The following is a 47,495-nucleotide window of genomic DNA, read 5'->3' on the forward strand; positions in this document are numbered from 1 at the left end:
TATTCACAAGGACTACCATAGGGATATCGAGCTCGGTAGCGTCTGAGTAAACAAGAGTCTCGCTGTGACCGTCCTTGTACTCGGCTGTAGCTATAACGCCCTCGGGAAGAAGGGGATCAACGCAGTCCGAAAGAGAATCGACGATACCGCCGCCGTTATCACGAACGTCAAAGACTATAGCCTTTGCACCGTTTGAAGTAAGGCGTTCGAGAGTATCAATGAACTGCTGAGGAGTGTTCTTCTTGAAGCTTTTTATTTTGATATAGCCTACGGTCTCGTTTAACATTTCGCCTGATACGGTTATCATTTCGATAGAGCGTCTTGTGAAGGTATAATCCTTATCGATACCGTCTCTGCGGATAGTGAGCTTTATCTCTGAACCCTCAGTACCGCGCATGGACTCAACAGACTCCTCAAAGCCTGCCGAACGAACGTCAACGCCGTCAATAAGAGTTATGATATCGCCCACTTGCAGACCTGCATCTACGACAGGGGAGTCCTGCATTATTTCTTCTATGCGGATATAGCCGTTATCGTCCTCGCTCAGAGAAAGACCAAGACCAACGAGCTGACCTTCGTCCTCGTTCTGTTCGCTAAGGTATTCTTCTTCGGTAAGGTATTTTGAATACTTATCGTCAAGACCTGATATATAGCCTTTGAGGATACCGTCGCTCAGTTCGTTTTCGTTGATATCTCCGAGATAGTTCTCACGGACGTAAGAATCCAGCACTTGCAGCGAATTGTATTTTTTACTTTTTTCGTTTACATCGACGACCTTTTTATTGAAGCTTTGGAGTGAGAAGAAGGAAGTCAGTATGAACGTTACCGCAGAAGCTATAGCGATAAGGCTCAGTGCGAGACCGAGACTGATTTTCTTATTCATATTATCATCGCTTTCTGACAAAAATTCGGGCAGTTGAGTAAACTGCCCTTGTTTTTGATATTAACTGTTTTACGGACTAACGTAGCCCATAGGATCCTGAGCAACACCGTTCACACGTACTTCAAAGTGGAGGTGAGCACCTGTTGACCAGCCTGTAGAGCCGATATATCCGATCACCTGTCCCTGTGATACGCTCTGACCTACAGATACGCAGGCAGAAGCAAGGTGACCATAGAGAGTGGAGTATGTACCGTCGTGTGAGATAACGACATAGTTGCCGTAACCGTCACCGCAGCAGTTTCCGTTCTTTGCATAATCGTGTGTACAGCTGTTGTTTACGTAAATTACTGTACCTGCCTTTGCAGCGCAAGCAGCACCGCCGTGGATACCAGCGTCACCAATATCTATACCTCTGTGGGTAGTGCCCCATCTGTAGCCGTAGCCGCTTGAGATGTAGCAGAAGCCCGGTGCAGGCCATGAGAAGCCTGATGCGGAAGGAGCGGGGATATAAGCAGGTTCGCTGTATGTAGGAGTATAAGACTGACCGCTCTGTGCAGCCTGCTGAGCTGCGGCAGCCTGAGCCTGACGAGCAGCTTCCTGTTCAGCAGCTACTCTTGCCTCATAAGCTCTCTGAGCTTCCTCAGCCTGTCTCTGTATCTCAGCCTCTATCATAGCATCGAATTCAGCGTTCATAGCAGCAAGGTCAGCCTTGTCGCTTTCGAGAGTCTGCTGTTCGAGAGTGATACGGTCAATTTCAGCCTGAGACTGTCTTGTCTTTTCATAGTAGACTTCCATCTCGGCATCTTTTTCTTCCTTACGCTTTTTCTGATCGTCCTGTTTCATAACAAGAGTAAGTCTTTCGGACTCAAGAGCCTGCTTATCCTGTTCCATTTGGTTGATCTCGTTAAGGATATCATTGATAAGCTCTTCATCGTATGAAGCGATACGGTTTACCATTTCAACACGCGAGAGCATATCGTAAAAGCTTGATGTACCTACTACAACAGTAGCGAGGTTTTCATTGCCTGTAACGTACATAGCGCACAGACGCTCTTTGAACAGCTCTACCTTCTTGTCGATAGCTTCCTGCTGATCCACGATAGACTTATCAAGTGCATCGATATTATTCTGAGTAGTTTCGATATCTGCCTCGATGCTTGCGAGCTCTTTTGTGAGGAGCTCGATATTATTCTTGATGATCTCTATCTGGTCTTTAAGAGTATTCTGATACTGCTGTTCAGCGTTTTTGTTTCCTTCGAGTGAGTCGATCTGGGTCTGAAGATCTGCGATCTTTGCTTCGTTTGCTTTTCTTTCTTCCTGAAGTTCAGCGACTGTCTTGGCAGAAGCCTTTGTGTTGCTGCTGCCTGATATCATAGGATATGCAGCGATAATGCCGACTGATAATGCTGAACAAGTAACAAAAGAAAGTGTTTTTTTGACAATATTTAGCTTTTTCATAATCAAGCTGCGTATCGGACTGAGAATATGCTGTCCGAATGCACACTCCTTTCATAAAAAATTTTCATATTACTTCTTACAGATCAAACGTCAATATGCTTTCTTGTACTTATAACACTTCCGAGAGCACCAATAAGTGCGCCTGCAATAAGGTAAGCAAGTACGACTATTAGTCTGATTTTGTCGAACGGGATAATGCTGTTTACACCAACGGTGTTCATTATCATACCCTGTTCTGTTATCATATCATATACCGAGCTGTAAACAGCCCATGTGATGAAATACGCGCCTGCGCCTGCGAAGAAGCCTGTTACCATACCTTCAACGAAGAAAGGCATACGTATGAAAGCGTTCGTTGCGCCAACGTATTTCATTATCTGTATCTCCTCACGGCGGGCAAAAACGCTTGCCTTTGTGGTATTGGAGATAATGATCATAGAGATTATCGAAAGAGCGATGATGATAGCACCTGCGATAAGTGATACCATTTTTCTGAGCTCTCTCAGGAATTCAGCCACCTGCGGTGAAGCAGATGCGCTCTGAACATTTGCAACAGCTGATATCTGAGCGGTCGTATCAGCGATAAGGTCTGTATTTTTTACAGTAACGCTGAAACCGTCAGGCATAAAGCTTGCATCAGTGCCGATATACTCATCGAATATTTTCTGAGCATTGGGGAGATTTGCTTTCTGTCTTGAAAGACCGTCCTCCTTTGAGATAAATGTTACTTTATCAATATTTGGGATAGCCTTGATAGCTTCTTCTGCCGCTGCATTTTCCTGTTCGGTAGTACCTACCTTCATGAATACAGCAACTTCGTTCTGGCTTCCCAGACCTTTTATCATTGAGTTGAGGTTCACATAGAAGAGACCTGCTATACCAACGAGAAGAAGGGAAATGAGGAGCACACAGAATGTAGCGAAAGCCATCATCTTGTTTTTCCAGATATTTTCTACGCCCTGATTGGCAAGATATCTGATACCGCTTACTTTCATTCTGCACCTCCCTTAGTTTTTTCGGTCAGTGCAGCCAGCAGAGCCTCGGGTGAGTCTGGATCATCTTTTTTGATGCTCTTGCTGAGGTCAACATCGATATTGTCCGCAAGCTTCTGCATATCTTCTTTTTTCTCGGCGGAAGGGCCGTCAGGTACACCGCCTATAGCGGAAATGATATCATCTGCGGTCATATTCTCGATAGGAAGGTCGATAGTCTCCTCCGTATTGACCAGTTCTGCTTCATCAGCTTCCTGAGGTATATCGTTTATTCTTTCGGCTTCGCTTACGGCAGCTGCCATAGCGTCGGCAGGCATCTCTGAGCCGATATCGGCAAGGAGCTCATCGTTAGCACCTGAGATGACTTCATCGAATACGATCTCACCCTCAGTAATATTGATGATACGTCCGCCGAAGTGACGGACAAGATCGTGCTCATGTGTTACCATGAGTATAGTAGTACCCTGATCGTTGATACCCTTGAGGAGCTCAACGATCTCGTATGAAAGCTCGGGATCGATGTTACCTGTAGGCTCGTCTGCGATTATGAGCTGAGGATCGTTTACCAGAGCTCTTGCAATAGCCACACGCTGTTTTTCACCGCCCGAGAGTTCATCGGGGTAAGAGTTTGTTTTTGCATGGAGTCCTACAAGACTTATAACGTATGGGACTCTTTTGCGTATGTATTTGATCGGCGCGTCGATAACTCTGAGAACGAAAGCGATGTTCTCATATACTGTCATTGACGGGATCAGTCGGAAATCCTGGAATACAAAGCCGAGAGTACGGCGGAATTCAGGTATTTTTCTTTTCTTCAGCTTGTTGAGGTTATAGCCGTTTACGGTAACAACACCGCTTGTAGCGTCTATCTCCTTGAGAAGCAGTTTTATCATAGTACTTTTGCCCGCACCTGATGAACCTACAACGAAAGCAAAGTCGCCGTCGTTGATCTTGAGGCTGACGTTATTGAGAGCGTCAACGCCGCTTGAGTAGGTCACGGATACGTTTTTAAGTTCTACCAATGGGTTACACCTACCTTAATCTTTGGGACGGGGGAACGTCCATAGCTCAGACAACGGATATACCGTTATCAGAACTTGACAGGATTAGCAGACAGGTACTTCTTTACCATGAGGGCGATCTTGAATATGATAGCGTGATCGAACTCACGAAGATCGAGACCTGTGAGCTTCTTGATCTTTTCGAGTCTGTAAACGAGTGTATTTCTGTGAACGAATAATTTTCTTGAAGTCTCTGAAACGTTGAGGTTGTTCTCGAAGAACTTCTGGATAGTAAAGAGTGTTTCGTGATCGAGTGACTCGATGCTGCCTACCTTGAATACTTCGTGGAGGAAAGTCTCACACAGAGTTGTAGGAAGATGATAGATAAGACGAGCGATACCGAGGTTGTCGTAGCTTACGATGACCTTGTCTGTATCGAATACCTTGCCGACTTCAAGAGCCATCTGAGCTTCCTTGAATGAACGAGCAAGATCCTTAACGCCTACAACGGCAGTACCGATACCAACGTTAACTCTTGTATAGAACTCGCTGCTGAGAGTATCAGCGATAGAACGAGCAAGCTTTTCGAGGTCCTTTGAGTCAACAGCACTCTTGAGCTCCTTGACGAGGACGATATCAGTTTCAGTGATATTGAAAACGAAGTCCTTGTTCTTGTCAGGGAAGAGGTTCTGGATAACATCATAAGCCGAGATGTCGTTAGCTGAGATTATTCTGATAAGGAATACAGCACGGCTGATCTCTGCATTGAAGTGGAGCTCTCTTGCCTTGATAACGATATCGCCGGGGAGTACATTATCGAGGATAACGTTCTTGATGAAGTTATTTCTGTCATACTTCTCATCGTAGTACTGCTTGATATTTGAAAGTGCGATAGCGAGAATGCTTGCATACTTAGCAGCAGCATCGTCAACACCTTCAACGAAAACCGCATAGTCAGGCTTTACTCTTGAGCCGAAAGGCTTGTATGTGAAGCCGTCGCGGATAAAGATATCGTGTGAATCGCTGAGGTCGAGTGAAACGAACTCGTTTGTAGTACCTACACGGGACAGGTCACTGCAAGCGATGATTGTTGCGGTCTCATCAACTACACCGATAGTAGCGTCGATAGAGTCGCGCATCTGATGAACTAAACCCTGAAATAATCTGTTGGACATGATTTACATCCTTTCTCTTAATAAGATCTTTATTTTGAGCGGACCTTCAAGGAAAGTCGGGGAGGTATCAGTTCCTCAACATATTACAAATTGTAACACATTTTTGACCCGAATTTGTTAACAAAGTGTTAACATTCGTCTGAAGGCTCACAAACATGACTTACATATATGTTGGATTTTGTTGAACTTGCACAAGAGAATTAAATTCTTTGTAACCAAGCTGTAATTTTTACGGTTTAAAATGTAATTTTTACATTTTCTCAGGTCTGTCGATGTTGAGTATCTCCAGAGTATTCCTGAGTGTCTGACGAACAGCAACGCTGAGAAGTATACGTGCGTCTCTGAGCTGTTCATTCTCCGCATTCTTTACGCTGCAAGCGTCGTAGAAGCGGTGGAAGAGAGTAGCAAGATCAATTGCATACTTTGTTATCTTTGCGGGATCGTAGCTCTTTGCTGCAAGGTCGATCTCCTTAGGAAGTGAAGCAAGATGACGGATAAGCTCTATCTCTCTTGGGTCTGTAAGGAGGTCAAGGTCTGCGGACTCGGGTACGTTTATGCCTTCCTCGGCGAGAGCCCTGAGCATACTGCAAATTCTTGCATGAGCGTACTGTACGTAGTATACAGGATTTTGCGAAGTCTTTTCGATAGCCAGACCGAGATCAAACTCAAACTGTGAATTTGCTTCACGGAGATTGAAGAAGAAACGGGCTGCATCTATCGGTATCTCATCGAGGAGAGTTACCAGCGTGATAGCCTTGCCGCTTCTCTTTGAAAGCTTTACGGTCTCACCGTTGCGTACCAGTCTTACCATCTGCATGAGAACTACGTCAAGCTTTGTCTCGTCAACACCGAGAGCGTTGAGAGCTGCTTTAAGTCTCGGAACGTAGCCGTGGTGGTCAGCACCGAGAACGTTTATTGCCTTGTCGAAGTTACGTGTTACCAGCTTGTCATAGTGGTAAGCGATATCGGGAACGATATATGTGTAAAGACCGTTGCTTCTCTTTAATACGAAGTCCTTGTCAAGACCGTATTCCGTAGCCTTGAACCAGACAGCACCGTCCTGCTCGTAAGCCTTTCCTGCTTCCATGAGCTTGTCAACTACAAGTTTAGTTTCATTCTTTGCGTGGATAGTGCTTTCTCTGAACCAGTTGTCGTAAACGATGCGGTACTTTTTAAGGTCGCGCTCCAGACCTGCTATATTAATAGGAAGAGCGTAGTCAACGAGAGCCTTGCGGCGTTCCTGTTCCGAAACGCTCTCCATAGCCTTTCCGTTGATGTCGTAGAAGTTCTTTGCGTGTTCGATGATATCAGTTCCGAGGTAAACGTCCTCAGGCATCTCGAACTCTCCGCCTTCACCGCTGCCTTCATATATTACAGAGCAGAGCTTATCGGTATCGTCCTTGTACTGAGCGATGAGCTGCTGACCCTTATCGGAGCAGAGCTGTAAATATCTGAGCTCAAGTGACTTTCCGAACTTTTCGATCTGATTGCCTGCGTCATTTACGTAGAACTCGCGCTCTGCGTGATAGCCTGCCCACTGGAGAACGCTTGCGAGACAGTCACCGATTGCACCGCCTCTTGCATTACCGATATGCATAGGACCTGTGGGGTTTGCGGAAACGAATTCAACGAGAACTTTCTTGCCCTTGCCGAGCTCGGTCTTACCGTAGTTTTCACCCTCCTCGAGAACGTTGCGTACAACGTCCGAGAACCAGCTTCTTCCGAGGAAGAAATTGAGAAATCCGGGACCTGCAACTTCGGCTTTCTCGAAGATAGTGCCTTCGAGAACGAGTTTTTCGCATATCATCTCAGCGATCTTTCTCGGCGGCATTCTCAGAGCCTTTGCACAGACCATAGCGGTATTTGCAGCAAAATCGCCATGTGACTTGTCGGCAGGTATCTCGATATTGAATGACGGAAGCGGAACTGTGGGAACTGCTTCCTCGGCAACGAGTCGTCCGAGAGCGTCCATGATTATCTCACGGAGTCGGAGCGATGCAGAGTTAATAAGGTCTGACATTATATCTATCCTTTCTTGTCAGGTTCAGTTCTGAGCCTGCATTGTCATGATTATCTCGTTATCTGAAAGATACGAGGAATTTAAGTCGAGGGTATACTTTAAATAAAGCCTTCCGTTTTCGGCGAGAGTGTTTTCGATAGCGTGTGTGTAAACGCCGATCTGAAGGTTTCCGTAGGGAGTACCGTACTGGCAGAAGTGCTTGCGTCCGATCTCGAGGGAAAGGACTGAATTTGCAGAGCCTTCACGGGTTATGGAAGCATTTTTGCAGTCATCTACTTTAATAGTAGTGACCGAACCTTCAAAGCCTGTTGCTGAGGTATCTTCATAGGAAATGATGTCCCAGCCGTTTTCTCTTTTGAAATTGGCTTTTGTGAGAAGCTCTGTCTCGTTTTTTTCATCTTCCTGCCACTGGATACTCGTAAGGGAAATCAATACATTATTTTTCAAAACAATCTCCTTATAGCATCATAATTATTTTATGATATCATAATGATATCGGGATGATATCAAGGTGATATTAAAATGATATCAATATGTCCTGTCTGCGTTATCGACAGCCTGTTCGATAAGAACGTCGATAAGCTCATCATGTGAAAATCCCAGATCTTCCATAAGCTTCGGGAAAACACTGTTTTTTCTTAGTCCGGGCATAGTGCCTATCTTGTTGAGGAGCAGCTCGCCGTCCTCTGTGAGGAAGAGGTCGACTCTTGCCATTCCCTTACAGCCCAGTGCCTTAAAAGCCTTTATTGCTGTTTCCTGCGCCATTTTTTCGATATCTCTTGAGAGGTCGGCAGGAATTGTAAGATCATCACCTGTACTTACATTAAAATCCGTAGGATCGTAGGGCCTGTTTGAATTCTTTATCTCGCCGATAGCCGAACAGACGGGCGAATCGTAGCCATATACAGCTGCTTCAAGCTTGCGAGCCTTTACGTATTTTTCCACAACGACTTTATTGTCGCTTGAAAAAGCGAGCTTTACTGCACTTATGAGCTGTTCTGCGTTTTCAGCGAAGCTTGTGCCTGCGTTGCTGCCGCTGTTGGCAGGCTTGACTACCATAGGAAATCCAAGCTTGTCAGCGATATCCGTGCATCTTTCGTCAAGCTGATTTATCTCGCGTTGAGTGATGAGCTGCCATTTTGCAGTCTTTATATCGTAATCGTCCATTACCATGTGAGTGTGGGATTTATCCATACATGAAGCGGAAGCAAGTACGCCGCTTCCAACGTAGGGTATTCCCGAAAGGTCGAGAAGTCCTTGTATAGTGCCGTCACCGCTGCGCTTGCCTGTGAGTATGGGAAATACTACATCTATTTTCTTTACTGAGATCTCACCGTTTTCGATAGTGATTATGCCTCTGTGGAGCGGATCGGGTGATATAAGTGCGGAAGTGCAGTCTGTATTCTGCTCCCATGTCCCGTCAGCGATCTCATCGGGAGAACCCGGGAAATAAAGCCACCTGCCCTTACGTGTTATGCCTATGCAAATTACTTCATATTTATCTCTGGGAATGTTCTGTATAACTTCCGCAGCGGACGCAAGAGAAAGGTCGTGTTCGCGCGAAGTGCCGCCAAAAATCACAGCAGCCTTGATCTTTGCCATATGTTTCTCCTTTTAAATAGTAGTCTCTATTTTTTATTGTCATTTTCAAGTATCACTATATTTTATCACATTTCACAAAAAACTGCAAGTATTTTTTGCGAAAATGCGGAATAGGACAGTGAATTTCGCAAGGATAACGCATAGCGGACAATTTTCAACTATCGAAATTGTGCATAATGACAACAAAAATATCTGCTTTTCATCAATTTGACGGAATACCCCTTGTTAAAAATGACGAAGCATAAAGCAAAAAGAGACTGTCGTAAGGCAGTCTCTTTTTATGAAAGTGAGTGATTTAAGATGTTGTCATAAAACAAATACCATTATCTGATACCAAGTGTATCATCTTCGGGCTGAAGCTTGTCATACTTCAGGATATAATCATATATCTCCTGTACAGTAGTGAAAGCGACTCCCACATAGCTGTCTGCACAGCCGTAATATATAGCGATGCGTCCTGTATCTGCATCTGTAAGCGCTGCACACGGAAAGCACACATTCGGCACAAATCCGCGTTCTTCGTACCACTCCTCGGGGGTGAGGATATAATTCGAGCAGCGGTGAAGTACTTTCGAGGGTTCATTGATGTCGAGTATCGCCGCGCCTATGCTGTAAACATAGCCGTTGCAGGTGTTAACGACACCGTGGTAGAAAATGAGCCAGCCCTTGTCCGTCTCGATGGGGGCAGCTCCGCCGCCTATTTTAAGGTTTTCCCACCAGTTTTCACAGCGTCCCATGACATGACGGTGACGCCCCCAGTAGACCATATCCTTACTCTCTGTGAGGAAGATGTCGCCGAAGGCTGTATGACCGTTGTCACAGGGGCGAGAAAGCATTACGAAATTACCGTTTATCCTGCGAGGGAAAAGGACCGCGTTACGGTTGTAGGGGAGAAAAGGGTTTTCTAAGCGGGTGAAGGTCTTGAAATCGGTAGTTTTCGCAATGCCTATCGTAGGACCGAATGCATCCTGACACCACATTATATAATATGTGTCCTCAACTTTTACAAGACGTGGGTCGTATGCATATATCGGCATGAAAGGTTCGCCTTTTTCATTGGTGAAGGGGATCTTTTCTTCATCGAATTCCCAATGAATGGCGTCTTTGCTCCTTCCAAGGTAAATATGAGGGATACCGTTTCGCTGCTCACCGCGGAAAACGCCAATATATCCGTCGCCGTAAGGGGTTACGGCACTGTTGAAGATCCTTGCCACATTCGGGAGAGGGTTCCTGTCGATAATGGGGTTTTCGCTGTATCTCCATACGGGAGAGGTGCATTTTTCGGGCTTATCCTGCCATGGGATCGAAGGCAGGCTTTCTCCGATGATTTTAATATCCGCCATAATATACTCCTTTAATTAAGGGTGACTTAATCGCCTGATTAAATTATACCATGCTTTTACATAAATGTCAAGAGGCAAATTAAAAATTAAGTGAGTATAAAGAGAGATCTCTGATTTATGCGCGATTTGTTGCAGCCGAATTTACATAATGTTATAGACTACGGGCGGCATATGAGGTATAATTATATAAAACGGAGGGAAACGCTATGAAATACACAACTGAACATACTATCAAATATGACGGAATACATTACTTTTGCGCGGAAATAATGGGCTCTCCTGTGACCTGCTATGTGCTGAAAGGCAGTAACGGTGATATGCTCATAGATACGGGGATACCGTTTATATACAAGGCACTTGAGGAGTACATTTCGGGCTTCGATATCCGCTATATACTGCTGACTCACGCTCATGTTGACCATGACAGCAATGCGGAAAAGCTGCGGAAAAGTCTTGGTGCTGAGATACTCCTCGGAGAGCGTGACAGGGAGCTAATAGGGCATTACGGCAGGCAGCCTGTCAAGGCGACGCTCAGACGGTACAGGCTTCGTAATGTGCAGCAGGATATCTGCGGACGAATGAGGCTTTTCAGCACGAAGCCCTATGTGCCTGATATACTTCTCAACAGCCGTAATACAGGCATACTGAGGGAGCTTGGCTTTGATGCCGATGTTATCATGCTTCCGGGACATACTCTCGGTTCTGTGGGAGTGCTGTCGGACGGCATATTGTACTGCGGAGATGCTTTCACGGCATTATGGGGTAAGCCTGACATAACTCCTCATGCAGCTTCGCTTAATGCTATGGCACGGTCACTGGAAAGGATAATTGAGATATCTCCGAAGTGGCTTGCCTGCGGTCACGGGCTGCCTGTGAAAATGAGAGATGCAAGATCGGTGATGAAGAAATATCTGTTTTCAAGACAGGACTTACTTAAATGATAACTTAAAGGAGAGGACGATATGAAAATATATGAGTTTATAAACGAACTTTCGGACGGTCGATTTGACGAGCAGCTTAAAAAGCTTTACGGTAATTCGGAGAGGGCTGTACTCAGGAACAGGGCTCGTTATCTGAGTGCGGCTGAGAATTTTTCAAAACTCTATCCCGAATGTGAGGATATTCGCGTATTTTCGGCTTCGGGCAGGACGGAAGTGGGCGGAAATCACACCGATCATCAGCACGGCTGTGTACTGGCGGCAGCTGTGAGCCTTGATATCATCGGTATCGTAAGGTTTCATGATGAGGGCGTTATACGTATAAAGTCCGAGGGATATGCGGCTGATGAGATAGGACTTGATTCATTTGAGGTGAATGATGCGGAAAAAGGGACTTCTGCTGCGCTTGTCCGCGGTATAGCAGCGAAATTTGCGGAAATGGGCGTGAAAACAGGCGGCTTTGATGCTTATTTTTCGTCAGATGTGCTCAGCGGAAGCGGTCTGTCGTCTTCGGCGGCTTTTGAGGTCATGATAGCTACTATTATCAATAACGGCTATAATGAGGGCAGGGCAAGTGCTGTGGATATAGCTAAGATAGGAAAGTACGCGGAAAATGTCTATTTCGGCAAGGCAAGTGGTCTCATGGATCAAATGGTTTGCGCGGCAGGCGGCTTTGTGGCAATTGATTTTGCTGATCCTGACGAGCCTGTGGTAACTTCGCTGGATTTTGACTTTGAAAAGGCAGGATACTCGGTCTGCATAACCGATACAAAGGGCAGTCACGCTGATCTTACGGAGGATTACAGTGCGGTATCAGCCGAAATGAAACACGTTGCCGAAGCACTTGGCTGCGAGTACCTTCGCGATGCGGACGAAGATGAATTCTATGCGAAGCTTCCCGAGCTGCGCAAGACCTGCACGGACAGGGAACTGCTTAGAGCTGCTCATTTCTTCGCTGAAAATACGAGAGCTGTTGACGAGGCGAAGGCTCTTGTGGACCGTGATACGGAGTGGTTCTTTGAGCTGGTGAACGAGTCGGGAGCTTCATCTGCGGAGCTGCTGCAAAACCTGTATTCATGCAGTTCGCCGCTGGCTCAGCAGATACCGCTGGCGATAATGCTCAGTAAACGTTTTCTTAACGGTGCAGGTGCTGTGAGAGTTCACGGCGGCGGCTTTGCAGGTACTATACAGGCTTTTGTGCCTAACTATCTCACGGGCGACTACGCTAAGGAAATGGAGCGGATTTTTGGCGAGGGCAGTTGTTATGTACTGTCGATAAGACCTGTGGGCGGTTATGAGTTTAAGATCGGCTGATGAAACAAAGCATAACAATGATGCATTATTCGAGGGACATATATTATTATGAAAAAAGTCATTACAATTTTACTTATAGCCACTGCATTTCTTATAATGATAGTTGTTTTAAGGAATATATTTGCTCCTAAAATCAAAATTGATGTTATAAACAGTCGTTTTAATTCGGATAGAGCTGAAATAAATGGTGAGATATACTATAGAGCATATGACGGTGTGTATAAAGCTGCCGAAAATCAGAAATATGAATGTCTGATACCATTTGATGAACCGAATACAGCGACTATTTTTACAAAGGAAAAAAACTGTATATATACTGCTGTAAAAATTGACAATTCGATCAGCATCACAAAATATGATCCTGACGGAAATATAACGGGTGAGCCTTTTATTCTGGATAAGCCCGATGTTAATGTGATTGCAATAGACAATAACAGTGTTTATGGCAGATATGGCGACGAAAATGATGTAAACTTCGCTGTATTTGATATGAACGGCAAAACGATCAATAATGATCTGCCCGAATATGAATACTCCGATGACAAATTTTCGCTTTTAGGTGATGAGGAAAATACCTATTACACTTCTACAAATTATCAGGTGGATTATATCGGAAGAAGTAAAAATTATGCTGCGTACATTGGCAGGGAGTTTTCAGCTGATTCAAATATATTAACGATAATCGACCTTGAGTCGAATGATACAAAGCAGATCGATTTTAATGAAATGTTTAAAGGGTATTATGTATTTGGTAATATTAAAGATGATGCCTTATGTCTGGTCATGACTGATTCTTCGGACAGACTATCTTTCGGGGGCGGACATAGTAAGGAATGGGATATTTATTCTCTTGACCTGCATAAATACGATATTTATGTGTTAACAGACCTGAAAAGCGGAAAGATCACAAATCAGCATAAAACACGCAAATACGAAAGGATAATCTACGCTGATGCTGAAAAGGCAATAACATATTATGGCGGAAAATATATAACCTATTCGACAGATAACTGGAAAGAGATAAAGTCGCAAAAGGCTGACGAAATAAAAGAAAACGGAAGTTATTTTTTTGATACCTGCGGCGATCATGTCTTTGTCTTTGATGATAATACCGACGAAGTTATCAATAAATTGAGCATTGAATAATGGAGGAAAAAGAAATGAACGGTTTCCCTGAGTTTATGAAAAGAGAAGCGAACAAAATTCCTGCTCAGCAGCAGAATACTCCCGATATCGAGGGCTACTATTATACAGCTCCCGATGGCAGTCAAATGGCGTTCTGGACTTATACGGCTGACAGAGTTTCAAAGGAACACGTTCACGATTATGACGAGTACATGATATGTGTGGAGGGCGAATATACCGTTACGATAAACGGCGAGGCTACTGTACTTCATGCAGGTGATGAACTGTTCATACCCAAAGGCACGGTGCAGGGCGGAAGCTGTAAGGCAGGCACAAGGACTATCCACGCTTTCGGAGGAGAAAGGGTAAAATGTACGAAATAAAGGAATTTTCAGCGGATATGCAGCAGGACGTAAATGACTTTTTCGCTAACGTTTTTCCTGATGCAGGAAAAGCTTATGAGCCTGAGGGCAGACACGCTGCGTTTGCTGATGCTGAATATAATTTCATCGGGTTCTGGTGCTTGTTTGATGATGACAAGCTTATCGGTACGGTCGCTGTGAAAAAGCTCAGCAATACCGAGTGCGAACTGAAAGGGCTTTACCTTTATGAAAAATACCACGGTCAGAAGCTGGGATACCGCCTTGCAAAAATTGCGGTCGATTTTGCGAAAAACAGTGGATTTCATGAAATAAAGCTGGATACCATGTCAATTTATGATAAAGCGATACGGCTTTATGAGAAGCTTGGATTTGTACGTTCTGAGCGATATAACGACAATGAAAGAGCTGATATATTTATGAAACTGGTGTTTTGAACACTTTTAGAGCACAAATTATTCATGTTTTATGCGTAATGACATATATAAAACAATAGAAGGGTATATTTTTGGAAGTGTATACAAATTGCTGTTAACTTTACGCAACAAATGAGCAGTAACAAAAAATGGGGAGTATAATAATTACATGAGGACACGAGGTCTTCAGATAATTACTATATTTTATTCAGAAAGGACTTACTAAAAATGAAGAAGTCAATCAAAAAGATTACAGCAGCTATCTCAGCAGCAGTAATGTGCGCACTTCCAATGGCTAATGCACTCTCAGCAAACGCTGCAGGCAGCGGTCAGAAGAAGACGTTCAAAACTTACATCACAATTAAGGCTGGCAACAAAGGTCTTTATGAATTCGAGTATGACAGAAGATTTAACGGTACATACAAGTACTCGATGACATTCCAGGGCTATAAGAATTACGTTGGTACTCGTAGCGAATTCGGTCACACTGTTCCACAGACAGGAAGAAGCTGCCTGTTCATCGACTCTGTGTCACTTGATCATTTTAACGGCGTTGCTGCAACTGAATTATATGATTGCAGCGATTTATCAGTTAAGGCATCTGATTTCAAGCCGGGTTCAATGTATAACAAGATAATCTGGGCTTGCAGCAACTACCACAAAGGTCACTGGGAATACTGGGATGACTTCGAGAACAATGTAACAGAAGAGGTCGTACTCCTTGGTGATGCTAACAACGATGGTATAATTAATATGCCTGATGCTACAACAGTTGCTATGTGGGTTAGAGGCAACAAGAGTATCAAAGTTGGTAATGAAAAAGGAGATATCAACTTAAAGGCTGCAGACGTTGACGGCAACGGCGTTGTTAATGACGCAGATGCTGTACTTATTCAGCAGTATGATCTCAGCTTGTTTGACAGCTTCTCTGAAAAGCAGGTTGACATTATCAGATAATCAATACTTATAATAGTATATTGCTCAAACGGCGCAGACCTCTTTCGGGAGGTCTGCTTTTTTATTTCATATTACCATAGTTATGCTTTTAACAGAATGTACCAGACGTATAATATCACAACTATATAAAATTTATATGACAGATATAAAGAAGTAAAGTTGCTTTAAAATTAGAGGATTGTGACAAAAATTTGTTAACTTCGCGCAACAAATCTACTGTTTTTTGAAAACTGTGTTATAATATGCATATGAGGGTGGAAATCCTCAATAAATTACTATTTTATATTCAGAAAGGACGAACCAAAAATGAAAAAAACACTCAAGAAAATGGCAGCAGCAGTTTCAGCCGCAGTAATATGCGCACTTCCAATGGCAAGCGCATTCTCTGCAAGTGCAGCACAGGATAACAGAACTTTCAGAGTAAATTATTTTGTAAAGTGGGATAACTCAGATGTTAAGACCACAAGTATTACAAGAACTACAAAGAAGGGACTTACTTACGTTACAAGAAATAAAATGTCAAATGTAGGCGATTTTGACGGCAAGCCAAACGGCTCAGGCGGACAGACATACAATCATGAAAATGTTAACTGGAAAAAGAGCACAAATACAGAAATGAACAGATGCCTCATTTATAACGAGACATACAAGACCACATATGGTGATATCTTCGAGCACTACCTTGTAAGCGACACAGCTCTCAAGATAGAAGCTAAGGGAGTAAACGGTGCAAGAGCTAATGAGAGAATAACATACGAAGCAGTAGTTGTAGGTGATGCTACAGGCGGCTATAATACAAGACAGCTCAAGAACTTCAATTATGACGGTATAACAAAGGCAGACTATGAAAAGGCAGAGGCTCTTATTAAGGCTGGAAAGAAGGATATCAAGTCATATGCACAGAGTGTAAATTTCGATGATCCTGCTTCAGAGTCTCTCAGAACTCTTAGAGCTATGCTGGCTGCAGATGTAAATAACGACGGCAATCTTTCAACATCAGATGTACAGGCTATAAGGGGCTACGTTAATAAGAAGATCAATGACTTATCTGTATACGCAGGTATGTCAGATCCTGATTTCTCAAAATTAGTTAAGAATTATTAATTCAAAACCTCATTGCTCATACGGTGCAGACCTCTTTCGGGAGGTCTGCCTTTTTATTATACTTTGGTACGGCAGTTCTTGCTATTTTTTGCACTGTATGATATACTGTAAAAAGGAGGTGTTTGCTATGATAAGAGAAATAACCGAGAACGATTTTGACGGGCTTATGAAGCTTTATATGGAGCTCCACGATAATCCGTTCCCCGAAAAGAATGGCAGGGTATTGTCTGTCTGGCACAGGATATTCAATGACGACGATCATCATATCATCGTTGCAGACGAGGACGGAGTTATTGCAGCTTCTTGCGTTTGTGTAATTATCCCTAACCTTACACACGATCAGCGTCCGTACGCTTTTATCGAAAATGTAGTCACTTCCGAGAAATACAGAAGAAAAGGTCTGGCTACAGCCTGCCTTGACTATGCACGTGAAATCGCTTTGCGCCATAATTGCTATAAGATGATGCTGATGACGGGTTCAAAACAGCAGGGCACTCTTGACTTTTATAAGAAATCAGGCTATAACAGCTCCGATAAAACTGCCTTTATTCAGTGGCTTTGAGGTGAGAATATGAGAATAAGGAACTTTGTGCCTTCCGATGCCGAATACATAATAGGCTGGCTATCAGATGAAAGAGAGTTTCGACTTTGGTGCGCTGACAGATATGACCATTTCCCGATAATAGCCGATGATATCATTGAGCGGTACTTCGAGGATAGCAAGGGTGGACGTTTCCTTCCGTTTACTGCGGAAGACGAAAACGGTTCTGTAATCGGACATTTTATCCTTAGATATCCAAGTGATGATAAAGCGGTCCTTCGGCTGGGCTTTGTTATACTTGATAAGTCCGCGCGCGGTAAGGGCTTTGGCTGCGAAATGGTAGGACTTGCAAAAAAATATGCTTCCGAAGTCCTCAACGCTCGAAAGCTTACATTAGGTGTTTTTGAAAATAATACTTCTGCCTATAAATGCTATCTTTCAGCGGGCTTTGTCCCGTCAGGGGAGTATGATTCGTTTCAGGTTTTCGGAGAAAACTGGAAATCTATAGAAATGGAGGTCACATTTTAGGGCAGTGTTTCTTTATCAAGAAATAAATGTTTATTGTTAAAATAAAAAAATATTTATTTTGCTGTTGACATCAGCCTTCAATCGTGATATAATAATATAGTCGCAGATGACACTACACAATATATCGCGGTGTGGAGCAGCTAGGTAGCTCGTCGGGCTCATAACCCGAAGGTCGTTGGTTCAAATCCAGCCGCCGCAACCAACGTAATATCGGCACTTTCGAGTATTCGGAAGTGCTTATTTTTTATGCCAAAATGAGTAAAATACATCAACCGTACATCAACGCGGTTTAGTTTTGCTCTATATATCGCCGAGATTCACTGAGAGTTTTTTAGAGTTTTAGAACGATATTGCGGAGTTTGTTAACCTAGGTTAACAATTATTTAGGGTTGACTAATCGTTATATAGATTATATAATATAGAGAGAATTAAATATGAATAATCAGCGAGTCTGTCTGTTACTTAGAAAGAAAAAAGCGCCCCCTATGAGGGCGCTTGATACTATTCTTCGTTGTAATCAATATCAATTATATTGGAATTCATCACGTCGTCAAATGTTAAGTTAACTCTCACACCTGAGCCAATGCGTACCGCTGTCTCTATTCCTCGACCTCTCAGATCTGTAATCACTGCATCTCCGATTTTGCTATTGAATGCCTTCTCGTCTGGTGGAGGCGTATTAACGCTATTTACGAACTCAGTGACTTGCTGAGGCTCCCAACTTTTTGGAACAACCATGTTTACTTCTTTGCTAAAGTCTACGTAGAGTCCGGATGAAGCTGCTCCAACTGAGGGAAGCTGCTCAACATTGATGGTTGGAAGACTGCAGTTAATGTTTTTATTATCCATATTTTTTTCCTCCGGATATAATGGAATAAAATGCTTTTTGGGTAAATATGTATTTCTTGTATAATTTGTTTGAAAGTTATATAAGGAAGGACGATATTCATTATTATGCCAATACGCTTCACTTTTTCTATTGTTACTTGATTTAGCAGGAGCATCATATAAATCTTTTAAAGCACCTGCCTTATCGGCCATGATCTCTTCGAAAAGTTCGAGGCATTCAAAGCCATCGCTCAGCTCATGAACAATAGTATCGACCATCTCATCAGCGGATTTGCCAATCTGATCTAGACCGTATTCTGAGAAGATGTGGTTGCAGTGTACTTTGAAGCGATTTAGTTCGCTCCTGCTTTGTGAAAACATCTTTCCGCTACGAAAGTTTACACTGTTGATCATGAGGTGAATGTGCCATGTATTTGTGTCAAGATGGAGCGTTATAATGACCTGGTACCCACGCTCATAGTAGTATTTTGCTATCTTGCATCCCATTTCCAGGTAGTCTTTTTTTGTGCAGTTGTTTCCAGCTGGAGATGGAGCAATTGTTATCTGTCTAAATTGTCTGCCGCCAGTCTTCTGGTTTGTTATTTTAACAGTCTGAAATTCTTCCAGGAAGTTTTCAGTGATGAAGCCAAGGCCAGTGACATATTTACGGTCATCGGTCTTAAGCGTATCAATGAGATAATCTAGAAGGCTTTTAGTGTCTTCCGAAGATCTTCCATTTATGTTGACGTCTTTAACAATTGACATTAGTTTTCATCGCCTTCCTGCTGTGCTTTAAAATCCGTAAGTTCTTTGCTAATTAATATAAAAATCTTTGTCACGTCGCAGAGCTTGGCGTATGTCTTGTTTATAAGCTCATCTGAAAGCTTGCCATCACGCTTAGCACCCTTAAGCTGGTCGCTGATTTCAATAAGCGAGCGCGATATAAAGTGTGATTTATCGAGGATTATGATACCATCGTCTGAGAAGATACGATGCTTTACAAAGGTTGTCTTGTCCATGTTAGCAGCTTCAGCAAGCTGAACAAGTTTGTTATGTTCATTCTCCTGTAATCTCATTTGAAATGTTTTATCTGCCATAATTATAGCCCCTGCCTATATAATATTACAGTTTGCAACTGTACTGTCAGTACTGCACGGAATCTTGCAATTCCTATCATTACACAATTACACAAAATCCAATCATCTCTGGGTTTATAACCAATTGATTTATAAATCATTTACTTTACCTCTTACTTCTCATCTTCGTTACTATTCGGAGCATTAAGCTCGTCTGCTGTCTTGAGTCTAATACCTTTGAAGCCCCATACCCTTTTCTGACGTGGCCCAACCTTTTTAAATTCAATATTGGGGTTGAAAGCAAGTACACTCTCTTTGAATTCTGCTTTTTCGTCAGCGTCGAGGGCGTTCTCATTGCACCAGAGTTTATATGCCTCAAAGAGAGAGGCTGCAGATATCGAGCCATTTTCATCAATGACGGTACGGTCATCTAAGAAACTATCGACGGAGTGTAGAGCAGCGATTCTACTTTCGAGATAAGCCTTTCCCTTGGGAGACATTTTGAAGTCATATCCAGACTCGACAAATCCCTTAAGAGTTCTTGCAGCCAAGGAAAATACAACGTTGCGTTCTTTTTCAAGTTTTGTCAGGAGCTCTTTATCTTGCTTTTCAGGAGGGACGCTATATTCGAACGGAATAAAGACCATACGGCGATATAAAGCCAGATCTGGATTTTTATAAGTATAAGGCTTGTTCGATGCAAAGAACAGCTTAGCTGTAGGAACAAACTGAATGGGATTCTCGCGGAGCGCTCTTGCACTTATACGTTCACATGCAACGATAGATTTGAACATTTGCTCGTTATCCATAGCTTTTGAGCTATTGTCATAAGAAATATTTAGTTTTTTACCAAGAAGCTGTATCACGAAGTAACCATTTGACAACTGCTGAAAATTGATGTTGGAAACGAGCTCGGGAGCCACGACACCACTGAGGAAATCTAAAAGCGTTGACTTTCCACCATCGGTTTCGCCAATTAGAAAAACCGCTTTTTTCACATTTATAAGAGATGAAATGCCATACCCGAGTGATATCAGTATACACTGTAGATTCTCGATACCTGCTGAGGTCTTGATAAAATTTAAGAAGCTTGGGCAATCATTTTTGGTACATTGCTCGAGATATTCAACGTCTAAAACATAATCAAAGATCCATTTGCTACGGTCTGTGTTGAACTCTCCAGTGAGAATATTTAGGACCCCATTTTTAAAATTTATTAGGTATTCCTGCGCTCTTTTTGCTGCTTCGATATTGAACTGGAGATCGGCATTTTCGGCGAGTCGCTTTGCAACTTCAGCTATAATTCCACTGCTAACCTCGTATCTGTCTTCGGAATCGATAAGATTACGAATAACCTTCAGCAGATCAACGCGTGATATCTTCTGCCAATGTGTATTGACGTTGATATATGTCGTCTCGTCGTCAAATCTTAGAATTCCAAGGTGAGCTATCTCACGAGTGAGTTGTGTTTGCGCGTTCTTATCGGTAACTCGAATGAGCGTAACACCTGCAAGGATTGCTGTGATTCTAATTGATATTGCAGTCATTCTATATTCCTTTCTGCGGGGGCATAATGCCCCCGAATTGAAATTATTTTATTGTTTTTTTGATAAGTTCCGACATTGCTGCCTGAGCCTTGGCTCGACCTTCAAGATCGAGGCTAACGTAAACTTTTGCCGTGAATGAAGTGCTTTCGTGTCCCAGTATATCGCTCAGATACGGTAGTGGAACACCACATTTCACCGCTTGCGATGCGTAAGTATGACGCAAACAGTGAGGGTGAAAGTCCGTAATGCCGATGCTTTCAGCAACTGCTTTGAGCTTCTTCCTTACGGTACCAGGGTCGAGGTAGTGACCGAGCTCGTTGGATACAAGCCATGGATTCTCCTCGTATATACCGTATGACTGACTAGCCAGCTCCTTTTGCCACTGAATATGTGTAAGCAACTTATTAGCTACATCCGGCAGCAGTGGTACTTGTCTCCGTCCCTTTGCAGTCTTGGTCTCTTGAATTCGAAGTATAGTCTTCGGCTCTCCAACCTTAGCCTCGAAGTTGGTCACCCTGTTGAGTGACTTAGTAATACTGAGATAATATATCCCTCTATCGCAGCACACGTCATTATGCTGCAAAGCGCAGCATTCACCGAGTCGCAAACCGCAGAAAAGCATAAGTATCAATGCTATTTGGAGCGAATCTCCTTGCATTGCGTCAGCGAATCTGATTATTTCTTCTTCTGTAAGTACACGAATCTCTGGTGTAATGACATGAGGTAACTGTATGTAGTCAGCTGGATTATGGTATATGAGTTGACGTCCTACCGCGTGCTCCAACGCCTTGTGTATCATATTTAACATATTGCGTATAGTCTTCGCGCTGAGGGCTTGGGGTGATGCATCCAAGTGTCCACACTTTTGAAGATAAGAAATGAAGTTTTGAAGATCATCAGCTGTCAAGTTTTTGAGTTTGATGTCCTTAACCTTGTGACGCTGAACATGCCTCAGGTAGCCGTTATAATTCATTCTCGTGCTGTCTTTGATAGCAACAGAGCCGAACTTATCGAACCACTGCTCGAGGTATTCCCCAAATTGCTGGTCGGAGCACAGCACCGGTTTTCCGGCGCTGATTTCCGATTTGTTTTTAGAAAGCCATTCGTCGGCCTCCTTACGGGTGTGAAACTGGCGGTATATCCGCTTCTTAGTTCCGTCAGGTAAAGGAACATAGAGTGCGGCGCACCATTTGCCGTTGACAAGTTTATACTTCGTACCCTCGCCGTTTGCTGCTTTAGCCATTGAGTCCACATTCCTTTTTAGGATTTAAGCTACCAGAAGTGTTTTGAGTCAGCCAATCATCAAGAGCGTTGGATGGATACAAAATTCTGCGACCGACTCTTATGTGCGGTATCTTGCCGTATCGTGTCAGCTTTCGTACAAATGATAAAGAGAGCCCTGTTTTTAAGGAAACTTCTACGGCAGAGAGACACAGATCACTTTTTTTCATACTATCATTGCCTCCTGTTCTGTTTAAGATGTTTTTGCCACGCGCGACTTGGAATGACCTCCACTATAGAGGGCTTAACCATTCCAAAATTATTATAAAGGAAAATAACAAGGATTAAAATTCAAAATCATCGAATTATAAGCGAATATTAAGTTAAATGAATTTCGACTATAAAACGTCGAAAAAATAAGGAGAAAATAGTGAAGACAAGAAGAATAATATTTTTTGACTTAATAAAGTCTATATTTGAAAAAGGAAATGTTAGATTTAGCGGTAATATGATTGTAACAAATGGCAATCAAGTTAGTGAAACAAAGTTTAATATTTCTGCTCAACAAAAGTTTACTAAAATTTTTGTCGCAGCGTATTCTGGAATGAAAATTGTAAGTAATAGTAAGCCAGAAAATGAAAAAACTATTGAGCTATATAAACTTATTCAGAATAGTAATATCTATTTTCAGTCTTTAGAGATTGATATAGATGAAAAACGTTTGAATTCTATATCTGATAAAGTTAAAGCAAAAATGTTTTGCCATGCGATTACAAAAAAAATATTACCATTTGTTTTTGACGGCAATGATCCAGATGAAGATGCAGAGAATGAATTTGAACTAGTGGTTAGATCATTAAAGCTTTATTTTGATAGCTTTGAGCTTGGATATATGGTTCATGAATATGCAAGAGCTAAAGATGTTGAAACAATCAATGATAGTAAATATATGCGGTACATAAATCAAAAGAAAGATCTTTATGCAGTTCCGATAGATAGAGGCGTAGTTATAAACATGATAATTGTATCAATACATATTGCAGCTATTAGTATTGCTAAAAAGCTGGATGACGAGGAACGTTATACTTTGAAAAGCTTGATAGGAGCTTATCAAAAGTATCCTTTTAAAGATGATGAGCTATTTATTGATCCATTTGAAATCCGTATTGATTCTTCAAATAAAGCTAATGTAAGATATGACCGAGATTCATATTTTCCATTGTCTCCCATAGTTATACGACCACAATATTTCATACCAAAGTGTTTTTATTATATTACACCAATCAATGATTCCATAATTAATGAGTATAAAATAGAGTATGGAAAAGAATATGAAAAGTATGGGCCTTATAATTTTACTCATGATGATCTTGATAGACTACTTCATATACGTGCTGCTGAAGACTATCGTATGAAGCACCGTAGAGAAATCTCTGAGTATTATGAGCAGGTATTGAAGTACGTGGAGGATGTTATTCACCGTATTACTACAGCTAATTACAGTAATATTATTCGCAAGGATAGTAGTGATGTTAAAGCTTGTCAAGAACTGACTAAGCACTTTAATATAGATTATGAAAAGATTCTTAGTTATATCGAAGAAGATGATTGTGTATTAAAATGTTATGAATTGATAGAGTGTGAATTAAAATCTTTTATTTCGTCTTTTGAAAGATGCATACCTAAGTTAAGTGAAGATTTGTGTATTTTTCTTCCTGATAATATTAAGCAACACTATGCTTTTATAGGAAATGAACTAAAATCTGCAAATCTAAGTGATGCGATTAAGCTTAGGGATAAGATAATAAACGATTCAACTGTAAATTTCAAGAATATTAAGAAATCAAATATGCAGGAAAACATTGGAAATAATGAGAATGTCGATTTCAATTTAAAATCTAAAAATAGCGTAGATTTGGAAACCACACGTAGGTATTTGAAATTAGCTGAAGAAATAAGTAATAGTAAAGAGAACTTATATAGAAGAATATTCGATGTATTAAATAAATACTATGATAACATTGAAAACACTATAAAAGAGTAATTTGAGTGGTTATCATTGATATGTGTGTCCAAGTGTCCACAAATAGCCTCCTATATAATAGAAAAAACTCGCCCATGAAGGGCGAGCAGTAAATCATTATTTTAAGAAATTACGTAGATTAGCTATATGTTCAGCTTGAAGCTGATCCGTGACATGTGCATACAAATCAAGGCTTATCTGAATAGAACTATGTCCGAGCAGTCGACTGAGTGTTTTTATATCCATACCACTCTCCAGACTGCGTGTAGCAAATGTGTGCCTTATTCCGTGAAAATTGATAACACGAATATTATGACGTATCAGCAGATTTCTGAATAAGTCACCGAAGTTACTTGGATCAATAGGTAGTCCATTTGGAGTAATGAATACTAGTCCCAGATCAGGAAGGCCTTTTTCTTTTATCGTCTTAGTCTGCTCCTCATGGTATGCTGAAAGCTTTTCAGCAATCTCAGGCAGCAGTGGTATAGTTCGGACTGAGTAAGTGGTTTTAGGCGTGCCTATTTCAAGAATAGTTTTAAATTGTCCGTTCCTATCTGGGTTTTTGATGCGGTTAAGGCTTTGAGTAATACGTATGTAGCTTTCTCCGTTAAGATCAATATGCACATTTTTCCAGGGGAGTCCTAACAATTCTCCCTTACGCAAGCCTGTATAGAGATCAAGCAATACAGCCATACCTATGCGTTCACCATCAAGGTGCTTTTGTAGTTCTTTTTGCTCTTCGACAGTAAAGTATAGACGTTCAATTTTCACCGATCTTGGTGGAGATACAAGATCAGCTATATTACGTGGAATATATCCAAGCTTATAGGCTCTATCAAGTCCAGTATGAATCATTGCATGGAAGTTTCTCATCGTTTTAGGGCTCAAACCACCTTTTCCATCAAGCCTACCGTTCTTGAATTTTTCCTGATAAAAGGTTTGTAATCGCAATGGTGTTAGTTCGCATAGTTTGATGTTACCGATTGTTGGTTTAATATGCTTTTCAATATAAGTTTCATAGTTAATTAGACTGGACGGTTTTAATGCTCCTTCACAGTAAGTATCGTACCACAACCGCATCCATTCATAAAAAGTTGTCTTGCAGGGCTCAGTGTAGTTATAATCGCGAAGATCTGCCAAAGTTTTATTGACCTTTTCTGTTACTTCGTGTTTTGTTTTGCCATAGAAGTATTTTCGTTTAGGAACTCCATGGTCACAGTATAGAGTTACAACTCCACGCCAGCGTCCATTTTTATCCTTGTAGATGCTTCCTTCACCGTTACCGTTTTTTACCATCAGTAGTCACCTCTCTAGATATAGGTGTAAGTTTATTATAAAGCCTGTGGTAGCATGACCGAGATATACCAAGCTCTCGCATAGCTTCTGCAGGCTTCCTATTTCCGCAGCGTACTTCCGCCAGCACTTCACGCCAGTTTTCAGGTAAAAGCTTTGACGGAGGTCCAAAGCGGACGTTTTCCTTTTTGGCTGCTTCGATGCCTTCGCGCTCTGTGTCCTTACCCGATGCCTTGTCGGTGATAATGTTCTGCTCAGGTACTCCAAACTTAGTCAGAGCTTCGAGTTGACGATCTTCGTTCTGCTCACGGGTAGAGACACGAGCATATCCATATATACGGTTGGCCATTTTACCTCCTAACTGTTCCAAAAAGTGGTGGAGACTTTCGGAACATTTCAAAAGTCAAAATACCACTTTTTGGAACGCTTTTTTAGTCGTTTTTCGGGTGTATCATAAAGTGTACTTTTTGAAACTTCAAAATACACCCCCATAGCAACTCTCATAGATGTCTTCACCGCATATGTATTTCACGTCTTTGAGTGCTTCCTGGAGCAGGCTTTGATCAGCAAGCATATCTTCTATCTCATCGCAGGTATAACCGTAATCAAGAAGTAACTCAACGTCCGAGCTATCAACTCCATAACAACCGCAGTATGCAAGTAAGATTTCCTCATGCATGTTGTAATAAGGAGAATCATCATAATCATACCAGCTCACATATTTTGAACGGTAAATTTTAGGCTCGAAGTGTGATCTTGTGATTTTACCGTTCCTGTCAATATGAAGAATATCACCCTCGTCCGTATTGATACATTTGCTCTCGAACTTATGTAAGCCCAGTTGCTTCAAAGCTTTCTTCATAATGCTTTCAGTGCTTGCATATACATACAGCCCGATTGTCTCGAAGTGGAGCAGGTACATCGGATTGCTGCCTTTTATAATGTATAAGGAGTTATACTGATCCAATACTGTGAAGGTGAAGTTACCCTCAACTGTCTCAGCCATATACTTTAAGCTGTCAAAATCTAACTTTCCCTGTTTCTCTATTAGTTGTACGCCTATGTAGCTGTCGGTGTCAATATATGAAGTAGGAATAGTTCCGTCTTTACGAAGATCTTTGTCATTCCAAAGAACGCCATTATGGGCAAAGGCGAACTCTTTGTCAGCATGACCTGCGAAGGGATGATTGTTGTAATTCTGCTTCTTATCGCCCTGAGTAGCAAGCCGAGTATGCCCCATGATGGCTTTTGTACCGTCAGGAGCGTTGAAGTGTATCTTATGCGCTACCTTCGGTCTTTTGAAGATAGTGACTTTGCCGTCTTTCACATAGCTGATACCAGCTGCATCAGTACCTCGTTCTTCAGCAGCATTTGCCAGTGCCTGAGTGAGTTTCCTCAATACCCTATACGGGACGATTCCTTTATAATCAAGCCAGCCAAACAATGCACACATAATTATTCTGCCTCCTTATCAAGAACATCAATAATCTTTGTATATTCTTTAGCATTTAAACTATCCTTCACTACATCACTTATCATATCAACAAATACTGTTCCGGCTATCAACAATGCTATCTTCAGTATCTCTGCGGCAGGACTTCCTGCCGGTATAGTTTTTATCAAATCTGTAAGTTTCATTTAAATATCCTCCTCTGTATTGATATCATCGTTTACGTAAAGCTTACGCTCTTTTAAGTATTGTATAAGCTCTGGCTGCTTTATTGTGTCCACAAAGTCACTCCATGACATATTTGACAATCCTTCGTCTGTATGAGTAATAGCAATATCACATATAGCATCAACCAGTTCCAATACAGCAATAAGCGTATTATGCTTCAAAGTGCCTCTGAACAAACGGAACTCAATAGTTGCATAATTCATAAGGTTTACAGCAGCATATCTGCCGTTATTTCCTTTCTTAGCTTTGTCCAGTATCTCACGACCTGTCTTCTCAAAACCATATCGAGCTGCCCAACGGTTCATGCTGTATTCTGTACGGCGACTGAATTTCAGCATCTCATTCCAGTGATGTTCAATGAAGTACAGTATACGACTGATAACTTCGTCTTGTGTATCACGATTTTCTCCGAAGCAGTTTCTGTTTACATGAACATGAAGTCCGCAGGTACTTGTCTGATGACTTCGATATCCAAGATATATTGCCTTTTTCATGATATCATCCCAACAATAGTTCTTGTGATATTCAAGAGACATAGGGTGAGATACAAGTTCCATTCCGTCATCTAAAGAGCCGTCACCTTTGATGTAGATATGCTCATTATCTTTATTTGCAATAGCAAGTATCTCGTCTGCATTGTCACTATCTTTACCTGCTCCGTCTATCTCAAGTTCTACGCCGAAATATCTGGAACTATCGCCATAGAAGATAGGCTCTGGCTTATACCCGTAGTCATGGATACTGCGGCATTTGTCCACTTCATCATGATAACAATCGCTGCAATAATCATAACCGTCCAGATGATAAGCATCATCTTCGTGAAGGAGCGTATCACAGCAAGAACAGCGAGTATAGTGGTTGTGATAGCAGTTGCTGCATAGAGTTGTATAGTCATCTCCATATGATTCGTTTGTCCAGATTATTCGTCCGCATCTGTCGCAGGTAGTAGTATGGTTTTCAACACAGTCTGCGCAGACTATATCGCCGTCAATAGTTTCATAATCCTCATCTTCGCCTATAACTGCTCCACAATGCGAGCAATACATGACGTTATTGTTTTCTTCCATTGTTTATAACCTCCGAATAATGAAAAGAGCCAGCCCACGAAGGGCTGGCATAAGTTTTAATATTCACTTGCAAGTAGCATGGTACTATGATCATCGTCATCAATGATATACAGCTTCTCTGTGATAGGTGTATCCGACGGTATCATGTACACCTTTCGATATTCGGGTTCTTCTGAGATGTGAACAATTGACTGCATCGAGCCTAACGGACTAAGCTCAAAGACTTGGAGATAGTCCTTTGGAGCAGGCATATGTTCTACACATTCCCACAGGAACAGCTGCAATTCTAATGGGATAGTACTGTCTACACCGCATGTCAGATATCGTTCGTTATTGAACATTGCTTATTTCTCCTTCCTTATAATAAATTGGTGACAAAAGTCTTGTCATCATAATAATATATATATTGAAAGAGAAAAAATACGGAGCAGGCTATAAACTGAGAAAAAAATAAAAGCTTTTATTATGATAATAATTATTATCATAATAATTATATACATATAGAAAATCAAAATAATAGGAATTTACTCTTGACTATGCTATTTGTAGCTCATATAATATAGAAAAAGGGCACTAAAAAACATATGCACTTCTTTATTACCGTCAATTACGGACGGCAATGATGTTTAAATAACGGATTAATGCAGTAATAATCATTGTATTACTGTCTAAAAAGGAGAATTATGATAATAAATACAGGAATGAGGACTGATATCCCTGCGTTTTACTCTGAGTGGTTCATGAACAGGATACGTGAGGGATATGTTCTGGTACGAAATCCATATCGTCAGGACTGGATCACGCGATATGAGCTAAATCCTGATGTTGTAGACTGCATAGCCTTCTGTACTAAAAATCCTGCTCCGATGCTAAAGCATATAGATGAGCTACAGCGTTTTAATCAATACTGGTTCGTGACAATAACTCCATATGGAAAGGACGTTGAACCGAACGTTCCATCGAAGGAACAAGTTATGCAGGATTTTATTGCACTTTCGAAGAATGTAGGTGTTAACTGTATTGGTTGGAGATATGATCCCATATTTATTGATAGCACATATACCATTGAACGTCATATTTCGGACTTTCAGAATATGTGTAATACACTTTCTGGTTATACTAGAGTATGTGTTATCAGCTTCATTGACTTGTATGAGAAAGTCCTCCGCAATTTTCCTCAGGTCAGAACTGTCACTCCACAGGAACGAATAGCTATCGGAAAGGCTTTTGCAGAGATAGGACAGCGTTATGGTATAACGATAAAAAGCTGTGCTGAAGGAAATGATCTTGCTGAATACGGTGTAGACTGTAATGGCTGTATGACCAAAGAGACATTTGAGGCTGCAATTGGTTACTCCCTCAATATACCAAAAAAGAAATCACAGCGTACTGAATGTAGCTGCGTTCTTGGCACGGATATTGGTGCATATGATACCTGTGGACATTTCTGTCGATATTGTTATGCTAATTCAAACAGGGAAAATGTAATACGAAACAATCGAATTCATAATCCATCTTCACAGTTTATTGTCGGTGAACTTCATGAAGGTGAAGTTATTCATCAGGCAAAACAGATAAGCTGGATAGACGGACAGCTGTCGTTTTTTGAATAGTTATTTTATCCTCTCAGTATCGAGAGGATATTTTTTTGAGAAATTGTACTATGCAGTAAGAATGTATGACAAATCGACTTAAATACCTGCAATAAATAATTATATAAATATATTATATAATATATTTCCTTTGTATTATTCTATAATCAATATTTATTATATTATATATACCTATAGATGCAATGTATTCAGTTGGTTTGTAACAATTCTAAATCAATACTAACTGGAGGAATAACCAATGAAATCAAGAACGACAGCAAAGACTATCAGAATTCCCAACGACATCTATGCTGATATCGAGAGGGAAGCAGCCAAAAAAGATACTTCTTTCTCGAAGGAAGCGATTGATCGTTTAAGACACGTTGACAACAGTCTTACACCCGATATTCTGGCAACAATACAAACAATCATTAACAAATCACTTGAAGGCGTGAAGACAGGTTCTTGTAAACCAATCAAAGAAGCACAGGAGGAGGCAAATAAATTATGGAAAAACAAATTATCAAAGTGATAACTCACGCAGGAGCTAACAAAGAATATATCAGAAACGCTATGCATTATATTGATAATGAGGATAGTGTTGGAGTAAGGGGATATGGAGTTGTAGAAAGAGATCCTGACACAGCCGCAATGCAAATGAGCTCTACGGCTAAGTATTATGGCAATGAAGGAAAGAATCAAATGATTCATTACATGATATCATTAACCAGAGATACTGCACCAAATGCTGAAACTGCTATGGAAATAACTGATAGAGCATTAGAGCCGTTTAAAGGAAAAAATCAGTTTCTTACTGGAGGTCACAGAAAAAAGACGAAACAATCAGAATATCATACTCACACTTGCATTTGTACCACGAACTACGAGACAGGAAAAATGCTTCATTCTACAAACAAAATCAATTATCAGATCGCTCAACGTGTTGCTGATATAACTCAAAAAACAACTGTACTGATCATTGAAACCCAAAAGGATATAGAAGAAGAAAAGTACTCTCAAAGTGATAATGCTGATAGTGAATATTACAATGCAAAGAAAAAAGTATTTAAACGTTACTTTTATCCGAGAAAGAATAGCATAACAGATCAAGAATTTATCAATAAATAAGAAAGTAATTTGGCAATGATTGAATACATATCATTGCCAAGCAGCTTTTCATTAAATTAGTGGAATCTTTTATCATAATAACTAACATCATTTTTATAATTTATTGTCTTATATTCTGAATTTGAGTTACAAAAGGTTTTTATGTAAACATCTACAATATGTATATTTTGATGCTTAGATACAGCGCGTAGGGCGTATTATAAGAAAAAATATACAAATGGTAGTGCACTTATTTATGGATTGTTACAAATTCTTCTTCAGCAAAGCAATATTAACAAATTATTCTCATATATGTGCAAATAAAATGTTATTATAATAATATAAAGAAGAATTCTTTATATTATTAAATTATATTTGTAAAAGTAATAAAAAACATGCTTCGAAAAAGGGGATGAAAATATGAAATTTAATAAGCTATTAGCTGGTTTTACTGCTTGCATATGTATGATTGGAAGCATAAGCAATACCTTTACGAAAAACACATTAATTTTAGTTGGTTCAGCTGATGATAGTTCTAATACCACCAAAGTGTGGAGCGGAAATTATGATACTTCGTGGTATGACAATACAAAAACAGAATTTCAAATAAATACAGCAGAACAGCTTGCAGGTCTTGTGAATTTAAATATATCTGGTGACACATTTAAAAACAAAACTTTTTACCTCCAAAATAACTTTAGTTTCAGCAATTATAGCTTAAACTCAATGGATACTTTTGAAGGAATTATCAACGGAATGAATCATTCTATATCAGGATTAAAAAATCCATTTATAAAAAAGAATAGCGGTACTATCGAAAAAATATCGTTCAATTCGAACATAACCTCCCAGGATTCATCCAAAACTCCATTAATTGGAATAATAGCAAACGAAAGTAATGGAAATATGTTCAATTGTAATGTCAGCGGCTATATCACATGCAATACTCCTGCATCTCAAAATGGCATGAGTTACCCGTATGATAACATATATATCGGTGGAATATGTGGTAAACAAACTGGAGGAATGCTTTTAAACTGTAGCTCTTCCGTTAATATAACACGTTCTACAGATCGCCATTTCTCAGCTATGTATGTGGGAGGAATATGCGGTTATTCGTCAAGTGCCACTATAAGAGAATGTACATATACAAATGGAAGTATTAATGCAACTGCGACTCCACTTCAATCTAAAACCGTCGTATATACGAGTAATGTTGAAACTATAGACAGCGTAAATAAAAAAATATATTATGAATGCTATCTACGCTATGACAACGTTGATTCAAAACTATATGTTGGAGGTATATGTGGTAATGCTCAAATTGTGAATTTTTATTCTTGTAAAAATTCTGGAACTATTATTTGCAAAAATAAAATAAAAGAAGGAGCAACCCCTTCGATAAATTATGAAACAGGAGAAACTATTTCAACATATACTAATAATTACGGCAATACATACTATAATCTAAAAAAATGTTATCGCTTAAACACCGCTAATAAAGGTAAACCAACAGTAACTGTTGAAACCAATGTAGGCTGTATATGCGGAAGTACATCATCTTCAAATTTTTATGGATGTTCTAATTCAGGAACAGTAACATCAAATAACAGTAATTCGACACAAATATGCGGATATAAAGATCAATTCACCAAAATAGAAGAAAAAGATCCATTAAAAATAACAACTACTACAACCAAAATAACAACCACTTCAACAGTAACTAGTAAGAAAACTACAACAACATCAAAACCAACCACGACAACTAGTAAGAAAACTACAACAACATCAAAACCAACCACGACAACTAGTAAGAAAACTACGACAACATCAAAATCAACCACGACAACTAGCAAGAAAACTACGACAACATCAACAACTACAATTACATCAAAAATATCAACAACTTCAACACTGCCGCCTCTCGAACTTGAAGAAAACAGTATTTCTCTTACGGTAGGAGAACAGTTTGCTATTACCGCAAATCAATCTAACTTGACTTATGAGTCAAGTGATAAGAGCATTGCAACAGTTTCTAAATCAGGAGTAATAACTGCAAGAACTATCGGCAGCGCAATGATTTTCGTATCAAATAGTGATGATGATACTGTTATCCTCAGGGTAACTGTATCAAAAGGAAAGAATAATGTCGAGTTTGACGAAGGAACAGGTATATTGACACTCAAAGGAGCTATAACTGTTGATGATATAAAACCATATAGAAACAATAACAAAGTCAAGAAAGTTGTTACCGAAAAAACAACAATATTCCCTGAAAACAGTAAAGGCCTATTTTCTTCACTTTCCGCCGAAACATTTGAACTTGAAAATGCAGATACATCACAGGTAACGGATATGAGCGATATGTTCCTATACTGTACTAAAGTGAAAACATTAGATCTAAGAAGTTTTGATACTTCAAACGTTACTAAAATGGCAGAAATGTTTGATAACTGCAACAACCTTTCATCAGTATATCTTAGCAGCTTCAATACTTCAAAAGTAACAAATATGTGTAGTATGTTCATTAACTGTCCGATGATTTCATCAATTAATATCAGTAATTTTGATACTTCAAATGTTACAAATATGAAGCAAATGTTCTTTGGATGCGATAAACTTATTAATCTTGATCTAAGCAAATTCGATACTTCGAATGTTAACAATATGAACAGTATGTTTGCTCAATGCTATAGTCTTACATCACTTGATCTGAAAAACTTTAATACTTCACGAGTAACTGATATGGGAAGTATGTTTGCAAACTGTAATCACCTAACTTCATTGAATATCAACAGCTTTGATACATCAAATGTTATAAATATGGAGACAATGTTTTATAATTGCAGTAACCTTACTTCATTAGACCTAACAAGTTTTAATATTTCATCATTAATAAATGCAGATAGAATGTTCAACTTCTGTTCAGATCTCAAAAAGATAATAGTATCTAACAAATGGAAGATTACATCGAAAATTGTTAATACTGTTTTATTTAATGGCTGCAATTCATTAATTGGTGGAAATGGAACAAAGTATAACCCTGAAATAATCAATACTCAATATGCATGCGTTGACGAAAAAGGTAGCCCAGGTTATTTTACAGCATCAGCTGACTATGTTTCAACTATAATGTTTTTTGGCGATGCAAATTGCGATGACGAAGTTGATCTGTCAGATGCAGTACTGATTATGCAATCAATTGCCAATCCAAATAAATATGGATATGGCGGAACATCACCCAGTGCTATAACACAGAAAGGAATGCTACAGGCAGATGTCGATATATCGACTAAAGGCCTTACAGGAAATGATGCATTGAAAATACAAAAATATCTTCTCAAAATAATAAATACTCTTGATCCTAATCAATAATAATTACAAATATTCCGTCCATTGGACGGAATATTTGCGCTATTAAAGTAAGATAAGCAGCGGATCATACAATGTCACTCTGGACAATAATGTGTCTCAGGGAAATATAGTGTTCAATACCCTTAAAATTACCTTCGCTAACGGTAAATGGCTGTGAAACTATCCTCAGGGATTGACTGTAAAAATAAAGGCTGTATATACAGTGGACGATCAGTTCTTATTAGGTGACGTAAATGGAGATAAACAGATTAATGCTGTTGACGTATTATCTGTTCTTGCTTATTACGCGCTTATATTCACAGATAAGGACGGCGATTATAATCAGCAGCAGAAAAAGCCAGCCGATGTGAATAATGACGGTGCAATAAATGCGGTTGATGTGTCAAATATTCTAGCATACTATGCTTATGTATCGACAACAAAAGAAAATGTTGCAGCATTAGAAGAATACATAAAAACAAAATAATAGTCATATCATAATCCGATAAAGACTGTAATTAAATGCATATATTTACTATGCCGCCTTCGTGGCGGCATTCGTTTTGGAAAAACATATTAAAGATTCATATAATAATAAAAAAGAAACAGGAGGGTGATCCCTCCTGTTATTTTTATATTTTAGGCTCAAGTCCTGGGAGATAATCAATAAGTTCTATACCGTAATTCTCAGCTACAGTATTTCCAAGCTCTATTGAAGCTATATCACCTATAAGATTCGGGGTATGTGCGTCTATGCCGATAATAGCTGTATTTACTACTTCATGAGCTATTCTAAGAAGCCTGTCAGACGGATAATGAAGTCCATTTTTGAGTCCTATAAGGTTGATTTCTATTGGAAGCTCATGCTCCTTGAAATACTTGCATAATCGCGTGTACTGTTCTACCCTTGTGGATTCTTCACCAGCATAATATAATAGATCAGGGTGGGCTACATACTTATATCGTCCTGAGTCCATACCTTCGATAATCAGGTCTATGTATCGCGTAAACTGTTTCAAGCTGTTTGTGCCGTGTCCATTATAGTGGGAATTGTATTCAGGCTCGTTATAATGCTGACCGAGGATCATATAATCAACAGGATAACCTGATAGCAACTGATCCTGCTTCTCCATGAGCTCAGGAATATATTCAGATTCAAAGCCTATGTATATAGTAATATCCTTTTCATATTCTTTTTTGAGCGAGAGAAGCGATGAGAAATAATCATCAAGATCTGACGGCTGCATTCTTATAGGAGATTCATAATCATTGTCATATACCCAAGGACAATGATCTGAGAAACCGAGCACCTTTAACCCGCTTGCAATAGCCTGTTCTATAAACTCTCTATCTGTACCTTTACCGTGCTTACAACGATATGTATGCGTATGATAATTCGCTTTCATACTATTCTTCCTTTCATATAATTTTATTAATGAAATTGCTTCATAAGAATAATATATATATCAAGAATTCAAATAATCATATATATTCTAACACGACCATATTCTTTTTTCAAACAAATCAAAAAGCAAATTTATGATATCAATTTAGTATTCGCTTGTGAAAGACGGTATGATCTACCTTGGTTCTCTTCCGTCAGATGAATTGATGTATATGGATTCTCAAAATGTTAGTGAAACAATATGCAATATTATAGCATATTCATTGATAAGAAATGAATATAAGGTGAGTTTGAAATCTAAAAATAGCTCTTCTTCAAAATGAAATCAATCCTAAGTATTGGTTGTTGAAGGCCGTTAAGACGACGATCCCATTCGATGATATATACATTATCGAACTGCTGGGCAAGGATGTCCTATTTTGAAAATTAGTAAGAATTATTATGGCCTCTTCGTCATTGGGGAATCTCCGTTTCTTATTGACTTTTGCGCTTAGATGTGATATAATCAAGGTGTAAAACTCAAAAGTGATATGTATTTGCGTTTTGCACAGTGGATTATTCATATACATACTCAATGCATATTTGATTCAGAGTGTTCAATAATACTCACTACAGGCAGTAAGGAGATGAGATATATGTCAAGGAAAACGTTAAAAGCCTTATTCCATATGGGAGCTAAAGAGTATAAGACAGAGTACGATAACAGATATAATGATGCTGATACTATTCACCTATCTGTAAATATCGGAGAGAATGCTGCATTCATTTGTCAGACCCCTGAGATATACAAACAGATAATATCGATTGAGCGTTTGGATAAAGGTGTTGAATCATTGACCAATACACTGCCTCAGCTTGTAATATCTCAGTTCACATCCAAATGTCTTATTGATGAAATACTCCTGACCAACAACATAGAAGGTGTTCACAGTACCAGAAAAGAGATCGGTGAAATTCTTCAGGATCTATCAACTCGTGATAAACGCAACAGGTTCGTTGGTCTTGTTGCTAAGTATGCAGCTCTTGAAGATGATCACACAATGTCTTTTAAGTCCTGTCAGGATATACGCAAGGTCTATGACGATATCTTCTATGAAGAGATAAAGGCAACTGATCCTGATAATCTGCCTGATGGTGAATTGTTCCGTCGTTCAGGTGTCGAAGTTCAGTCAGCTACTCAGAAGGTTATCCATAAAGGAATATCGCCCGAAAGTAAGATAATCGATTCAATGAACCAGAGTCTGAATGTGCTGAATGATGATGATATCGACATTTTCATCAGAATATCGGTATTTCATTACCTGTTCGGGTACATTCATCCATTCTATGACGGAAACGGTAGAACGAGTCGTTTCATCAGCAGCTATCTTCTTTCAAGACAACTCAATCCTCTGATAGGATTCAGATTATCATATACGATAAAAGAAAACATATCCAAGTACTATAAGGCTTTTGAAGTATGTAATGATCCGCATAACAAGGCAGAACTAACGCCGTTTGTGGAGATGTTTTTGAATTTAGTTGAGATATCGTTACAACAGTTGCTGGAGACTCTTGAAGATAAGAAGTTTAAGTGGGATTACTATTGCCAGCGTATCGTTAGCTTACCAAATGCTGAAAAGACTGATATCTCTCATATGTACGAACTGCTTATCCAGGCAGCTCTCTTCTCCAATATCGGTATCTCTCGTGAAGAGCTTCTTAATGAGTTGCAATTGTCAGAGAACACTGTGCGAAGCAGGTTAAAGCTTATTCCTGCTAATTTGCTTATTGAAAACCGCCAGAGAGGTAGGAAGTATTATCTTCTTGACCTTGATGCGGCTGATAAAATTTTTGAAGATTCATAATGAAAGCACCGCCTTCTGTGGCGGTGTTCTTTTACGTATATTTTGATAACAGAATAAATCATTTGAGATTTGTAATAATAAATGGAACTGCATCTATCATTTTCCTTTCACTGTCCCATGACAGTTTTCCAAAAAATGATAAGGAGTTGAAATGACCTCTTGAACCTAATATGAATGCGTTATTACTCTCTGCTCTTCGGCGATGTACAGGCAACTTATGATCTGTATTATTGAAGTAATACTTGTTGAAATAAATGTAAACCGTTATCTCCTCGTAGCCATATCTGAAACGTGTACCGACTCCATCAGGATTCCATGCGAAATACAAGTAACGAAGCTTAGATACACTAAATGAAGCATATATAGGCTGTTTGCTTTTTTTCACGGCATTTAAAATCTCTTCCTGAGTATGGTAAAGCATATTCTGCTTTGATAAATGCCTTTCGATTTCTATCTTGAAATCTACCACTGAATGACTGTTTTCCGGCTGATAACCGTCAAGAAGTGTGTCAGGAAGCTTAAGTTTTTCAATGTTCTTTTTTATTACATCTGCATCTGCAGCAAAATAGTATTTATTATCGTAATAGCGTCTCTGCCTTTCTATGGCATCGTACACTTTGTGATATACGACTTGGTTAGGATAGTAATTATAATTCGAAAAAATCGAAATGCCAGTGTGATAGAAGTATTCCAGAATAGCCGCAGCACAGCCTGCGCTTCTGCTCTGACCGTATTCGCACTGACAGATGATATCCTTACCGCTATTGTAGGCTTTTACAATGAACATAGCCATATCATCTGCCTCTGGGAAATAAATATCGTATGTATATCCCTTGCGTTTGAGAACCTCAAGATCAAGATCCTCAAGCTCGCTATAGAATACGTTCTTGCACACTCCGCTGTAATCCACATGGGTATAGTCCTTGTCGATACGCTTAATAGCAGGATCGTAGAAGCTGATTACAACAGTATTAGCTGGAAATGATCCTTCTGCTATAATACGCTCGATTACTTCTCTTGAATATACAGTTACGGTCATCGAAACCCTCCATATTTTCTCTACAAAGCCCTCGATTGATTATCTATATTTTCAATTTAAATCAGCTTGTTAATATACGCAGTTGTGATTTCTGCAAAATCTCCCCAGAAAACACGACTAAACAAACGTTTTTTAAGTCCATCATGTGCTTCTTTCTGTGAGAAGGTCATCATGAAACGCTTGCTAGATTCGTAAAACGCATTGAAAAGAAGTATAAGCTCGTCCTGCGTTTTCTCCTTTCCTGCAAGTTCCTGTATATCATCTACAAGAAGAACATCTGCCTGCAAATATTTCTCACGGAACTTCTCTGCTGAACCGCCATTGCTGATTATATTTGTAAGAGAGGAAACCATATCCGTTGTTGTTGTAAGAATCACATTAAGCTCATACGCATTCTGCTCAATCGCATTTTTAACAGCATATAGCAGATGAGTCTTGCCTGTTGCTGTGCCGCCGAATATTGCAAGCGGCTTTGAGTCAGCATTTTCGGCAAACTGCTTCGCTTTATCAAAAGCTTGGCTGTTTGTTTTGTTGACCTCAAAGCTGTCAAATGTGAATCTGCTGCCCTTCTTATTTTCCTGCATAATTCGACCTCCTTATCAATAATCCCTTATTGTGTATACAGGATGGCCTGTTCCATATCCCTGAAAAACCTGATTGTTCTTAATTGTATAGACTGGATGCCCTGTACCATAGCCATGATATAACTGATTACCTCTTATTGTAAAAACTGGATGTTCCGTTCCAGAACCTTGGTATATTTGATTTCCACTAATTGTGTAGACAGGACGTCCAGTACCATAGCACTGATAGACCTCATTTCCGTTAATCGTGTAAACAGGATGACCAGTTCCATAACCTTCGTATACTCTCATAACAAACCTCCGTTCCGTGCACAGCACATATATGGCGTTGTTGGCTTATCAGCATTTATATAAAAAACTGACCTTTATGCAGAAATTCCACTGCATATCCCAGTGCATCACCGGCTACCCCGCCTATGAGGCAGCCGAAGAATTTAACGTTATTGCGCATTTGTCTCTTCTAAAGCAGACAGATTTTGTGTGTTACTTCGTATTTTTGTCAATGTTGTTTATAAACTTATCGACATAGAAGCCTTCGTACCTGTCGGAGACAGTTACTAAATTAACATCTATTTTTTGGCAGAATCGACTATAGGCATCTATGTACTCGCCGTAGTCCTTTTTATCTTTATAGGAATAATTCTCCTTTAAGTATATTGCGTTTATGCTGTCGTAAATCGGAAACATATTTGGATAACAATGATGACAATACTTCGAAGCAAATGATAGGAGAAATCGTCCTCTTGTTTTAGCAGCCTTTGCTAAATCGATAACAAGAGCTGCTGCAACATCTATATCTTTGGTTCCTATTCTTGATTGAAAACTCTTGCTAGCTATGAAGGCTGCAAGTTCTCTGCTCTCGTCTGCCAATTCTGATTTTCCAAAAGACAAGTGTGTGGAATACTTTGAGTTTATTGTTTTTATCTGTTGCAATGCTGTCTCACAATCTACTTTTATTTTGAAGCTGTCTAGAAAATCCAACTCGCTCTTGAACCAAGGGAAAGCTTCGTTGTTGGTTTTGAGATCCTTTTTGAACTGCTCGTAGCCTTTTTTTGAAACCTCGTAATTTAACATAAACATACCTCCCGAAAAACAAATGTGTGTTTTAAGTTGTGATTTATAATCTGCCAGCCTGAAACCGAACTTCCGCTGACAAAAAAGTTTTTATTACAGTTCCCACACCTGTTATCATTCATCAATTAAAGTCAGAAACATTGAACACTGACCTAAACCAATAACTGATAATAATAACTATAAACTATAACACTGAACATGAACATTAACCGTTCATATTCAAAAGGCAAGTGTAAGAACTGTAAACGGAAAACACTTTAGATGTCTATCTCAAATTCTACGGTACTGTTAATGAGATCGAGTGCTGTCTGAGCCTTGGCAAGCATATCGGACAGTTCGATATAACGCTTGTTGGCTTCCTCTATATCGTAATTGGTATATTGGTAATCGAGAATCGCACTGTTACCGGAATAGCCTGAACTTACGCGGACTTTGGGCATAGCGTCCCTCATTCCGCTAAGTAAAGAGCACTGTTTGTTGAGTTGCGGAAGAAATACGAGCATCTCGTCGATGGTCATATCAAATTCTGGAACAACAGTTGTTGTGTTGAATATATTTAATGCGTGCTTGAGTTTGCGTATCTTCCTCTCAACTTCTGCCTGAGCATCACGCATTTCCTTGAAGTTATACTTTGGACGAACAGATTCGATGTCCTCCTGAAGCGCAGCAACAAAGGTCTTTGTTTTTCCCTCACGAACCTGTAATGTACGCAGTTCGTCGTTAAGCTGACGCAGCATCTTCGCTGCTTTTGCGGATGTAATTAACATAAGTATTTCCTCCTTGAAAATAGCCTTATTATACTTATTAACTGAAGGCGGTTACTTCAGCGCTCCGTATTTTACAAATGCAGAGCATCCTCCGTTCGCCTGTTTTGTCTGTCCCCGATATCCTGAATTTTGATTCTGACATTTCCCTGTATCCATAGGGCTTATGACCTCTAACCTCGACCCCCAACGGTCACAAACAATTCTTATTCCTGACCAGCAGGCACAAGTCGCACAGTATTTCGCATCGCAAGTGTACTGATACATATACTTACCTCCTGACTTAAAAACAGCTCAATGAATACGTTTTTCTTCTGTGATTATATTATATCACAGGGCATAGGTCAAAACCGCTCTATGTCGTATATGCCATTAGCACTTTACCACTTCGCTATGGAAACGTATAAAGTCTGAAACGTCAAAAGAAGGTATCTCGTTATAAAGCTCAAGCATAAGACGGATAATTGCTACCGATTTCGCTTGAGTGTTGATGCTCCTTTGAGGATTGAATTCGATATCCGTAAAATGAGTATACCCTTTGATTTTTTCGATTTCTTCGGGAAGGAGTGTTTGTTTAACGGCATTGATATAAATATAGTCGTAGAAAACGGTTTTGGGCTCAAGCGGAAAATCTATACCAGAATAATTGAAACCCAAAAGAGCTCCTGAAATATAAAGTCTATCGTCTCTTTTTGATTCTTTGGGACTAACGTCCAACAAATCACGATATGGACCTCCGTTTGAAAAAACTTTTGAACTCTGGAAAATATTCTCTAATGTGTATCCGTTAAGCTTAAGATTGAAAGCACTCAGCTTAACGCCAAGGTCAATTATCCCCTTTGTACTTATTTCCAGAGGAGTTGCTTTCTTATTGGCTGTTTTTACTGCATTATGCAGTGCGACAATGGATCTTTGCTTCTGAGCCAAAGAAAAGCCTGCGAACCATTGAAACTCGTACTCGTTTTTGATGACCTTACCGTTTGATGTAGAATAAACTGGTCTTATCGCCATAAACTATACCTCCTGTCTAAAATTAGACAATGAATATGTGTTTTTCTCTTCTGTAATTATATTATATCATAGAGGATGGGGCGTTTCCGCCCCAACACCAGTTAAACAACTTCCCATGCGAGTTCCTGTATCTTGTAGATCATTTCCTCGCAAACATCATCTATCTCCTTGCTATTGCTATGCTTGGAAAGCGCTAAAGAACAAGATTTACCTGTTGTGAGGCAACTAAGGATAATTACTATGTGATTGCACTTGTTCTCATATTGTACTTTGATATCCCTGTTATGAAGAGTTAAGTATCGATCCACAAACACATCACTGTTCCAAATTAAGCTCGGATTTGAAAAAGGATGTCTTAATCGATTTAGCCCATTCTCTGTCTGCCTGCCTACTAACGCTTCTCTGATAAGATCATGCTCTCTTACGGAATCTGTAATACTAAAATTGATGATCTTTGGTTCTAAGGTCATGTCCTGTATCAAGCTGATAAGATACTCAGTATCATCATCTGTCTGGTCAACAATCGTTGAGATGTTAAATCCTGTGTCAAGGCAGTAAAGATTTACACAGATCCATCCGTTATCCTCCCACATACCATGAGGATAAAAGTATACATTGATTTGACGATCATGAAGTTTGAATATAAAGCTTTCTTCGCCTGCTCCTTTCCAACGCTCCTCAATGGTATCCTCATAGCAACGACAATACTTTTCTACAAGTATATCCCATAACTCACTATATTCTTCTTTAGATTCGATCGCTTCTATATTGAAAATTTCCAGTTCCTCGACATCAAGTGCGAGCCAAAGTATCATTCTTATCAGTTTTTCTGTATTTTGAGCTGAGCCGTCATAGCATCCGCTCACACTTCTCATAATGTTTGGGCAATACATTTCGACTGAAATTAAATCATTACAGTCAAAAAAAGCAATTTCTATTTGACGACAGTTGTGTTCTATTCTGTTTTTTTCGGTACCCTCAACTCGGAACTCGACATAAGCCTCGAAGAATTTCTGACATACCTCTACCCATGCCGGTCTTGTATAATAATCCATATGTTACCTCCTGAAAGAAAGTCATGGTTTTGGTTTTCTTCATTATACTACTCAAAAATTTGAAACCCGAAGATTCAGAGGGGTGAATAGAAAAATCTCCTTTTTACACAGATTGACAGTACTCAAAATGTGCAGAATGTATATGTGCTCTGTGAAGTGCCTATGTTTTTACTGTGATTATATTATATCAAAGGAGGATGAGTATAAATGAACTTGTGCCTGCATGGTATAATAATTATTTTCGTGCTTTTTCTATTTCATATTATAGCAAAGGACATAGGGCGTTACTGCCTTATGTCCTATAGCCTAATTATAATATCAATTTTTATTCTGTTGCTCACGGATAAACTCATTTATGATATGAGCACACTTTTGATAAGACTCTGAATCTAGAATCTTGATTATTTCACGAATAGTCGCCTTTGCCGCTTCTTCGGAAGAAAAGTCAGGAGTTATCGACTCATGAAATTTAGAATTGTCTGACGCAAGAATAGCTCCTTCTTTTTCACCAATAAAGCTATAACCCTGCGCTTCAAAGCATTCTCTTGCCTTACGATATAATTCTTCATGACCTTTTTTGGTTTCCAAATGAATAGGTATATTGATTTTTGATACATTTGTTATTGGTAGTCCTCTTTTCCAATTCAATTCAAAATGGAAACTGATATTAGACCATTCATCAGCAGAAATAATACTCCAAAATTCGTTTTTATAGTTTCCAAATTCTAAATTATTGAGGAAACGATATTTTCCATTTGACAACGCTTCCAACTGGTGAGCAATCCACATATCCTCATAGTATCTTGTCATATCTTCTGATAAAAAAGTTGTACTCATAATTTTCCTCCTTATTATTATATCACATCGTATGTGACATTATTGACTTACTTATTTTTCGTACTTGCTGAGAGCATTTCTTAGTGTTTCGGCTATTTGTTCACGCAAGTTTTTAGGTGAAAGTACCTCTACTGCGTCTGCAAATTGTATTGCCCAGTGTAGCATTGAGGCTTCGCTTGCTTCAACGTGAACTATCATCATATCGTCAGGCAGCGTTTCAATCCTGTTATTCGTGCCAAAACTATCCGCAACATCGTTCATCATATACTGTTTGCATTGAAATGTGATATGTACGGGAGTACCGCTCCACAGATTCGGATGCGTTTTTATGTAATCGGAAAGCCTGATACCTGCCGAAAAGCCTTTCAACGTTCTCAGTTGAGTTGCAGGCTCATCGTTCTTGGTGCAGTCCTTGATACGATCAATACGGAAATGTGTAAGATCATCGTGCTCCGGAAGATTACATATCAGATACGAGTGGCCGTTCCTGGATACTATCTGATATGGATTGACGTTATAAAGCTTCTTTTTACCGCTACTGTCAAGTTTATATTTCAGCTTACCATCTATCCCGCAATCACAGTAGTGGAAGGATGCTTGTTTTCCGTCTGCGATAGCACTTCCAATGTTTTCGAGTGTAATATAAATCTCTCTGTTTATTACCTTATCGCAAATCTCCATATCTGTATTCTTGATAGTAGAGAGAAAAAACTTGCTTGATAAGCCTTCAAGACGACCTATTAGGCTGAGGCGTTCTTTCTGTGAAATTCCGTCAGAAGCAAGCACATTGTCGATAAGCAGACGCAATTCTCCATCCATAAACTCATGAACATAATACCAATCTGTCAATATCACTTCGCTTTTTCCGTTTTTACCTTTACGGATTATAGTATCATTTTCATGTTCGCTGCCACGATATCTTATGGGAAAACCAAATTCGATCAACTTTGAAAGATTGCGTTTAACGGTCTTTTGAGCGACATTCATTCCATATTCTGATTCTATAAGATCTTGTATCTGCTGTTGAGAGAGTCTGTGATCAATGTCTGAGTGCTTTTGTAAAATATGAAGAATGTCAAGTATAATCAATTTCGGTGGTTGACTACCTGCCATAATAAGAAACCTCCTGTTCAGATATTTAATGAATTAAATGCGAGATGAAAAGGATAGCCTTATATACTAAATTAAATTTCATCGTCATGGTATTTATCATATAAGACAATTATAACATTTTAATTCGATGCATTAAAGGATATTTTGTTAACAATATACCAGATTTGCTGTTTTGTGGTAATGTACAAGTGTATGTCATTAATGTTGTATATAATGAATATAAAGTGTCTTCCTGTAATGTGAAGATCAGTTGTTTGATACTATATCCTATACTGTGAAAGAAGATACTGTAACTGATGATGTGTATATATGTATCCTCAGTATAACTATAAAGAATTCCGCCCATGACGGGCGGAATTTCATTTTATATGATTTCTAATTGTATCTTGCTGCCGCCCCATTCAACGACTGTAAAACCTGTTCGCTCAAAGGTCGATAACTGCTGCGGTTCGATATCAATTGCCTCATCCAACGGAACATATGCCATAAATACACGCAGTAAGCTGTCAGGTGCAGGTGTTATGTTCAGTTTGGCAGAATCAGTATAGGCATCGCTCTGGAAAGAAATGAGATTATACCTGTTATGCTCCATTAAAGGCAGCCAGTATACTATGAACTCGTTCATTTCATCTTCGGTCAGTCCCATATATGAGAGCTTTTCCTTGAGGAAACTCTCTGTATCGCTGCCTGCGACGCAGAAGCCCTTCGAGAAGTCGAATCTTGTACGGCAGTTTACTGCGTCCCAGAACAAATACTTATGATGTGTACCATCAACCTTGTTCAGGAGTGTGCCGTTAGGATATGCTGTTACGTCCCAGCCGTTGTTGTACCTTGGGTAGGTCGTATAAAGGTCTGAAGAAGTCAGTTCAAGCTCAACGTGAACGTCGGTCTCTTTCTCGGGGTAGAGATAGATGACTGGCTTATCCATGTATACCTCGTAAACGATCGTCGGAGTTTTGCCATCGTCTTCTACTGTTCTGATCCAGCCATATTGACCGCAGTATTCGGTAAATATCCATTTATCGTTATTATCCTGATATCCTAATTCTGAGAGATGAGTACCTTTATAAATAATTGCTACATTCTCATAGCTCTCATCCGGGCCAAGATATAATCTTAGACAATCTGTAACAGTACGTATTGGTCCGCCGAAACTGCGCTGATCAGGTTCTAAATATTCTGTAGCATTCCGATTTATGAGTTCTTTTCGCATCATTATTAAGTCAAATATATCTATCTTGTTATCACGGCAGAAATCAACTGCTCTCCAGTTGAAAAGTGTGATATCTGATGCAGAAAGAAGCCACTTTTGCATTATCAAAGCATCTGAAACAGTGAGACAGCCGTCTCCGTTGACATCACCGTTCGGTACCCATTCCAGTTTGCATGACAGTTCGACCTTGTTGTTCCCTTCATTTACGACTTCAAACTCAGGTTCGCAATAGCCGCCTCCGGCCATATCAGATATGATGTAATAATAGCTGTCGGGATCGTATACGTTTATATCATCGACTGTACAGGGGTTTGACGTTATACCATAATACTCTGTTTTACCGCTTGCAGTGACCTTCATAATGCGGAACGCATCATCACATTCAGGAATACCGATCAGTTCACCCGTATCCTTATCATACAGAGTGATAGTTGTTGAATATGATGTGGTCTTTTTACGGCTTTTTAGTTTTATTACAACATCGGCAGTTCCATTGTCGTATTTTGTGACGGTCATATAATCTTCAGGGATTATTCTGCCATTTTCATATCTCGGATGAGGATCGGCCGTTTCAGGGATCAAATATCCTTTTGGCGGATCACTCAATCCGAATGAAAAATTATCTGCGTCAAGGTGAAAACCTGTGCTCTTGTCAATTGCCGGATTTGTATAAAGCCAGAATGGCTGACGGTTCATAATGCACTCGCCTTCAGGTGTGTCATAGCTTACATTTGTCCATATATAAGGAGCGTCATCTTCGGGAACAGAAATAGGCTTGCCGGTATCATAGTCAACAAGTGTATATCTCATATTTCCCTTAAGCAGTACGGTCTGTGCATCATCTATAACCACACAGTCGGCAAGTAATGTCTTTTCTATTGCAGTGGGTGAATTGGAAATAAAGTAATTTTCGGTATAGTCATACGCTATCTTTGCATACCCGTCTTTTTCAGCCTGAAATACCCGGATCTCATGTTTTGTACCGCCGTC

General features: G+C 39.8%; 47 protein-coding genes and 1 tRNA gene (1 of these 48 running past the window's edge). 17 read left to right on the forward strand and 31 right to left on the reverse strand.

The annotated features are described in order from the left end of the window. From BLW60_RS04855 to BLW60_RS04895, 9 genes are all read right to left on the reverse strand, one after another. Positions 1-883, reverse strand: partial view of a S41 family peptidase gene (locus BLW60_RS04855; RefSeq protein ID WP_074714733.1) — the 5' portion only. The gene continues 287 nt to the left of window position 1, outside the view; only the first 883 of its 1,170 coding nucleotides appear in the window; it begins with the start codon at positions 881-883; the stop codon falls past the left edge of the window. A 69-nt stretch (positions 884-952) separates the two neighbouring features. Further along, positions 953-2,341 carry a murein hydrolase activator EnvC family protein gene (locus BLW60_RS04860; protein ID WP_074714736.1) on the reverse strand — a complete coding sequence of 463 codons (1,389 nt, stop codon included), beginning with the start codon at positions 2,339-2,341 and terminating at the stop codon, positions 953-955. Between the two features lie 83 nt (positions 2,342-2,424). Then, positions 2,425-3,336 (reverse strand): permease-like cell division protein FtsX, encoded by a 912-nt coding sequence (gene ftsX, locus BLW60_RS04865; RefSeq protein WP_074714739.1) that lies wholly within the window; start codon positions 3,334-3,336, stop codon positions 2,425-2,427. Further along, complete coding sequence (gene ftsE, locus BLW60_RS04870) at positions 3,333-4,355, reverse strand: cell division ATP-binding protein FtsE (RefSeq protein ID WP_074714741.1); 1,023 nt, start codon at positions 4,353-4,355, stop codon at positions 3,333-3,335. The genes ftsX and ftsE overlap by 4 nt, the downstream gene beginning before the upstream one ends. 68 nt (positions 4,356-4,423) lie before the next feature. After that, positions 4,424-5,509, reverse strand: a complete 1,086-nt coding sequence (locus BLW60_RS04875; RefSeq protein ID WP_074714743.1) for a helix-turn-helix domain-containing protein — start codon at positions 5,507-5,509, stop codon at positions 4,424-4,426. 250 nt (positions 5,510-5,759) lie between these two features. Then, a complete protein-coding gene (gene argS, locus BLW60_RS04880) occupies positions 5,760-7,529 on the reverse strand; it encodes an arginine--tRNA ligase (RefSeq protein ID WP_074714746.1) in 1,770 nt (589 codons plus the stop codon). Between the two features lie 24 nt (positions 7,530-7,553). Beyond that, on the reverse strand, positions 7,554-7,976 hold the full coding sequence (locus BLW60_RS04885; protein ID WP_028516983.1) for a YwiB family protein: 423 nt from the start codon (positions 7,974-7,976) through the stop codon (positions 7,554-7,556). A gap of 81 nt (positions 7,977-8,057) precedes the next feature. After that, complete coding sequence (locus BLW60_RS04890; protein WP_074714748.1) at positions 8,058-9,131, reverse strand: D-alanine--D-alanine ligase family protein; 1,074 nt, start codon at positions 9,129-9,131, stop codon at positions 8,058-8,060. 323 nt (positions 9,132-9,454) lie between these two features. Beyond that, the gene (locus tag BLW60_RS04895; protein WP_074714751.1) at positions 9,455-10,474 is read right to left on the reverse strand and encodes a glycoside hydrolase family 130 protein; all 1,020 of its coding nucleotides are present in this window, start codon (positions 10,472-10,474) and stop codon (positions 9,455-9,457) included. A 206-nt stretch (positions 10,475-10,680) separates the two neighbouring features. Here BLW60_RS04895 and BLW60_RS04900 point away from each other — a divergent pair, with 206 nt between their 5' ends. The 10 genes from BLW60_RS04900 to BLW60_RS04945 all read left to right on the forward strand — a co-directional run bounded on the left by BLW60_RS04900 (position 10,681) and on the right by BLW60_RS04945 (position 17,979). After that, complete coding sequence (locus tag BLW60_RS04900) at positions 10,681-11,415, forward strand: MBL fold metallo-hydrolase (protein WP_074714753.1); 735 nt, start codon at positions 10,681-10,683, stop codon at positions 11,413-11,415. A 21-nt stretch (positions 11,416-11,436) separates the two neighbouring features. Beyond that, a complete protein-coding gene (locus tag BLW60_RS04905; protein WP_074714754.1) occupies positions 11,437-12,726 on the forward strand; it encodes a galactokinase in 1,290 nt (429 codons plus the stop codon). A gap of 48 nt (positions 12,727-12,774) precedes the next feature. Beyond that, entirely contained in the window at positions 12,775-13,872 is a 1,098-nt protein-coding gene (locus tag BLW60_RS04910; protein ID WP_074714755.1) for a hypothetical protein, read from the forward strand. Then, the gene (locus BLW60_RS04915) at positions 13,872-14,234 is read left to right on the forward strand and encodes a cupin domain-containing protein (RefSeq protein WP_347496387.1); all 363 of its coding nucleotides are present in this window, start codon (positions 13,872-13,874) and stop codon (positions 14,232-14,234) included. The genes BLW60_RS04910 and BLW60_RS04915 overlap by 1 nt, the downstream gene beginning before the upstream one ends. Beyond that, on the forward strand, positions 14,222-14,668 hold the full coding sequence (locus tag BLW60_RS04920; protein ID WP_074714761.1) for a GNAT family N-acetyltransferase: 447 nt from the start codon (positions 14,222-14,224) through the stop codon (positions 14,666-14,668). Before BLW60_RS04915 ends, BLW60_RS04920 begins: the two co-directional genes overlap by 13 nt. 207 nt (positions 14,669-14,875) lie before the next feature. After that, positions 14,876-15,604 (forward strand): dockerin type I repeat-containing protein, encoded by a 729-nt coding sequence (locus tag BLW60_RS04925; protein WP_074714765.1) that lies wholly within the window; start codon positions 14,876-14,878, stop codon positions 15,602-15,604. Between the two features lie 306 nt (positions 15,605-15,910). Next, entirely contained in the window at positions 15,911-16,708 is a 798-nt protein-coding gene (locus BLW60_RS04930; RefSeq protein WP_074714768.1) for a hypothetical protein, read from the forward strand. Positions 16,709-16,835: 127 nt separating this feature from the next. Then, the gene (locus tag BLW60_RS04935) at positions 16,836-17,270 is read left to right on the forward strand and encodes a GNAT family N-acetyltransferase (protein ID WP_074714770.1); all 435 of its coding nucleotides are present in this window, start codon (positions 16,836-16,838) and stop codon (positions 17,268-17,270) included. Between the two features lie 9 nt (positions 17,271-17,279). Continuing rightward, on the forward strand, positions 17,280-17,777 hold the full coding sequence (locus tag BLW60_RS04940) for a GNAT family N-acetyltransferase (RefSeq protein ID WP_074714773.1): 498 nt from the start codon (positions 17,280-17,282) through the stop codon (positions 17,775-17,777). A 125-nt stretch (positions 17,778-17,902) separates the two neighbouring features. Continuing rightward, positions 17,903-17,979 (forward strand) — tRNA-Met (locus BLW60_RS04945). 299 nt (positions 17,980-18,278) lie between these two features. On the opposite strand, the gene BLW60_RS04950 is transcribed toward BLW60_RS04945, so the two are convergent. From BLW60_RS04950 to BLW60_RS04970, 5 genes are all read right to left on the reverse strand, one after another. Continuing rightward, entirely contained in the window at positions 18,279-19,370 is a 1,092-nt protein-coding gene (locus BLW60_RS04950; protein ID WP_074714776.1) for a relaxase/mobilization nuclease domain-containing protein, read from the reverse strand. Further along, positions 19,370-19,702: a hypothetical protein gene (locus tag BLW60_RS04955; protein WP_074714779.1), complete on the reverse strand. Its 333-nt coding sequence runs from the start codon at positions 19,700-19,702 to the stop codon at positions 19,370-19,372. The genes BLW60_RS04950 and BLW60_RS04955 overlap by 1 nt, the downstream gene beginning before the upstream one ends. Before the next feature lie 152 nt (positions 19,703-19,854). Further along, positions 19,855-21,228, reverse strand: a complete 1,374-nt coding sequence (locus BLW60_RS04960) for a DNA primase family protein (RefSeq protein ID WP_074714782.1) — start codon at positions 21,226-21,228, stop codon at positions 19,855-19,857. 43 nt (positions 21,229-21,271) lie between these two features. Next, positions 21,272-22,471 carry a tyrosine-type recombinase/integrase gene (locus BLW60_RS04965; protein WP_074714785.1) on the reverse strand — a complete coding sequence of 400 codons (1,200 nt, stop codon included), beginning with the start codon at positions 22,469-22,471 and terminating at the stop codon, positions 21,272-21,274. Next, positions 22,464-22,679 carry a helix-turn-helix domain-containing protein gene (locus tag BLW60_RS04970; protein ID WP_074714787.1) on the reverse strand — a complete coding sequence of 72 codons (216 nt, stop codon included), beginning with the start codon at positions 22,677-22,679 and terminating at the stop codon, positions 22,464-22,466. Before BLW60_RS04970 ends, BLW60_RS04965 begins: the two co-directional genes overlap by 8 nt. Before the next feature lie 200 nt (positions 22,680-22,879). Here BLW60_RS04970 and BLW60_RS04975 point away from each other — a divergent pair, with 200 nt between their 5' ends. Next, on the forward strand, positions 22,880-24,493 hold the full coding sequence (locus tag BLW60_RS04975) for a hypothetical protein (protein WP_074714790.1): 1,614 nt from the start codon (positions 22,880-22,882) through the stop codon (positions 24,491-24,493). A 96-nt stretch (positions 24,494-24,589) separates the two neighbouring features. On the opposite strand, the gene BLW60_RS04980 is transcribed toward BLW60_RS04975, so the two are convergent. The 6 genes from BLW60_RS04980 to BLW60_RS05005 all read right to left on the reverse strand — a co-directional run bounded on the left by BLW60_RS04980 (position 24,590) and on the right by BLW60_RS05005 (position 28,851). Beyond that, a complete protein-coding gene (locus BLW60_RS04980) occupies positions 24,590-25,768 on the reverse strand; it encodes a site-specific integrase (RefSeq protein ID WP_074714793.1) in 1,179 nt (392 codons plus the stop codon). Further along, on the reverse strand, positions 25,752-26,114 hold the full coding sequence (locus BLW60_RS17325; RefSeq protein ID WP_074714796.1) for a recombinase family protein: 363 nt from the start codon (positions 26,112-26,114) through the stop codon (positions 25,752-25,754). Before BLW60_RS17325 ends, BLW60_RS04980 begins: the two co-directional genes overlap by 17 nt. Before the next feature lie 126 nt (positions 26,115-26,240). Then, a complete protein-coding gene (locus BLW60_RS04990; protein ID WP_074714799.1) occupies positions 26,241-27,218 on the reverse strand; it encodes a class II glutamine amidotransferase in 978 nt (325 codons plus the stop codon). Positions 27,219-27,220: 2 nt separating this feature from the next. After that, entirely contained in the window at positions 27,221-27,403 is a 183-nt protein-coding gene (locus tag BLW60_RS04995) for a hypothetical protein (RefSeq protein WP_074714801.1), read from the reverse strand. Further along, complete coding sequence (locus BLW60_RS05000) at positions 27,404-28,510, reverse strand: amidoligase family protein (protein ID WP_074714803.1); 1,107 nt, start codon at positions 28,508-28,510, stop codon at positions 27,404-27,406. A 56-nt stretch (positions 28,511-28,566) separates the two neighbouring features. Beyond that, positions 28,567-28,851 carry a DUF960 domain-containing protein gene (locus BLW60_RS05005; RefSeq protein WP_074714805.1) on the reverse strand — a complete coding sequence of 95 codons (285 nt, stop codon included), beginning with the start codon at positions 28,849-28,851 and terminating at the stop codon, positions 28,567-28,569. Between the two features lie 342 nt (positions 28,852-29,193). On the opposite strand from BLW60_RS05005, the gene BLW60_RS05010 reads away from it, so the two are divergent. From BLW60_RS05010 to BLW60_RS05030, 5 genes are all read left to right on the forward strand, one after another. Then, positions 29,194-30,123, forward strand: coding sequence for a DUF1848 domain-containing protein (locus BLW60_RS05010; RefSeq protein WP_074714808.1), 930 nt, complete (start codon positions 29,194-29,196; stop codon positions 30,121-30,123). A gap of 238 nt (positions 30,124-30,361) precedes the next feature. Continuing rightward, positions 30,362-30,634, forward strand: a complete 273-nt coding sequence (locus tag BLW60_RS05015; protein ID WP_074714811.1) for a hypothetical protein — start codon at positions 30,362-30,364, stop codon at positions 30,632-30,634. Beyond that, on the forward strand, positions 30,610-31,230 hold the full coding sequence (locus tag BLW60_RS05020) for a relaxase/mobilization nuclease domain-containing protein (RefSeq protein ID WP_074714814.1): 621 nt from the start codon (positions 30,610-30,612) through the stop codon (positions 31,228-31,230). Before BLW60_RS05015 ends, BLW60_RS05020 begins: the two co-directional genes overlap by 25 nt. A 399-nt stretch (positions 31,231-31,629) precedes the next feature. Next, positions 31,630-34,584: a BspA family leucine-rich repeat surface protein gene (locus tag BLW60_RS16205; protein ID WP_081348124.1), complete on the forward strand. Its 2,955-nt coding sequence runs from the start codon at positions 31,630-31,632 to the stop codon at positions 34,582-34,584. A gap of 172 nt (positions 34,585-34,756) precedes the next feature. Further along, positions 34,757-35,050 carry a dockerin type I domain-containing protein gene (locus tag BLW60_RS05030; protein WP_175460887.1) on the forward strand — a complete coding sequence of 98 codons (294 nt, stop codon included), beginning with the start codon at positions 34,757-34,759 and terminating at the stop codon, positions 35,048-35,050. Positions 35,051-35,195: 145 nt separating this feature from the next. Here BLW60_RS05030 and BLW60_RS05035 read toward each other — a convergent pair whose 3' ends face one another. Beyond that, positions 35,196-35,969, reverse strand: coding sequence for a histidinol-phosphatase (locus BLW60_RS05035; protein WP_072949718.1), 774 nt, complete (start codon positions 35,967-35,969; stop codon positions 35,196-35,198). Between the two features lie 634 nt (positions 35,970-36,603). Between BLW60_RS05035 and BLW60_RS05040 the strand changes: the two genes are divergently transcribed. Then, on the forward strand, positions 36,604-37,815 hold the full coding sequence (locus tag BLW60_RS05040) for a Fic family protein (RefSeq protein ID WP_074714819.1): 1,212 nt from the start codon (positions 36,604-36,606) through the stop codon (positions 37,813-37,815). A gap of 58 nt (positions 37,816-37,873) precedes the next feature. Here the strand turns inward: BLW60_RS05040 and BLW60_RS05045 are convergent, their stop codons facing one another. The 10 genes from BLW60_RS05045 to BLW60_RS16725 form a co-directional block, all read right to left on the reverse strand. Continuing rightward, positions 37,874-38,854, reverse strand: a complete 981-nt coding sequence (locus tag BLW60_RS05045) for a hypothetical protein (RefSeq protein WP_074714821.1) — start codon at positions 38,852-38,854, stop codon at positions 37,874-37,876. Between the two features lie 56 nt (positions 38,855-38,910). After that, the gene (locus BLW60_RS05050) at positions 38,911-39,438 is read right to left on the reverse strand and encodes a DnaA/Hda family protein (RefSeq protein WP_074714824.1); all 528 of its coding nucleotides are present in this window, start codon (positions 39,436-39,438) and stop codon (positions 38,911-38,913) included. 15 nt (positions 39,439-39,453) lie between these two features. Next, positions 39,454-39,729 carry a hypothetical protein gene (locus BLW60_RS05055; RefSeq protein WP_072949710.1) on the reverse strand — a complete coding sequence of 92 codons (276 nt, stop codon included), beginning with the start codon at positions 39,727-39,729 and terminating at the stop codon, positions 39,454-39,456. A 192-nt stretch (positions 39,730-39,921) separates the two neighbouring features. Beyond that, positions 39,922-40,512, reverse strand: coding sequence for a hypothetical protein (locus BLW60_RS05060; protein ID WP_074714827.1), 591 nt, complete (start codon positions 40,510-40,512; stop codon positions 39,922-39,924). 257 nt (positions 40,513-40,769) lie between these two features. After that, on the reverse strand, positions 40,770-41,279 hold the full coding sequence (locus tag BLW60_RS05065) for a hypothetical protein (RefSeq protein ID WP_072949707.1): 510 nt from the start codon (positions 41,277-41,279) through the stop codon (positions 40,770-40,772). A gap of 369 nt (positions 41,280-41,648) precedes the next feature. Beyond that, entirely contained in the window at positions 41,649-42,287 is a 639-nt protein-coding gene (locus BLW60_RS05075) for a DarT1-associated NADAR antitoxin family protein (RefSeq protein ID WP_074714832.1), read from the reverse strand. 101 nt (positions 42,288-42,388) lie between these two features. Beyond that, entirely contained in the window at positions 42,389-43,342 is a 954-nt protein-coding gene (locus BLW60_RS05080) for a hypothetical protein (protein WP_072949701.1), read from the reverse strand. A gap of 318 nt (positions 43,343-43,660) precedes the next feature. Beyond that, positions 43,661-44,179 carry a hypothetical protein gene (locus BLW60_RS05085; protein WP_072949700.1) on the reverse strand — a complete coding sequence of 173 codons (519 nt, stop codon included), beginning with the start codon at positions 44,177-44,179 and terminating at the stop codon, positions 43,661-43,663. A 51-nt stretch (positions 44,180-44,230) separates the two neighbouring features. Next, a complete protein-coding gene (locus BLW60_RS05090; RefSeq protein WP_207645909.1) occupies positions 44,231-45,166 on the reverse strand; it encodes a helix-turn-helix transcriptional regulator in 936 nt (311 codons plus the stop codon). A 490-nt stretch (positions 45,167-45,656) separates the two neighbouring features. Continuing rightward, positions 45,657-47,495, reverse strand: a 1,839-nt coding sequence (locus BLW60_RS16725) for a dockerin type I repeat-containing protein (RefSeq protein WP_207645910.1), incomplete at its 5' end; no start/stop codon positions are given.

Source organism: Ruminococcus flavefaciens (assembly GCF_900108555.1).
In the GTDB taxonomy this organism is placed as follows: Bacteria; Bacillota; Clostridia; order Oscillospirales; family Ruminococcaceae; genus Ruminococcus; species Ruminococcus flavefaciens_P.

Excerpts from the sequence above, each read along its gene's own strand:
- BLW60_RS16205 (WP_081348124.1), top strand. The coding sequence starts at position 31,630 with ATGAAATTTAATAAGCTATTAGCTGGTTTTACTGCTTGCATATGTATG.
- BLW60_RS04995 (WP_074714801.1), bottom strand. The coding sequence starts at position 27,403 with ATGAAACTTACAGATTTGATAAAAACTATACCGGCAGGAAGTCCTGCC.
- BLW60_RS05015 (WP_074714811.1), top strand. The coding sequence starts at position 30,362 with ATGAAATCAAGAACGACAGCAAAGACTATCAGAATTCCCAACGACATC.
- BLW60_RS04980 (WP_074714793.1), bottom strand. The coding sequence starts at position 25,768 with ATGGTAAAAAACGGTAACGGTGAAGGAAGCATCTACAAGGATAAAAAT.
- BLW60_RS04970 (WP_074714787.1), bottom strand. The coding sequence starts at position 22,679 with ATGAAAAAAAGTGATCTGTGTCTCTCTGCCGTAGAAGTTTCCTTAAAA.
- BLW60_RS04955 (WP_074714779.1), bottom strand. The coding sequence starts at position 19,702 with ATGGCAGATAAAACATTTCAAATGAGATTACAGGAGAATGAACATAAC.
- BLW60_RS04920 (WP_074714761.1), top strand. The coding sequence starts at position 14,222 with ATGTACGAAATAAAGGAATTTTCAGCGGATATGCAGCAGGACGTAAAT.
- BLW60_RS05005 (WP_074714805.1), bottom strand. The coding sequence starts at position 28,851 with ATGTTCAATAACGAACGATATCTGACATGCGGTGTAGACAGTACTATC.
- BLW60_RS05020 (WP_074714814.1), top strand. The coding sequence starts at position 30,610 with ATGGAAAAACAAATTATCAAAGTGATAACTCACGCAGGAGCTAACAAA.
- BLW60_RS04905 (WP_074714754.1), top strand. The coding sequence starts at position 11,437 with ATGAAAATATATGAGTTTATAAACGAACTTTCGGACGGTCGATTTGAC.
- BLW60_RS05045 (WP_074714821.1), bottom strand. The coding sequence starts at position 38,854 with ATGACCGTAACTGTATATTCAAGAGAAGTAATCGAGCGTATTATAGCA.
- BLW60_RS04925 (WP_074714765.1), top strand. The coding sequence starts at position 14,876 with ATGAAGAAGTCAATCAAAAAGATTACAGCAGCTATCTCAGCAGCAGTA.
- BLW60_RS05050 (WP_074714824.1), bottom strand. The coding sequence starts at position 39,438 with ATGCAGGAAAATAAGAAGGGCAGCAGATTCACATTTGACAGCTTTGAG.
- BLW60_RS05060 (WP_074714827.1), bottom strand. The coding sequence starts at position 40,512 with ATGTTAAATTACGAGGTTTCAAAAAAAGGCTACGAGCAGTTCAAAAAG.
- BLW60_RS04990 (WP_074714799.1), bottom strand. The coding sequence starts at position 27,218 with ATGTGTGCATTGTTTGGCTGGCTTGATTATAAAGGAATCGTCCCGTAT.
- BLW60_RS04860 (WP_074714736.1), bottom strand. The coding sequence starts at position 2,341 with ATGAAAAAGCTAAATATTGTCAAAAAAACACTTTCTTTTGTTACTTGT.
- BLW60_RS17325 (WP_074714796.1), bottom strand. The coding sequence starts at position 26,114 with ATGGCCAACCGTATATATGGATATGCTCGTGTCTCTACCCGTGAGCAG.
- BLW60_RS04900 (WP_074714753.1), top strand. The coding sequence starts at position 10,681 with ATGAAATACACAACTGAACATACTATCAAATATGACGGAATACATTAC.
- BLW60_RS04910 (WP_074714755.1), top strand. The coding sequence starts at position 12,775 with ATGAAAAAAGTCATTACAATTTTACTTATAGCCACTGCATTTCTTATA.
- BLW60_RS04915 (WP_347496387.1), top strand. The coding sequence starts at position 13,872 with ATGGAGGAAAAAGAAATGAACGGTTTCCCTGAGTTTATGAAAAGAGAA.
- BLW60_RS05085 (WP_072949700.1), bottom strand. The coding sequence starts at position 44,179 with ATGAGTACAACTTTTTTATCAGAAGATATGACAAGATACTATGAGGAT.
- BLW60_RS05075 (WP_074714832.1), bottom strand. The coding sequence starts at position 42,287 with ATGGCGATAAGACCAGTTTATTCTACATCAAACGGTAAGGTCATCAAA.
- BLW60_RS04935 (WP_074714770.1), top strand. The coding sequence starts at position 16,836 with ATGATAAGAGAAATAACCGAGAACGATTTTGACGGGCTTATGAAGCTT.
- BLW60_RS05065 (WP_072949707.1), bottom strand. The coding sequence starts at position 41,279 with ATGTTAATTACATCCGCAAAAGCAGCGAAGATGCTGCGTCAGCTTAAC.
- ftsX (WP_074714739.1), bottom strand. The coding sequence starts at position 3,336 with ATGAAAGTAAGCGGTATCAGATATCTTGCCAATCAGGGCGTAGAAAAT.
- BLW60_RS04875 (WP_074714743.1), bottom strand. The coding sequence starts at position 5,509 with ATGTCCAACAGATTATTTCAGGGTTTAGTTCATCAGATGCGCGACTCT.
- BLW60_RS04960 (WP_074714782.1), bottom strand. The coding sequence starts at position 21,228 with ATGACTGCAATATCAATTAGAATCACAGCAATCCTTGCAGGTGTTACG.
- BLW60_RS05090 (WP_207645909.1), bottom strand. The coding sequence starts at position 45,166 with ATGAATGTCGCTCAAAAGACCGTTAAACGCAATCTTTCAAAGTTGATC.
- argS (WP_074714746.1), bottom strand. The coding sequence starts at position 7,529 with ATGTCAGACCTTATTAACTCTGCATCGCTCCGACTCCGTGAGATAATC.
- BLW60_RS04940 (WP_074714773.1), top strand. The coding sequence starts at position 17,280 with ATGAGAATAAGGAACTTTGTGCCTTCCGATGCCGAATACATAATAGGC.
- BLW60_RS05055 (WP_072949710.1), bottom strand. The coding sequence starts at position 39,729 with ATGAGAGTATACGAAGGTTATGGAACTGGTCATCCTGTTTACACGATT.
- BLW60_RS04890 (WP_074714748.1), bottom strand. The coding sequence starts at position 9,131 with ATGGCAAAGATCAAGGCTGCTGTGATTTTTGGCGGCACTTCGCGCGAA.
- BLW60_RS04930 (WP_074714768.1), top strand. The coding sequence starts at position 15,911 with ATGAAAAAAACACTCAAGAAAATGGCAGCAGCAGTTTCAGCCGCAGTA.
- BLW60_RS05080 (WP_072949701.1), bottom strand. The coding sequence starts at position 43,342 with ATGGATTATTATACAAGACCGGCATGGGTAGAGGTATGTCAGAAATTC.
- BLW60_RS05010 (WP_074714808.1), top strand. The coding sequence starts at position 29,194 with ATGATAATAAATACAGGAATGAGGACTGATATCCCTGCGTTTTACTCT.
- BLW60_RS05035 (WP_072949718.1), bottom strand. The coding sequence starts at position 35,969 with ATGAAAGCGAATTATCATACGCATACATATCGTTGTAAGCACGGTAAA.
- BLW60_RS04950 (WP_074714776.1), bottom strand. The coding sequence starts at position 19,370 with ATGTCAATTGTTAAAGACGTCAACATAAATGGAAGATCTTCGGAAGAC.
- BLW60_RS04895 (WP_074714751.1), bottom strand. The coding sequence starts at position 10,474 with ATGGCGGATATTAAAATCATCGGAGAAAGCCTGCCTTCGATCCCATGG.
- BLW60_RS05040 (WP_074714819.1), top strand. The coding sequence starts at position 36,604 with ATGTCAAGGAAAACGTTAAAAGCCTTATTCCATATGGGAGCTAAAGAG.
- BLW60_RS04965 (WP_074714785.1), bottom strand. The coding sequence starts at position 22,471 with ATGGCTAAAGCAGCAAACGGCGAGGGTACGAAGTATAAACTTGTCAAC.
- BLW60_RS05000 (WP_074714803.1), bottom strand. The coding sequence starts at position 28,510 with ATGGAAGAAAACAATAACGTCATGTATTGCTCGCATTGTGGAGCAGTT.